Here is a 45,149-nt window from a genome sequence, read left to right as displayed (position 1 = left end):
CAGCCCGCGCGGTCCGCGCCCGTTACGCCATGCCCACGCGCACAACGACTACCTGCACCCCCGGCCACTGCACGACGCGCTCTCCCACGGGTTCACCAGCGTCGAGGCGGACATCTTCCTCGTCGGCGGCGACCTGCTCGTGGCCCACGAGCCCGCCACGCTCGACCCCACCCGCACCCTCGCCTCGCTCTACCTGGACCCGCTCGCCGCCCTGGTCCGAGCGGGGCACGGCAGCGTCCACCCGCACCACCGCGCCCCGCTGCAGCTCCTCATCGACATCAAGGCCGACGGCGTCGCCGCCTACCGCGAACTGGACCGGCAACTGCGCCGCCACCACCGGATCCTTACCCGCTACAGCCACGGCCGCGTCCACCCCGGCGCGGTCACCCCGGTCATCTCCGGCGACCGCGCCGCCCGCGTCCCCATGGAGGCGCAGCGCACCCGGTACGCGTTCTACGACGGCCGCCTCGACGACCTCGGCACCGCGGCCCCCGCCTCGTTCGCCCCGCTCGTCAGCGCCAACTGGACCCAGAGCTTCGGCTGGCTGGGCGCCGGCCCCTTCCCCCGTGCCGAGCGCGACCGGCTCCACACCCTCGTCGCCACCGCCCACCGGGAAGGCCGCCGCATCCGCTTCTGGGCCACGCCCGACCTGCCCGGACCCGAACGCGAGGCCGTCTGGTCCGAACTGCTCGGCGCCGGGGTCGACCACCTCAACACCGACGACCTGGCCGGACTCGAACGATTCCTCCGAGCTCGCGGGAGCGGCGCCCCGACCCCGTAACGCCCCACCGCCGGGAAGTACCCGTTCGGCCGACACGCCAGTGCGCCGAACAGCCCCTCCGCTGCGCCAAACTGGCGGCCGAATGCCGCAAATCCGGCGCGGCGGAGGAGGTTGGCGATGGCCGTTTCGATCTCGGTGGTCCTGCTCATGCTGATCCTGGCAGTGATCTTCCTGCGCAACGGCGGACTGAAGGTCTCCCATGCACTGGTCTGTGTCCTGCTGGGATTCTTCCTGGCCGGTACGAGCATGGCGCCGACCATCCACGACGGCGTCGGGGCCACCGCCGACCTGGTCAGCGGCCTCCACCCCTGACTCCGGCCCCGCTCCCACCCCCGGCCCCGGGCTCGGCGCGGAACCCCTCGTCGGCCCGGCCGGCGCCGACGGCCGTGCCACGCCGCGCCCGGACATCCCGCACAATGGGCAGATGTCTTTTCCGCCCTCCGGCCGGCACTCGGGCGCCGCCCACCACGAGTACTGCAACACCGGCCTGTGCTGCCGGTGCCAGACGCGTGTCTGGACGACGAAGGCGGGCAACGAGCGGCTCTGCGGGCCGTGCGCGGCCTGCTGCCAGTCCTGCGGACGGGCGCCCGCGCCCCACCTGGACGGGCTCGACGGTGGGCTGTGCGCCGAGTGCCGCGGCCTCTGCGGCCGCTGTCACGCCCCGAAACGGCCCGACGGAACCTGTTTCTGCGACCGCTGGCGGGAGAACGCCAAGAGCAACCCGCGCGGCTATGTCCTCCAGGCGTTGCCGCAGCAGCTCCTCCAGGCGCTCGGCGGCCGGGTCCCGAGCACCGTCCACGACCTGATCCACCAGGAGCTGGCGAACCGCAGCGCGGGTCTCCTCCGTGAACGCGTCGAACGCCGCTGGAACCTGCGCTGGGCCCACGCCCTGAACGAGAAGGACGAGGACGGCCGCCGCCGCTGGAGCGCCCAGGACATCGCCGAACAGTTGCTGATGCCCGGCTCGTGCTCCGACCCGCAGTGCGAGGACGGCCACCGCGTCACCACCGACACCCCGTGCCCCCGCTGCCGTCAGCCGCTGCACCGCTTCGTCACCTCGGTCGCCGACCACACCGCGACGCCGGAGCACGCCCGGGCCGCGGCGGCCCGCATCCGCCGGGCGATGCTGGAGAACCGCTCGCACCGGAAGCCTCCGCCGCGCGGATAGGGCGCGGCGCGGCGTGTCGCGGGCGTTGCCGCGCGTGGCGCGGTGTTGCGGCGGCGTGTCGGGCGCGCGAAACCCTTCTCGTCTCCATGGACACTTCAAGATGCTCCTCCTAACGTCGGGCGGCGGCGCGACCCCCGTCCGTAACCGAGGAGCCCGATGCCCCCGCCGTACCGCAGAGCGCTCGCCCGTGCCCTGGCCCTGACACTCGCCGTCGCCACTCTCACGCTGGCCGGGCCCACCTCCCCCGCACGGGCCGACGAGATCCCCAGAGCCCCCGGCCACCGCCTGGTCGCGGGGTACGAGGGAGCCCCCGCCACCGCGTCGCCGGTCCCCGGCCAGGCGCCCCCGCAGCACCCCTTCCTCGCGCCCAACGGGCGCAGCGGTATGCACGCGGACGCGGCGGGCAGCGGCACCCATCCCTACGCCGGACCGCTCGGCCGGAGCCCCGAGGTGACCAGCGAGAAGATCGCCCCGGTCGGCGGGGAGTGCGCCACCGCGACGTTCGACGCGGCCGGCCGGCTGATCACGGTCTGCGGAACCTTCACCGGCTTCCTTCTCAAACTGCTCGACCCGCGCACCCTCGACACGCTCGCCGAGTACAAGCTGCCGCAGCGGTCCTCCACGGTCGAGGCGATCACCCGCCTCGACTTCTCAAGGATCTTCAAGGACACCTCGGGCGGCGCCTACTTCTACCTGGACGACCAGGACCGGGTCGTCCTCGCCGACTCGCGCCAGCACGTCCTGCGCATCGCCCACCGGCAGGGGCCCGACGGCCGCTGGGAGTTCGTCGTGGAGGACGACTGGGACCTCACCGGCCATGTCCCGCACGACTGCGTGTCCTGGACCAACCTCTTCCCCAGCGGTACCTGCGACCCGGTGACCTCCGTGATGCCCGACTGGCAGGGCCGGATCTGGTGGGTCACCCGGCTCGGCCGGGTCGGGACGGTCGACCCGGACACCTCGGCCGTCCGGTCCGTCCGGCTCGACGGCGAGGAGATCCAGAACTCGTTCTCCGTGGACCGGGACGCGGTCTCCATCGTCTCCGACCACGCCCTCTACAGCTTCACGGCCGGCCCGGACGGCACTCCGCGGATCGGGTGGCGGCAGACGTACGACCGGGGCACCGGCACCAAGCCCGGCTCGGTGAACCAGGGCTCGGGCACCACCCCCGACCTGTTCGGCACCGGTGAGCGGTACGTCGCGATCACCGACAACGCGGACGACCGGATGAACGTCCTCGTCTTCCGCCGCGGCGCGGACATCCCCGCCGACCGCCGCCTCGTCTGCTCGGTCCCGGTCTTCGGCCGGGGTCAGTCGACCACCGACAACTCGCTGATCAGCTGGGGCGACAGCCTCGTCGTCGAGAACAACTACGGCTACGAGAACCCCACCTCCCTGCTGCTCGGCCGCAGCGTCGTCGGCGGCGTCACCCGTATCGACGTCCGGGCCGACGGCAGCGGCTGCGACACCGTGTGGGAGAGCGCCGTCCGCTCGCCCTCCACCGTGCCCAAGCTGTCCACGGCCAACGGGCTGCTCTACTTCTACGAGAAGGAGCCCAACGTCCTCGGCATCGACGCCTGGTATCTGACCGCCGTCGACTTCCGTACCGGCGAACGCCGCTGGCGCACGCTCACCGGCACCGGCCCCGCCTACGACAACAACTGGGCGCCCCTCACGATCGGCCCCGACGGCACCGCGTACGCGGGCGTCTTCAACGGCATCGTCGCGGTGCGCGACACCGCCTGACGGGCGGTGCGGTTCCTCAGCCGTCCACCAGACGGGAGCGGATGAGGAACCGCACCCCCTCCGGGGCCTCCAGCGAGAACCCGCTGCCGCGGCCCTCCACCACGTCCACGATCAGCCGGGTGTGGGACCACACCTCGTACTGGCTCCGCGACATCCAGAAGGGCACGCTCCCGGGCATTCCCTCGACGGCGAGGTCCGCCAGCAGCACATCGGCGTTCCCGGTGCGGAACTCACCGGCCGGATAGCACATCGGCGCGCTGCCGTCGCAGCAGCCGCCCGACTGATGGAACATCAACGGGCCGTGGTCCGCCCGCAGCCGTCGCAGCAGAGCGGCCGCGGCCGGTGTCAGCTCGACGGCGGGAGATTTCGGGTCACACTCCATGGACCTGCCCCTTCCCGGCCGCGGCGACGCCGCGACAACCGCACGCGAGTCAACTCGACCGGACGTTGCGACCGGGTTGCACGCCCTATGCTCGCGGCCATGGAGCAACGGGAAGTCGTGAAGCGCGTGATCGGCATCCTCACAGAGGCGCGCGAAATGCAGCGTCTGCTGGAGGCGGACCTCGAACGGGAAGATCTGGACGCGGGAGCGGGTGCCGTCACCGCCCTGCTGAACGAGACGATGCCCCACATCGCCATCCCCGACGACTTCTCCGTGGAGGAGGTGGTCACCGTCGTCGGGCGCGAGGTCGGCGGTGCGGTCGAACAGCTCGTGAGCGCCTTCACCCTCGCGTTCACGATGCTGGCCCAGGTCCACGACTCCGGGCAGACCGACGTGTCGTCGGCGGACGTCCTCCAGGACCTCGCGTTGCGGGTCGAGGGCGGCGGACCGGACGAAGACGAGAACCCACTGCTGTAGCGCCCTGCGTTCCGCCGCGCGGGTATGCATAGTGGAGGGAGAAACGCGTATCTCCCTCGCGGCATGGAGGCAGCTGTGGGAAAGAGCACCGACATAGCCCGCGCCAAGGCGCGGAGGCTCAAAGGCATGATCAAGGAATCGGACGGCATCGCCCTCGAGAACGAGCGGCTGAAGGCCGAGGGCAGGAAGGAACAGGCCGAGGCCCGCCGCGAGGAGGCCCTGGCACGCGCAGCGCGGGCGGCCTCCGACCGCTGAGAGCAGCGCGGGTGCCCGTGCCGTAGGTGACGGCACGGGCACCCGCGCGGGCTCGACGACCTCCCCGTCGAGGGCCCGCCGCGGCGGGCCCGGCCCGGCTCGGGCCATGCGTCGGTTCCGCCGGTGCGCCGGTGATCCGGCCCATCGACGCGGACACCCAGCGGCTCATCCGTAACCGAAGATCCGGGCGAGGAAGAATCCGGCGACCACGAGCGCGCCGATCACGATCAGGGCGGTCCAGACGCCGGGGTGCTCCCACAGTCCTCCGTCCGGGCGTTCCTCGTGGGCCTCCCCGATGGAACCCTCGGCCGGCGGTGTCTCTCCTGGGGGATTCACTAGAACAGCCATGCGTCAAGGGTCTCTCCGTTCGGGCCCCCGCGCACGCCGTCCGGCCCCTGGGCGGTCCGCTGCCGGTCGGCGGCGGAAGTCTCACCCTCAACTCCAGGGTGAGGCAGAGGGTGCTCCGCCGGGTCGTCCTGCGCCGCCGCCGACGCGGAGGTGGCGGCGGCCACCCCGGTTCCGGCGCGATAGCCCGGGCCGCGCGGGATGCGGAGGCGGCCGGTCGCTGGTTCGCTGGGAGCTGGGGCGTGCCCGGCGGATCAGGGCCGGACAGGCCGCGGCGTCCGGTGCGGTGCATCGCAAGGCGCTGTGCCGGACGCCGGGGACCCGGTCGAGATCCGCCGGACGCGCCCAGAGGTCCCCAGCGTCCAAGGAGTGGTGATGAGCGGTTCGGACGAACCCGCCGGCCTGGCTCGGCAGATGCGTGAGAAGGCCCAGCAGCTAGCGGAGGCCGCGGAGCGCGCGAGCGACCCGCACGAGCGCGAGCGACTGGAGAAGAAGTCCCGGACGATCCGGGACCGGAGCGAGCAGCAGAGCGCCATGGAGGCCGGGGACATCTACCCCGAGAAGTAGCCCGGCCGACACCCGCCCGCCCGCTTCCGGAGGGACCTACCGAACCTCCGGGGCGGGCGGCCGTGTGCCCCCCTACGGCGGCCGCGCGCCCCCGTACGCGGTCAGCGGGCCCACTCCAGGAGCCGGTCCGCGCTCCAGGTCGTCACCACCCGGTCGGCCCGCACCCCGCATTTCTCGGCACGGGCGCACCCCGACCGCTGCCAGTCGAGCTGCCCCGGGGCGTGCGCGTCGGTGTCGATCGCGAACAGCGCCCCCGCCGCTACGGCCGCGCGCAGCAGCCGCAGGGGCGGATCCCTCCGCTCCGGACGGCAGTTGATCTCCACCGCCGTCCCCGCCTCGGCGCAGGCCGCGAAGACCCGGTCCGCGTCGAAGCGCGACTCCGGCCGGCCGCGCCCGGCCAGCAGGCGTCCCGTGCAGTGGCCGAGCACCTTGGCCCGGGGATGCCGTACCGCCGCCTCCAGGCGCCGCGTCATCGGCGCCGGGTCCATCCGCAGCTTGGAGTGGACGGAGACGACCACCACGTCGAGCAGGTCCAGCAGCCCGGGCTCCTGGTCGAGCGAGCCGTCCGGGAGGATGTCGCACTCGATCCCCGTCAGCAGCCGGAACGGGGCCCACTGCTCATTGAGCCGCGCCACCACCGCGAGCTGCTCCCGCAGCCGCTCCGGCGACAGGCCGCGGGCCACCGTCAGCCGGGGCGAGTGGTCGGTGAGGACGGCCCACGCGTGCCCCAGCTCCGCGGCGGTCCGGCCCATCTCCTCGATCGGGCTGCCCCCGTCCGACCAGTCCGAGTGCAGATGGCAGTCGCCCGTCAGCCGCGCGAAGAGATCCTCGCCCCCCTCGACGGGCGGCTCGGCGGCGGCCGCGGCCTCCAGCCGGTCCAGATACCCGGGCGTCTCGCCGGCCAGGGCCTCGCGGATGACCTCGGCGGTGCGTGGCCCGATCCCGGCGACCCGCTCCAGGGAGTTCGCGGTCACCCGCTCGGCCGCCTCCCCGGGGGCCATCGCCTCCACTACGGCAGCGGCCGTACGGAAGGCCTTCACCCGATAGGTGGCGGCCTGGGAGCGTTCCAGCAGGAAGGCGATCCGCCGCAGGGCGGTGACCGGGTCCATCGGCACCTCCACGAGGAGCGTCCCCGGCCGGCGCAGGTCCGCGCCGGGCAGTCCGCCCGCCCCACCAGGATGGGCGCATCCGTCCCCGGTCGCCTCCGCGCGGAGGCCGCCGCTTCAGGACCCGGCCTCCCCGGCGTCCGGCACGGACACCCAGCGGCCGGTGCCCGTGTCGTAGTCGAGCACGGGCCGCCCCCGCACCCCGCTCGTACGGAACGGCCGCCCGCCGTCGTCGACGCGCACCGTGCCGGACCGGCCGTCGGCACTCCAGGTCAGCTCCGCGAACCAGTCGCAGTCGCAGCCGACCGTGCGACCCGTTATCAGGAGGATTTCGGGATCGGTGACGGAGACGCTGTACGGGAAGGCGACCGCCTCGATGGGCTCGCCCGAGTCGTTGCCCGCGACCGAGCGGGCGACGGGGCGGGGCACATCGAGATCCACGTCGAACATCCTCGGGGTGAGGGCCCCGCCGCAGCCGGAGCTCATCCGGTAGACCCGGCCCTCCGCCGGCGAACGACGCTCGACCACCCGGATCCGCAGGGCTTCCAGCACCACGGCCCGCTCGTCCCGGCCCTGCAACGTGATCCGGACACCGGCCTCGCCCGCGTGTACCGCGCCGAGCGCTCCGGCCCAGGACTCGGCGTCCGCCTCCACCGGGGGCGGCGGGACGGCCGCGGGCGCCCGGTCGAGGACGTAGGAGTGGTCGCAGCCGTTCTTCCAGACGTGGTCGTCCGCCGTCCAGGTGAACGGCACACGTCCGGCCGTCGGGCCCGGAGAGCCCCCGGACGCCCGGGGGAGCGCCCCTCCGCGCTGTTCGACGCCGGGCGGCACGGTTGCCGACCGGGTACCGCCGGACGGCGTTCCGCGTGGGGTCCCGCTCGGCGTGCCCTGCGGCTTCCCGGGCGTGAGGGTGCCGGAGGGCGACGGCTCCGGGCTGCCCGACGGGGGCCCACCCGGCCGCTGGGCCACCGACGGGCCCCGGTCCGCGCCCGGGAGCGATGTCCCTCCCAAGGACGCGACCAGGGCGAGAGCGAGCACCCCGGCGGCGAGGACACCGAGCCCCTGCCCGTACCGGCGTGCTCGACGCGACGGTGACACCGGCCCCCGGGGAGTCCCGCTCCCGATCGAGGCCACCTCCCCGGTGACGGAAGCCGGCCCCGGGCGAGGACCGGTGAGGCCGGACGGCCCGTGGGCCGCGGACGGCGGCCCGGGCACGGCCCCGCCGGACGGCCGGGCTCCGGCGGCGTGGGGCACCGCAGCCCACCGCCCGTACGACACGGTCTCCCCGGCCGATCCGTCCACCGGCACGACTTCCGTCGGCTCCGTCTCAGGCTCTGCCTCGGCCGCAGTATCAGCCTCCGCCCTTCCCTCCGCCGCCCCCTGCCGGTCGAGGCGTTCGCGGTCCGCCAGGATCCACAGACGGTGCAGCGCCTCCCGCTCCCCGGCCGGTGCGCCGCACAGGCGGGCCAGCCGCTCCACGGGGGCGAACTCCGCGGGCACCGTCCGCCCCATGCAGTACCGGTGCAGCGTCGATCCGCTGACCCCGATCCGGCGGGCCAGCGAAGCGTACGTCCGGCCCGACCGCTCCCGCAGCGCACTCAGCCGCTCCGCCAGCACCGCCCGTGCTTCCCCCTCGGCGTCACCCGACACGCTCGACCTCCCCGCAGCCGTTCCTTGGCGTTCCAGCCCCCCGGGAACACCCACGTCACCAGGGGTGGGACGGTTCCAGCCCGGCGGGAAGCCGTGTCGTGCTTGTCCGCTTCCGGTGCGGCGGCCCAGGCTGGTGCTCGTTCCCGTACCGCCGCCGCAGGGCCCCTCAGCGGGCTCCGCACACCTCGGCGCGACGGCGTACGACCCACCTGACCGCACCATCCGAAACGGGGAAACCTCACCATGCGCACCCTTCGCACCGCACTGCTGACCGCCGCGGCCGCGGGCCTGGCCGTCACCGCACTGGCCCAGGTGCCCGCCGCCGCGGCGCCGGCCCCCGCTCCCGTCCAGCCGAAGTTCCTGAGCGCTGGCGGGCTGCCCGCCTCCACGACACCCTGGACGGCTGGTCCCGTACGCCAGGGAGTGCCCGAGGAGGGGTCGGTGTGCACCGCCGGCATCGCCCCGGCGTCCGGCACCCGCCACCGGGACTTCCGCACCGAACTGGACACCGGCGCCCGCCAGACCATCACGGTCGCCACCACCACCGCCCGGGCCAAGGCGCTCGCCGCCGAACTGCGCAGCGCCCTGGAGACCTGCCTCGACCGGCTGAAGGAGCAGGACCCCAGCCTGGAGGGGGAGGCGTTCTACCAGGGCCGTGTCGACATCGAGGAGGGCGCGCACGTCTACAGCATCGACACGTCGTACCCGGAGGTCGGCTCCACCGACATCGGGCTCTACTCGGTGGGCCGCGACGGCAGGGCCGTGACCGTCGTCGAGTGGGGACAGCTGGGCGAACTCGACGGCGCACCGCTGGAGGGTTTCAGGAACACGACGCGCACCGCCGTCGCCAAGCTGTACTGAGGCCATGTCCGCGACCGGCCGTCGGGGGGCGGCCGGTCGCCGGAGGTGCGGGGTACCCCGCACCGGGAGCATGCTGGCTGTGTGACCCGGCACGAAACGCCCCGGCATTCCCCGCCCGCCGGAAACGGGGCCGCGGCCGGGGGACACCAGGGTGGCCGAGTGCCCGACGAACTGTCCCTCGTACTCGCGCAGGCCCTCGTCAGCGCCGTCGAGTCGAGCGACGGCTATGCGGGCGGCGTCTTCCTCCGCAGCCGGACGCCCGGACTCCTGCGGCTCGCGGTGCTCGCCGGACTGCCGCCCCCGCTGTTCCGGCCCTGGTGGCGGATGCAGGTGAACCGGCCCTTCCCGGTGTCCGAGGCCTACCGCTCGGGGCGGCCCGTGCTGCTCTCCGACGCGGAGGAGGCGATGCGCCGGTTCCCGCAGCTGATGGCCGGACTGCCGTTCCCGTTCGGTTCGCTGTGGGTGCCGATCACCGGACCCCGGGGGAGCCTGGGCGTGCTGGCGATCCTGCGGGCCTCCACGCCGGGGCAGCCCGTCGCCCCCGCCGACGGCGACCGGCTGCACCGCCTGGGCCATCGACTCGGGGACGCGCTCACCGATCTGGAGCAACGGGGCGTCGACTGCGTATGGGAGGCCGAGCCGGTCCCCGTGCAGCTGCCCGCCGCCACCGCGCCCCCGGTCCGGGTCGGCCGCTTCGACTGGGACCTGCACTCCGGGCAGGTCACCGCCGACGACGAACTCTGCGCGATCCTCGGCTTCGAGCCCGCCGCCTTCCCGGGCACCGTGGACGCGCTCGCCGAACGGCTGGTCCCGGAGGACGTGTACGGGCTGTGGGCGCTGGCCCGCCAGACGGTGGAATCGGCCGAACCGGTCGTCCGGCGGATGCGGCTGCGCGGCCCCGACGGCCGGTCCCATCTGCTGGAGCTGTCCGGCCGCTGGACGCACCCGGACGGCGACGCGTCCGCCAGCCGTCTGAGCGGCTTCCTGGTCGACCTCGGCGCGGGACCCGTCGTGCCGGAGGCCGCCGACCGGCTGCCGCGCGGCATCCTCTCCCTCGACCGGCTGGGCCGGATCACCTACGCGAACGGTCTCGCCGAGGAACTGCTCGGCCACGCCAGGGAAGAGCTCGTGGGCCGTGTCGTGTGGCAGGCCCTGCCGTGGTTCGGGCACGAGGCCTACGAGGACCACTACCGGGCCGCCCTGATGGCCGACGAGCCCGTCCACTTCCTCGCCCGCCGCCCGCCCTCGCGCTGGCTGTCGGTGTCCCTGTACCCGGGCCACGACGGGGTGAGCGTCGTCCTCCAGGGGACCGACCCGCCGGACTACGCCCCGGGCTCGGTCACCGCGCCCGGCCTGGGCATCGGCTCGACCGCCGACCGCTCATCGGCGCTGTACCGACCGGTGGCCCTCGCCATCGCGCTGACCGAGGCGGTCACGGCCCGCCAGGTCTCCGAAGTGGTCACGGAGGAGCTGCTGCCCGCGTTCGGCGGCCGTCAGCTCGCCATCTACCTGCTGGACGAGGGCCATCTCCACCTGGCCTGGGAGACGGGGTTCCCGAAGGGTTTCCTCGACCGTTTCGAAGGGGTCGAGCTCGACGTCAGCATTCCCGGGGTGGAGACCCTGACCACGGGCCGCCCGATGTTCTTCGAGTCCATGCAGCGCCTGGCCGCGGCCTATCCGGGCATCCCGATCGACGCGGACGTCGGGGCGCGCGCGTTCCTGCCGCTGATCGCCTCGGGGCGGCCCGTCGGCTCCTGCATCCTCGGCTTCGACCGCCCTCGCGGCTTCAGCCCGGAGGAGCGAACGGTCCTGACGGCACTGGCCGGGCTCATCGCCCAGGCCCTGAAGCGCGCCCAGCGCTACGACAGCGAGTCGGCCCTCGCCCGCGGACTCCAGAACGCCCTGCTGCCGCACCGGCTGCCCGAGGTGGACGGGGTGGACACCCTGGGGCGCTACCTCTCCGGCACCCAGGGCATGGATGTGGGCGGCGACTGGTACGACGTCATCGAGACCGGCCACGAACTCGCCCTGATCATCGGCGACGTACAGGGTCACGGTGTCTCCGCCGCCGCGACCATGGGGCAACTGCGTAGTGCGGTACGGGCGTTCGCGCTGAGCAATCACGATCCGCAGGAGGTGATGAGCGGGACGAACCGACTGCTCATCGACCTCGACCCGGGACAGTTCGCGAGCTGCTGCTACATCGCGCTGGACCCGGTGACCGGAGTGGCCCGCGCCGTACGGGCGGGGCATCCGCAGCCCGTGCTGCGGCGGCCCGACGGCCGGACGGAGGTGCTGGACCTGCCCGGCGGCATCGTGCTCGGGATCGATGAGCAGGCGTCCTACCCGGTCACGGAGATGCGGCTCGAACCGGGGGCGATGATCGCCCTGTTCACGGACGGGCTGATCGAGCGCCCGGGGACGGACATCGACGAGGGGATCGAGCGGCTGCGCGCCACCGTCGAACGCATCGGCGCGGTCCCCCTGGCCGAGACGGCCGACCAGGTCATCGGAGTGGCCAGGGCGGCCGTCGACCGCCCCGACGACATCGCAATCCTGCTCGCCGCCCGGTGGGCGGGGACCGGGTCGGTCCGGCGGCCCAGGGAGGACCAGTCGGCCGGACCCGACCTGTGGCGCACGTTCAGGCGGCCGGACCCGGGGCGCGCGGCGGGCGCGCCCGATCCGGCCTCCTGAGAGACGGGCTGCCGTTCAGATTCCGGCCCCGGGCTCCGCCGGTGCGAAGGAGCCGGAGGCCTCCAGCATGCCCTCGCGCTCCACGACCTTGATCCGCTCACGGCCCTGGGCCGCACCCAGCGCCTGCTCGTGGGCGTCCAGCCGGTGCCAGCCCTCCCAGGTCGTGTAGCGGACGCCGCGGTCCTCCAGGAAGGCCTCGACGGCCTCCGGAGCGGGTGTGGCCGGCTCGGGCAGCCGGCCGGCCGCCCGGTCCTCCAGGACGCAGGCGACCGTCTCGTTCGCGTCGCCCTTGGTGTGTCCGATCAGGCCGATCGGACCGCGCTTGATCCAGCCCGTGACGTAGACCGAGGACATGTGCTCGTCGCCGGCGATGACGCGTCCCGCCTCGTGCGGCACGGTGCCGGAGGCCACGTCGAAGGGGAGCTTGGGCAGCTCCTCCGAGTAGTAGCCGACGGCACGGTAGACGCTCTGCATGTCCCAGTCCGTGAACCGGCCGGTGCCCCGGACGTTGCCGGTGCCGTCCAGCTCGGTGCGCTCGGTGCGCAGCGCCACGACCTTGCCGTCCTCGCCGAGGATCTCGACCGGGGACTCGAAGAAGTGCAGGAACAGCTTGTGCGGGCGGTCGCCGACGTCGCGGATCGCCCAGTTCTCCAGGGTCTGCGCGACCATGTTGGCCTGCTTGTTCTCCCGGCGGGTCGCGATGGAGCCCTCGTCGTAATCGATGTCCTCGGGGTTGACGATGACCTCGATGTTGGGGGAGTGGTCCAGCTCCCGCAGCTCCATCGGGCTGAACTTGGCCTGTGCGGGGCCACGCCGCCCGAACACGTGCACCTCCAGCGCCTTGTTCTCCTTGAGGCCCTGGTACACGTTGTCCGGGATCTCGGTGGGCAGCAGCTCGTCCGCCGTCTTGGCCAGGATGCGGGCCACGTCCAGGGCCACGTTCCCGACGCCGAGCACGGCGACCTTCTCCGCGATGAGCGGCCAGCTGCGCGGGACCTCGGGGTGCCCGTCGTACCAGGAGACGAACTCGGCCGCGCCGTAGGAGCCGTCCAGCTGGATGCCGGGGACGTCGAGCGCCCGGTCGGCCTCGGCGCCGGTGGAGAAGATCACCGCGTCGTAGAACGACCGCAGGTCGTCCAGGCCGATGTCGTGCGGGTAGCTGACGTTTCCGAAGAGCCGGATCTGGGGCTTGTCCAGCACCTGGTGCAAGGCCTTGACGATGCCCTTGATCCGCGGGTGGTCGGGGGCCACGCCGTAACGGATGAGGCCGAAGGGCGCGGGCATGCGCTCGAAGAGGTCGATGGAGACCCCCGGATCCTGGCAGACCTCGGATTTGAGCAGCGCGTCCGCAGCGTAGATACCGGCGGGGCCGGCTCCGACAATGGCGACGCGGACGGGGCGTGTCATGGCGTGGTGATCCTTCGGGGCGGGCGAACGCGGGCAGGTACAGCGTACGTCGGAGGTAAGGGTTGGCTTACTAGTCTCCACCGCACACCGTAAGCGATCGCCGCGCGGGCCCTTCGACCGGCCCTGCCTAGAGTGTCCGATTGGCCCGTTTCTCTGTGCCGGTATGGGCGATTTATTTCTTTTGGGAATTCTGCTCGATAAGGGGCGCTTATTGGGCCTGCTGGGGCATTTGCTTGAGCTTGTTTTCGCCATCACCGCGAGGGAGTGGTGAGCGTCACGTCCGGGAGCGCGGACGCAGAAGCGGAAGCATCGGTTCCCTTCTGTGCGAAGAAAGTTGACGGCGTGACCGCGTGACCCGATCCGGCAATTCTGCCTTTCGATCTTGTATGGAAAGGGAAATCCGGAATGCGGGGCTTGTTCTGTTCGACGTTTCTCGCCTACGGTCACCGTCAATCCGGATGGAACGCCGAATCCTGCCGCCGTCCGGGAATCCGAAACCCACTCACGTACGGCAGGAGCGGGGGACCCAGGTAAGTCGCCGATCCGTAACCGGAACGGCTTGGGGTGAAGTCGCACGAGCGTGCGGCCAGACATCTCCCGTCTGAACCCGACAGCTCACCTCGCAGGCGCCGGAGAGGAAATCCCCCATGCCCGCACAGGGTAAGCACCGTCGTCCCCAGTCCACCTCGCTGCGCCGCGGCCTTGCCGCCGTGACCGCCGGCGGAGCCGTACTCGCCCTCCCGGTGATCGGCGCCACCAGCGCGTTCGCGGCCCCCGCACCCGCTGCCGCGCCGCAGCAGGCCGTGGCGCCCACCTCGGTGGCCCAGGCGAATTCCGCCGTGAAGGCCGCGCCCGCCCAGCATTCCGTGGTGGCCGGTGAGACGCTTTCCAAGATCGCCCGCGAATATTCCGTCAGTGGCGGCTGGGAGAAGCTGTACGAAGGCAACCGGAAGATCGTCGGAGAGAATCCCGATCTTATTCACCCCGGTATCAAGCTGACCCTCGGAACCAAGACCGAGGCCCCTTCGGGTGGCAAGGCGGACAAGGCCGCCAAGGCTTCCCCGTCCGCCGCGCGCGGTGCCGAGGCGGACCGTGCCGACCGTTCGGAGCGCGTCAACGCCGCGCCCGTGGCAAAGGCCGCTCCGGCCGCCGAGAAGGCCGTCACGTACACGAACGACCTCGACGGCTGGATCAAGGAGTCGCTGGCGGTCATGGCCGAACAGGGCATCCCCGGCACCTACGAGGGCATCCACCGCAACATCATGCGCGAGTCCTCGGGCAACCCGGCCGCGATCAACAACTGGGACTCCAACGCGGTCAAGGGCACCCCGTCCAAGGGGCTGCTCCAGGTCATCGACCCGACCTTCCAGGCCTACCACGTGCCCGGCACCTCGACCGACAGCTACGACCCGGTCGCCAACATCACGGCCGCGTGCAACTACGCCGCGGACCGGTACGGCTCGATCGACAACGTCTTCGGCGCCTACTGATCCTTTGCGCCCAAGCCCGAGGGGCCCCGGACCTCATGGTCCGGGGCCCCTCGGGCATGCCGGGCGGTGCTGGGAAGTTACCCCCAAGTTTCTAGTGACTTACCACGCGATCGACAGTAGAACCTGTTCCACTCTGTCGAGAGTGAGGGATGTCACATGAGTGACACTGGCAAGCAGAATGGCGAGACCAAGGGTGTTTCGCGTCGAAGATTCATCACTGGAACAGGTTCTCTTCTGGGTGCTGCGGCGATAGCCGGGCCCACCGCACCGGCATGGGCGGGCGTCCGGGCGGCAGCAGCGCCGATCGGCTCCGGGGCCCGTGTGCCGGTGCTGGTCGTCGGCACCGGATACGGCGGCTCCGTGGCCGCCCTCCGGCTCGCCCAGGCCGGCGTCGACGTCCATATGGTCGAGATGGGCATGGCCTGGGACACGCCGGGTGCGGACGGCAAGATCTTCGCCAACACGACCAGGCCCGACGACCGCTCCTTCTGGCTGCGGACCCGGACCAAGCAGCCGCTGAGCAACTTCCTCGGCTTCCCCATCGACAAGAACGTCAACCGCTACACCGGCATCCTGGACGCCGAGGAGTTCGGCGGCATCACCGTCTACCAGGGCCGCGGCGTGGGCGGCGGGTCGCTGGTCAACGGCGGTATGGCCGTCACCCCACGCCGGGAGAACTTCGGCGCGATCCTCCCCACGGTGAACGCCGAGGAGATGTACAGCACCTACTACCCGCGCGCCAACACCGGACTGGGCGTCACCACCATCGACCCCGCCTGGTTCGACAGCGTCGACTGCTACCAGTACGCCCGGGTCGGCCGGAAACACGCCCAGCGCTCCGGCTTCCCGTTCCTCTTCGTCCCCGCCGTCTACGACTGGGACTACATGAAGCAGGAGGCGGCCGGGACCGTTCCGAAGTCGGCCCTGGACGCCGAGATCCTCTACGGCAACAACTACGGCAAGAAATCGCTCCAGAAGACCTACATCGACCGGATCAGGGCCACCGGCCGGGTCACCATCTCCCCGCTCCACAAGGTCACCACGGTCACCCCGGCCCCGGGCGGCGGCTACACGGTGCTCATCGACCAGCTGGACACCGTCGGCCGGACGACCGCCACCAAGACCGTCACGGCGGACAAGGTGTTCTTCGCCGCGGGCAGCGTGGGCACCAGCAAGCTGCTCGTCGGCCTCAAGGCCACCGGCGCGCTGCCCCTTCTCAACAACGAGGTCGGCAAGGGCTGGGGCGACAACGGCAACGTCATGTGCGGCCGGGCCAACCACCTCTGGGACCCGACGGGGCAGGTGCAGTCGTCCATCCCCACCGGCGGCATCGACAACTGGGACGCCGGCGGAGCGTTCGCCGAAGTCGCGCCGCTGCCCACCGGGATCGAGACGTGGGCCTCGTTCTACCTCTCCATCACCAAGAACCCGAACCGGGCCCAGTTCACCTGGAACGCGGCGGCGGGGAAGGCCGAGCTGAACTGGCAGACGGCGTGGAAGCAGCCGTCCATCGACGCCGCGAAGACCATCTTCGACAAGATCAACCGGAAGGAGGGGACGATCTACCGCACGGACCTCTTCGGCGTCCACAAGATCTGGGGCGACCACCTCACCTACCACCCGCTGGGCGGCGCGGTCCTGGACAGGGCCACCGACAACTACGGCCGGCTGCACGGCTACGCGGGCCTGTACGTCATCGACGGCGCGCTGATCCCCGGCAACACCAGCGTGAACCCGTTCGTCACCATCACCGCGCTCGCCGAGCGCAACATCGAACGGATCATCGCGACCGACCTGTAGGCGCCCCGGAGGACGCGGGGACCGACGAAGAGCCCGGGGCCGGGAGTGCCAACCCGGCGGCCCCGGACTCCGTCAGGAGGCGCCCGCGCTCACCCGTGACCGGGCAGAACGCACACCGCGTCGATCCCCAGCACATGGTTGAGCCGCCCGAACGCCAGCCACGAGCCGATGCTCATCGTCAGCTCCACGATCTCCGCCTGGCTGTAGTGCGCGCTCATCCGCTTCCAGAAGGCGTCGTCCAGACCGTGGTGGTCGAGCGTGTACCGCTCGGCGTACTCGGCCGCCAGCCGGGTGCGCTCGTCGAAGGCGTCGGTCGTACGCCACTCGGTCACCGCCCCGGCGAACTCCTCCTCGACCTTCGCCCCGTCCCGTTCGGTCCGCCAGTCCAGGCAGAACAGGCACCCGTTGATCTGCGCGACCCGCAGCCTGGCCGCCTCGAACTCCCGCAGCCCCAGAGTCGTGTGCTCGTACACGGACATCGAGAAGGTGGCGGCGGCCATCCCGATGCCGGGGACCATCTCCCCCCACACGTAACCGATGGGCTCCTGGCCCTCCGGGATATCGATGATCATGCCGGTCTCCTTCCCAGCCTGCCGACCGCAGGCCGCAGCGGAACGTCCAGTGCGTCGTACAGGCCCGGCTCCGCGTCCACCAGCCAGTCGATGGCGGAGACGAGTCGCCCGACCGCGGTGGCGTTCCCGCCTGCCGACCGGTTCTCGTCCTCGTCGGAGGCCTCGACCGTCACCTCGATACGGGGACGGCCCTCGATCACCACCCGGTGCGCGCCCACCCCGTCGGGTGGGGACGGCCAGTCCGGGGCGCACGAGGGATGGATCCGGGTGATGTGCTCGATGACGATGCGCGGCACGCCGTCCACGATGCCCTGCACCTCGAAGCGCACCGCCCCCTGCGTACCCGCCGCGAACTCGCCCATCGTGCGGGTGCGTACCGTCGACTTCAGCGCCCGACGGTCCATGGTCTCGCGGATCTCGTCCAGCTCGACGTCCAGCGCCCGTGCCATGAGACGTATCTGACCGCCCCACACCATCGTCGGAACGCTCTCCGCCAGCATCAGCGGCTCGTAGTCCATCGGGTGACCCATCCCGATCAGATGGCGCACCGACTCCTCCTGCTCGTACGTGGAGTAGTCGAAGATCTCCTGGCAGCGGATGACGTCCACCTCGGTACCGAGTCCGCTGACCAGCAGGGGCAGGACGTCATTGCCCCAGCCGGGGTCGACTCCGGAGACGAAGAGGGAGCCGCCGCCCTCGGCGACGGCGGCCAGGACCGGGTCCCGCAGTTCCGGCGGGGCGTTGCGCTGATCGTAGAGCGGATAGAGGGAGGGCGTGACGACCACCGCGCCGGCCCGGACCGCCCGGCCGATGTCGGCGAGGGCGTCGTCGGGACGGATGTCGCCGGACGCCGCGTAGACCACCGCCCGGGGGCGGGCGGCCAGCACGGCGGCGATGTCGTCGGTGGCCGCGACCCCGAGCGTGCGCCCGACCCCGCCCAGCTCGCCCGCGTCGCGGCCGGTCTTGGCGGGATCGTGCACGAGGACGGCGGCGAGTGTCAGTGCCGGATGGGCCTCGACGGCGCGGATCGCCGCGCGGCCGACGTTGCCGGTACCCCAGACAACCGTGGGAATCATGCGCGGAGGGTAGCCCCGGGGCCCTGCACTTCCCAGAGCCATGCGGGACCCAATTCGTGGGGTGGAGAGGGGTGTTCCCGAGAACGGGTGTTCCCGGGCCGGAGACGGTCCACCGGCCCGGGAACGCGGTAGCGGCTACCGCTTGGCCCGTGCGCCGTTCGGGGCGCCGGAGACCGTGAACTGCGAACCGGGCTCGATGAGCACGTGACCGTCACGTGAGTCGGTGATCGTCACGTTCGTGAGCGTCGCGTTGCCGCGTGCGCCGCCCATCGCGAGGATGCCGGACCCGTTGTTGGACTTGTCGATCCGGACGTTCTCGATCTTGACGTCCTGCATCACGCCGCCGCCCGTCTTGAACTGGATGCCGTCGTAGGTGGAGTCGATGATGTCCGTGTCGCGGATGGTGACTCCGGGGATCGGCAGATTCTGCGGGAAGAGGGTGATCGCGCCGAACTCCTGGTCCTCGTTCCAGAAGGCTCCGCCGGTGCGGTACAGGCCGTTGTTGGCGATCAGCGTCTGCCCGGAGAAGGGCAGCGGGTCGTGGTCGGTCGCCAGCATGATGGCCGGGTAGTTCATCGTGTCGGAGATCAGGTTGTTCTCGATCTTGTTGCCGTAACCCCCGTAGATCGCGATGCCGTTGGCACGCCACGGGAGCTGGATGGTGTTGTTGCGGAAGCTGTTGTCGTGGCCGATGTCGACGGACTGGTCCTTGACGTACTTGCTGGACCAGACCGCGAGGGCGTCGTCGCCGGTGTTGCGGAACGACGAGTTGTAGACCGTGGAGTTACGGGTGCCGTTGGCGAAGTTGATGCCGTCGGCGTACGTGTTGCGGATCCGCATCCCGGTGAACTCGACGCCGTCGCCCGGGTTCCACAGCTCCTGGATGTTGTCGAAGTCACGACCGGCCCAGACGCCCACGTTGGCGTGCTCGATCCAGACGTTGCTGATCTTCGTGTCCTTGCCGAACCGGCCGTTCAGCGCGACGCCGCCCTCGTGGTTGCCGTCGCCACCGCGGATGGTGCCGGAGCCGAAGATGGCGATGTCGGAGATTTGCGTGTTCTCGTCGATGTCGAAACCGAAGTTGCCCTCGTGCGGGTGATTGATGCCGCCCGCCTCGTGCGGCGGGGTGAGGGTGTAGAGCTGTGAGTGCCACATGCCCGCGCCCCGGATCGTCACATCACGGATGCCGACCTGGTTCCACTGACCCCGGTCGAGCGGGTCGTCGGTGAGGATCTTCTGCTCCTGACGCCACTGGCCGGCCGGGATCCACACGCAGTCGATCTGACCGGTCTGGTTCGCCGTCACCGCGCGCTGGATCGCCGCCGTGTCGTCGATCCCGTCGTTCGCCACCGCGCCGTACGTCGTGATGGACACACAGCCCGAGGGCTGGGACGAGGGTGCCGCCACCTGCTCCAGGTCGATCAGGTCGATGATGTAGAAGGAGGCGTTGTCGCTCGCGTCGCGCTGGAGCCGGAACTTCGTGCCCGCCGGATAGGTCTGCGTGAGCAGGGCGTGCGACTCGTCGAACAGCCGCCGCGCGTCGCCGCCGGGGGTGTTGGTGAGGCCTTCGGGGCTGTCGGTGTTCCCGTACAGCCAGCTGTGCTTAGAGGAGAGGTCGATCTTGCGGACGAACTGACCGTTGGCGTACAGGCTGATGGTCGCCTCGCGGCCGCCACCGCCCGGCGCGTCCGGGATGGAGTTGCGCACGACGACCGAGTTCGACGGGGCGGTCGAGGTGAACTCCACGAACTCACCGGTCGCGTTGAGCCGTACCGACTCGCGTCCGGAGGACTCGGTGGCGAAGTTGGTGTGCCCGAAGGTGCGCTCGGCGTCCGACTTCAGCAACGTGCCCTGATAGGTGGCGTTCTCGGCCTCCAGCTCGGTGTACGGAACGGCCGCGCCGCGCCCGACCACGATGGAGCGGGCGAAGGTGTTGTTGGTCTCGCTGGTCTCCGTGACCTGGTTCGTGGCGTCCGCGGTGGCGGTCAGCGTCGCGCCGCCGCTCGCCGCCGTCCAGCTGCCGCCGACCGTGACGTTCGCGGTCGCGCCCGCCGCGATGGCCGGTGTGGTGCCGTTGAGCGTCGTGGAACCGACGGTCAGCCGGGTGACGGTGCCCGCGCTCACCGCGCTGGTGCCGCGGTTGTGCACCGCCACGGTGAAGGTGACCGCCGCGCCGACGGCCGGGTTGGCCGGGCTGGAGGAGATGGAGCGGACCTCCAGGTCGGGGCCGGGGCTCTGCCCGATGACCAGCGGGGAGGCGGTGGTACGGCTGTTGTTGGTGTTGTCCGACTCGACGACCGTGTCGGTCGGGTCCACCAGGGCCGAGACGGTGTACGAACCCTGCGGCCGCTTGCCGACCTCGACCGAGACCGGGGCCGAGGCTCCCGCGGCGAGCGGGCCGACCGGGGCGCTGCCCACGACCACGCCGCCCAGACTCACATTGACGGTCGTCGCGGGGGAGGCGGCCGAACCGGCGTTGCGGACGGTCCCCTTGACGGTGATGTCGTCCGTCTCGGAGGGGGACGAGGGGCTCCAGGACAGCGCGCTCACGGTCAGGTCCGGGTTGGGCGCGGCCGTCCCCAGGACCTGGACCTCGGCGATCTGTCCGCCGGGCGCCCCGGTGTTGGTGAAGAACTTGAGCTGGAGGTCGGCGACCCGGCCGTCCACCGGGATCGTCACCGTGTTCTGGTTGCCCGACGGGTTGAACGCGTAGCCGGCGCGGGCCCGGAGCGAGGTGAACGCGGTGCCGTCCTGGGTCCGGCCGAGCACCTGGATGTCCTGGGTGCGGCTGCCCCAGATCGGGTCGGGGTTGAGCTTGACCACCACGGACTCCAGGTCCGCGTCGGCGCCGAGCTTCACCGTGAGGTCGGCCGGCAGCCCGTTCGACTCCCAGTAGCTGTTGACCTTGCCGTCGTTGGCGTTGGCGGCCGGGAACCCGCCGTGCGATCCGCTGGCGACGACGGGCTTGCCCCGGGCCAGATCGGTGGCCTCAGCCGCGCTCGCGGCGACGGGCAGGAGCCCGACCGAGACCATCCCGGCTATCAGCAGCCCGGTGATCGACTGTCCGGTGAGTCGTTTCCATCTCATGATGTCCTCTGCTTCCACAATATTTGAGTCCACAAGTCAATCTTTTGCGGTGAGAGGTTCATAGATTTCTGCCCTGTTTCTGATTTGTCAACGGTCTTCGCATGGCCATGTCATTCGGGGGTCGTTGTTGACGCACCGTCAGGCAGCCGATCGGATGGGCTCGTTCAGGCCCCGGCGGCGCCCCTGGCCAGCAGCAGCGCCAGATCCACCGCAGCCACGGCCACCGCTCCGGCCAAGGCGGCCTTGCGCCACCGGCGGCCGAGAGCCGGGCCCGCGAGCGACGCCGCACCGGCCAGGACGAGTGCCGCCGCACCCATGGCGTCCACCGGTCCCGGCGGGCCGAACGCCAGCACCGCCGTGGCGCCGAGGAGCGGCACCGGCAGCAGCAGCCGGGTGCCCCGGTCGCCCAGCCGGTGCGGGAGGCCCCGGATCCCGGCCGCCCGGTCCGCCGCGATGTCCGGGAGGGTGTCGGCCAGATGCGCCGCGAACCCGAGCAGGGCCCCGGCCGCCACCGTCCACCATCGGGGCCACGGTCCGCCGGGCAGGGAGAGGGCGACGGCGGCGGGCAGGGCGCCGAATCCTGCCACGTACGGCAGCCAGGACAGGGCCGTCGCCTTGAGCCGCAGGTTGTAGAGCCAGGCGGCGGTGACGGCGGCGAGGTGGACCGTGCCGGCGAGCGCCCCGCAGGCCAGCGAGAGCGGTACGCACAGGGCGAGCGCGACCGCCGCCGCCGCCCACACCGCACGGGCCCCGACCGTGCCGTCGGCCGCGGGCTTCCCCCGGCGGCCGGCATCGGCGTCGCGCCGCGCGTCGTACGCGTCGTTGCACCAGCCGACCGAGAGCTGGCCGGTCAGCACCGCCGCCGTGACCAGCACGGAGCGGAGGCCGCCGAGGCCGGAGCCGAGGGCGAGGGCACAGGCGAGCGCGGTCACCGCGAGCGCCGGTCCCGGGTGGCACGCGAGCGCGAGCCCCACGACCCGGCCGCGTCGCCGCGCGCCGGCCGGCCCCGCCGCGGGTCCTACTCCCACCGGCGCGGCACCGGCCGGATCCGCTCCGGCCGGGCTCACCCTGTCCGTGGCGTCCATCGGGCGATCGTAGGGGCCCGACGCCCCGTCAATGCGGCGACCGGGCGGGTCTTTTACGCCGTTCCCTCGCTCCTTGTGGGCAGGATGGGGCCATGACGCCACCGAAGCAGGAGGCAGGATGACCCGCATCGCCGCGGTTCACGGGGCTCTGCCGCCCCACCGCCACACCCAGCGCGAGGTCACCGACATGGTGGCCCGCACCTGCCTGCCGCCCGGAGCCGACCGCCGTGTCCTGGACCGGCTCCACGAGAACGCCCGGGTCCGCACCCGGCACACCGTGCTGCCCCTGGACGGCTACCGCGAGCTCGACGGCTTCGGCGCGTCCAACGACGTGTTCATCCGGTCCGCCGTGGACCTCGGCGCCCAGGCCGTACGCGGTGCGCTGCGGGCGGCGGGGCTGCGGCCCACCGATGTGGACCTGCTGATGTTCACCTCGGTCACCGGGATCGCCGCCCCCTCCGTCGACGCCCGGCTCGTGACCCGCCTGGGCATGCGGTCGGACGTCAAACGGCTGCCCGTCTTCGGCCTCGGCTGCGTCGCCGGAGCGGCCGGGACGGCCCGGCTGCACGACTACCTCCTCGGCCGCCCCGACGACGTGGCCGTGCTCCTGTCGGTCGAGCTCTGCTCCCTCACCTTCCAGCGCCACGACCCGTCGCCCGCCAACCTGGTGGCGACCGCGCTGTTCGGCGACGGAGCGGCCGCCTTGGTCGCCCTCGGCGGCCGCCGGGCCGTCTCGGGCCCCGAGATCGTGGCCACCCGCAGCCGGATGTACCCGGACACCGAGCACGTCATGGGCTGGGACATCGGCAGCACCGGCTTCACCGTGGTCCTCGACCCGGCGGTGCCCGACGTCGTCCGCCGCTATCTCGCGGACGACGTGAGGGAGTTCCTCGATGAGCACGGGCTCAAGCCGAAGGACGTCGCCCACTGGGTGTGCCACCCGGGCGGCCCCAAGGTGCTGGAGACCGTCACCGAGGTCCTCGATCTGCCCGACGGCGCGCTCGACGTCACCTGGCGCTCGCTGGCCGACGTCGGCAACCTGTCCTCGTCCTCGGTCCTGCACGTCCTGCGGGACACCATCGAACAGCGCCGCCCCGAGCCGGGCACCCCCGGACTGCTGCTGGCCATGGGCCCGGGATTCTGTTGCGAACTGGTGCTGCTGCGCTGGTAGGAAGGAGAGACCCCCATGACCTCGACCTGGTACACCCTCCTGGTGCTGGCCGTCGCGGCCGAGCGCCTCGCCGAACTCGTCGTGGCCCGCCGCAACTCCCGCTGGAGCCTCGCCCGGGGCGGCGTCGAATCGGGCCGCGGGCACTATCCGGCGATGGTCGCGCTGCACACCACGCTCCTGGCCGGCTGTCTGGTGGAGGTCCGGTTCGCCGAACGCCCTTTCCCAGCCGTACTCGGCTGGACGATGGCCGCCGTCGTCGTGGCCTCGCAGGTGCTGCGCTGGTGGTGCATCCGCACCCTCGGCCCCCGCTGGAACACCCGGGTCATCGTGGTCCCCGGCCTTCCCCGGGTCACCGGCGGCCCCTACCGGTGGCTGAGCCACCCCAACTACGTCGCCGTCGCGGCCGAAGGCCTCGCGCTGCCCCTGGTCCACGGGGCCTGGGTGACCGCCCTCGTCTTCACCGCCCTCAACGCCGCGCTCATGGTGGTGCGGATCCGGTGCGAGGACGGGGCGCTCGCCCGCCTCCCGGCCGCGGACGCACCCGCGTGATCGACGTCCTGGTCGTGGGCGGCGGACCGGCCGGACTGACCGCCGCGATCCGGGCCGCTTCGGCGGGCCTGGAGGCGGTGGTGGTCGAGCCGCGCACCACCCCCGTCGACAAGGCGTGCGGCGAGGGCATCATGCCCGGCGGCGTCGCGGCCCTGCGCGACCTCGGCGTACGGGTGACCGGCCACGAACTGCGCGGTATCCGCTACACCGACGGCCGGCGCAGCGCGGAGGCGGACTTCCGGGGCGGCCCCGGCGCGGGTGTCCGCCGCACCGAACTCCACACCGCCCTGCACGAGCGGGCCGCCGCCCTCGGCGTCCGCGTCGTCCCCGCGAAGGCGGGGGAGATCCGGCAGGACGAGCACACCGTCACCGCCGCCGGACTCACCGCGCGCTGGCTCGTCGCCGCCGACGGGCTCCACTCGCCGCTGCGCCGCGCCCTGGGCCTCGACCGGCCCGTCACCGGGCCCGGACGCTACGGCCTGCGCCGCCACTACCCGCTCGCCCCGTGGACGGACCACGTCGAGGTGCACTGGTCCCGGCACGGCGAGGCGTACGTGACCCCGGTCGGCGATCGCCTGGTGGGAGTGGCCGTCCTGAGCCGCGACCGCCGCCCCTACGACCAGCATCTGGCCGCCTACCCCACTCTCGCCGCCCGGCTCGCGTGCGGCCCCGGACCCACCCCCGTACGCGGGGCGGGTCCACTGCGCCAGCGGGCACAGGGCCCACGGGCCGGGCGCGTCCTGCTGGTCGGCGACGCCGCGGGCTACGTGGACGCCCTGACCGGGGAGGGCATCGCCCTCGCGGTGGCCACCGCTACGGCCGCGGTCGACTGCCTGGTCGCCGGGCGGCCCGAGGACTACCCCCGGCGCTGGGCGCGGGTCACACGACGCTACCGCCTGCTCACCGCGGCCCTGCTGGGCGCCGCCGGCCATCCGTCCTCGGGGCGGCTGATCGTCGCCGCCGCCCACCGGGCACCCGCCCTCTTCCGTACCGCGGTCCACGCACTCCAGTGAATCCGGCCGCCCGCGCGCGGGCGGCCGGACGCTCGAATGGCGGGGCTCCGGGTTCCGGCATAACGTCGGTCGGGTGAACGCCCGCGTTCATCCGACCGACGCAGAGACCGGCCGCCCTCACCGGGCGCACTGCCCTCGGCACGAGAGACGACCCCCACCATGACGGGCTCCCACGCGACACCCGCTGATACGGCCACCTCCGATCGGCACCGGGGCGGACTGGCACTGCTGGTCATCGCCTCGTGCCAGCTGATGGTGGTGCTCGACGTCACCATCGTCAACATCGCCCTGCCGCACATGCAGAAGGACCTGGGATTCTCCACCGAGAACCTCTCCTGGGTCGTCAACGCGTACACGCTGACGTTCGGCGGTCTGCTGCTGCTCGGCGGACGCCTCGGCGACATCCTCGGCCGCCGCCGGGTCTTCATCTTCGGCGTGCTCCTCTTCGTCTTCGCCTCGCTGCTCGGCGGACTGTCCCAGGAGGGCTGGCAGTTGCTGGCCGCCCGCTCGCTCCAGGGCGTCGGCGGCGCGATCGCCTCACCCACCGCTCTGTCGCTGATCACCACCACCTTCCGCGAGGGCCCCGAACGCAACCGCGCGTTCGGGGTGTTCGCCGGCGTCTCGGCGGGCGGCAGCGCGATCGGTCTGCTGGCCGGCGGAGTCCTGGTGGAGTGGCTCGACTGGCGCTGGGTGCTGTTCGTCAACGTCCCCATCGGCCTGCTGATCGCCCTCGCGGCCCCCCGGTACATCCCCGAGTCCGAACGCCGTCCCGGCCACTTCGACGTGGCGGGCGCCCTCACCTCCACAGCGGGCATGGTGCTGCTGGTCTACGGCTTCATCCGTGCCTCCGAGGAGGGCTGGACCGACACCGTCACGCTGGGATCGTTCGCCGCGGCCGTGGTGCTCCTCGGCCTGTTCATCGCCATCGAGAGCCGCTCCAGACAGCCCATCACCCCGCTGGCACTGTTCCGCGACCGCAACCGGGCCGGCACCTACACGATGATGCTGTGCCTCTCCGCGGCGATCTTCGGAATGTTCTTCTTCCTGACCCTCTTCGTCCAGGACGTCCTCGAATTCAGCCCGTTGCGGGCCGGACTCGCCTTCCTGCCGGTGAGCGTCGTCATCGCGATCAGCGCCGGCCTGGCCTCGCAGCTGCTTCCCCGCTGGGGACCCAAACCCTTCATGGTGGTGGGCGCGCTGCTGGCTGCCGCGGGGCTCGGCTGGCTGACGCTGACCGACGTCCACAGCTCCTACCTCGGCTCGATCCTCGGCCCGATGCTCGTGTTCGGGTTCGGCATGGGCATGCAGTTCGTGTCGCTGACCCTGATGGCGGTCTCGGGCATCGCCCCGAAGGAGGCGGGCGCCGCCTCCGGCACCCTGAACGCCTCCCAGCAGGTCGGCGGGTCCCTGGGCCTGTCGATCCTGGTGACGACATTCGGCACGGCCAGCCGGAACGAGGCCGACGACCAGGTGCCGGCATTCCTCCGGGAGGGCACCCCCGCCCAGCTCCAGGAGTTCCGCAGGACCGGCCAGCTGCCGGGGCCCTGGGGCGACCAGGTCCTGACCTCGGGGGTCTCCAGCGCCTTCGTCGTGGCGGCCTGCTTCGCCGTGCTCGCCGCTCTGGTCGCCCTGTTCGTCATCCAGGTCCGGTCCACCGACCTGGCCCGCCTCCAGGGCGGCGCGACGCCGATCGCCGGGGACGCGGGCGCGGACGGGGTGGCCGTGGGGGCAGGCGAGACGGACGAGCCCAGGACCGGCCCGGACCGGCCCGGGCGCGACCCGGACACCGACCGACCCGCGAAAGGGAGCTGACCCATGGACTGGACCCTCGAAGTGATCGTGCTGCCCGTGACCGACATCGACCGGGCCCGGGACTTCTACCGGGACGGACTCGGCTTCCACGTCGACCTCGACGACGAGGTGATGCCGGGCGCCCGCGTCGTCCAGCTGACGCCACCCGGATCCGGCTGTTCGATCGCCCTCACCGACGGACTGCCCAACCCGACCGGAACCCCGCGGCCGGGCACGTACCACGGCCTCCAGCTCTGCGTCACCGACATCGACGCCGCGCACGCCGAGCTCGTCGGCCGGGGCGTCGAGGTCTCCGAGCCGCAGCGGTACACCCCCGACGACGGGGCGACCTTCATGTACTTCACCGACCCCGACGGCAATGGCTGGGCGGTGCAGGAGTACCGCCGCCGGAAGACCGAACCCCTGCACAAGGTCCTCGCCGACCTGGCCGCGAGCAACGCGGGGGACACGGTGGGGTGAACCGGATGCGGAGGTGGATCGCGCCGCGTCCGGTCCATCAGAATGCTCCCCGTATCGAGTGCAGAGATCCATCAGCGCAAGGGAGCGGCATCCAATGGGCGCCAACGCAGACATGGTGGCCTTCGTCCGGGCGCGGCTCGCCGACGAGGAACACGTCGCACTGGCCGCCGGCGGGGACCGATGGCGGTGCCCGGCCGATGTGCCGGGCGAGGTCCACGACCGCACCGGCGGGGTGGCGTTCACGGTGCGGGGGCGGGGCTTCGACGAGCACATCGCGCTCCAGGACCCCGCGCGGACCCTGGAGCGCATCGAGACGAACCGGGTCATGCTCGGCGAGTACGTCGAGGTGGCCGATCTGGACACCGACCGTCCGGCCGAGGACTTCCGCTCCGGCCGTGCGGTGGGCCTGGGCTTCGCCGTGAGGCAACTGGCCGCCGAGTACGCGGGCCACCCCGACTACCAGGCCCGCTGGCTGCCCCGGTTCATCCAATAGCAGCCGGATCCCCGGGCCGCCCGCGAATCACGTAAGTGCCGGTGCGTCGGGTCCAGTTGATCGATAGCATCTCCCCATCGGCCTACCGGGGGAGCTGCGCGCGTGCCCGACGTCTGGGAGAACACCCGATCACGGTGGGAGAGTGTCCGGCACGCGGTGGACGGCGGCGGCCCGGTGGCCGGGGCCGCCGCGGCCACCCTGCACGGACGGCTCGGCCTCTCGGTCAACCCCATCGCCGTCACCGGCGAGGCGGGGGCGGGCAAGAGCGTCCTGTACGACGCGCTGACGCAGTCCATCCGCACGGGCGACAGCGACAGCTCCCGCAGCCCCGACATCGAGAAGCACGCCACGGTCCTGCGCTCCGGCAACCACCGCACCCGGGCCGCCGTCACCGTCATCCCCGGTCAGCTGTCCACCCAGCGGGAACGGGCCCTCCAGGACACGATGCGGGGCGACGCGTCCCCGCACGGCATCGTCCACGTCGTCTGCTGGGGGCACAACAGGATCTGGCAGCGCGGCTCCCAGCGCGACGTCCACGAGGCGCTCGCCGCCGACGGCGACGTCGACCAGGAAGCCGTACGGAACTGGCACCGCCGCAAGGAGGCGGCCGACTTCCGCCTCCTGGTCGACGAGATCATCGACGGGCAGCTGGCCAAACGGCTGAGGTGGCTGATCGTCGCGGTCTCCAAGTGCGATCTGTACTGGGACCGGCTCGACGAGGCGCGCGACCACTACATCCCGGGGCGGGCCCGCCGGGAGTCCCCGTTCGCCGCGCTCATGCGGGACCTGGAGAACGAGACGTCGCTGCGCCTGTCCGTCCTCCCGATGGCCTCCCGGCTCATCCGCCACCAGTACCTCCCGGGGCTGCCCGTGGGCACCTCACAACTGGACGACGCGCAGATCGGCGCGTTGCGCACCCATTTCGGCCAGGAACTCCAGTCGTTCATCACACAGCGGAACGGGGACTGACATGGCCGCGATCGACGGTGGAGCGGCGTTCCTGCGGACCCTGGCGGCCGCGGAACGGCGGCTGGCCGGCGTCCAGGCCCTGAGCGCGCGCCGGCGGCGGGTCCGCCGGCCGCGGATCGCGTCGGCCTCCCTCGCGGTGCTCATCCCGGGGTTCCTGGCCATCGCCGCCGCCACGGGCGGCGGTCCGGGGGGCCTGCTCGCCGCGGTCGGCCTGGCCGTGGCCGCGCTCTCGCTCGCGGCGTGCGTCACCCTCCTGCTGAGGATCGAACGGCCGCTGAACCGCCGGTTCGTGGAGGAGGAGCGCGCCATGATCGAGGAGGTGAACCGGATGCGGGAGCTGTTCACCCATGTCGCGGAGCGGGACCGGTGGGAGGAACGGCTGAAGCGGTCGGTCCGCGAACGTCTCTCCCGCTTCCCCGTGGACGGGGGGTCGTACCGGTGATCCGACGGCTGACCCTCTTCTTCGGCCTGGTGGCCTTCCCCGCCGCCCTGTTCACCTCGGCCGGATACGTACTGGCCACCCGGAAGCCGGGACCGTATCAGCGGGCGTTCGAGGACCAGTGGGACGCCATCGCGGCCGGGTTCGCCGTCACCGTGTGCGGGGCGCTGGCCGTGGCCTACGGCGTGCGGCTGTGTTTCAGCGTGCTCGGCGGCTTCCAGCCCGACAACGTGCGGCGGGGTGCGCTGGCCCTGCTCGCCGGACTGCTCGTCTGCGGTGTGGGTCTGCTGCTGCTCTGGCGGCTGCTGGCGCCCTGAAGGGTGCGCGGCGCGCCGGGAACCCGTAACTTACTCATAAGTAAGTCCCGTTGCCGAAGGAGCCACATGCCCCGCCAGAGGCGTTCCGCCGTCCTGCTCGCCGCGTTCATGGGCGGAGCGGGGGTACTTCACTTCGCCGTCCCGAAGGCCTTCGACAGCACCGTTCCCCGGATGCTGCCCGGAAGGCCCCGCACCTGGACGTACGCCAGCGGGGTGGTCGAACTCGCCCTGGCCGCGGGTCTGGCCCACCCCCGGACCCGGGTGGCCGCCGCTCGGGCGACCGCCGGCTTCTTCATCGGTGTGTTTCCGGCCAATGTGCAGATGGCCGTCGACTGGCGTCACCGGCCCCGTCCGCAGCGGGTCGCGGCCTGTGCCCGGCTGCCCCTCCAGGTGCCGCTGGTCCTGTGGGCGCGCGGTGTCGCCCGGGGCGCCGACGGCCCCTGAACGGACCGTAGTCGGTGTGGTACGAGCCGGTGACCGCGAAGCTGATCCACAGCAAAATGGCGTTGCTCTCTGGTGAGGAGTGATCCCGCCGTGTAGCGTCGCCGACAGATGTCGTGGTTCGCAGTACCTGCCCGCGCCTGGCGCGGGCGTTTTGCTGTGCAGTGCCTGAGAACCAGGGCGATCACCTCCGGGTCCGCGCGGTGCGGATCCGTTTACTGCTGAGAGGTACGGGCATGGCCAGCGGAACCGTCAAGTGGTTCAACTCGGAAAAGGGCTTCGGCTTCATCGCGCAGGACGGCGGCGGTCCCGACGTCTTCGCGCACTACTCCAACATCAACTCCACCGGCTTCCGTGAGCTCCAGGAAGGCCAGGCGGTGACCTTCGACATCACCCAGGGCCAGAAGGGCCCGCAGGCGGAGAACATCACCACCGCCTGACCCGGGTTGACCGACCCCGGAGCCCCGGAGCGCGGCCGCGCTCCGGGGCTCCAGGGCGTTCCGGATGGATTCCTGACGGGCGCCACCACGATTGGGACGGTGCGTGCCGGGTACGCGGTGGATCTCGCACCGATCGTTCCGGAACTTCCGGAAGGTCTGTGGGGGAATGGAGGGCGACCCATGTTCAAGGCCATCGCAGATGTACTCCGCTCCATCGGAGGAGCCATCGCCACCGTGGTCACGCTGCCCTTCCGGGCCCTGGCCAGGCTGTTCGGCGGCGCGTCGAGCAGCGCGCGCGGCCACCACTGAACGCACATGCCCGTGCCCCGGCCCACGAAGGGCCGGGGCACGGGCATGCCGTGTGCGATGAGCCGTACGGTTCCCCGGGGCGCACGCCCCGGGGCCGACCGGGGGCTAGCCCGTCGACTCGTCCGGGGTCGGATGCGATTCGGGGTGCGCGCCCGCGTTGCGCGGCGCGTTCCGGCCGGCGCCGGCCTCGTCCAGGTCGGGTTGTCCGCCCTGGCGGGCCACCCGGTCCGGCACCGGTATGTCGAGAGCGTCCTCGCCCTCCTGCGTCTGCTGGTCCTGCATGTCCGCCGGAACGGGAGGCGGGCTGCCGGAAGCCCCGGTGTAGGCGGTGCCTTCCGGCCTGCGGTCGTTCATGAGAGCTTCCTTCCGTACTGCCCCGGTACGACCGGGGACGAGTGATGCGTCCTGGTGGGTACCCGCGGCCGGGCGAAGCAGTCCTGGGGTCCGATGAGGACCGGGACACATGACCCCGGCCCGGGGGCTGCCCGGGCGAGGGGCGGAGAAGATGCGGAGGCCTTGCCGCCCGGCCATATTGGAGCTCCGGCCACCGGCCGGGGGCGCGTCGCGCGGCACCGGAGCGGCGGACGCGGTGCCCTGGTGTGTGACTTGCCCGTGGGCGGGTACCCGGGGCGGTGCCCACCCGGGCGAGCAGGACACCACTCGACGACTCCGGCGGAAGGATGCCCCGCATGCTGATGGCCCACCCCACGGTACTGCGCAACCTGATCGAGCAGTACGAGGCACTGCGCATGCTGCACGCGGAGAGCGGCGGCGAGGAGGCCCGGCAGCGCATGGACGACGTGGCATACACACTGTGCGTGTCGACCGGCACGGGTGACGTCGACAGCGCTTTGGTCGCCGCCCGCCACCAGTTGCCCGGCGCCCGGCCCGAGGACGACTCCGTCCTCTCCGCCTGACCGCCGTCGACCGAGGGAGGGGAGGCCACCGTGGCCCGTACGGTGGGTGTCGAGGAAGAACTGCTGTTGGTCGACGCGGTGAGCGGAGAGGCCCGCGCCCTGTCCTCGGCGGTGCTGGCGATCGCCGAGAAGGAAGCGGTCGGGGAGTCGGCCTTTGAGTCGGAACTACACCGCCAGCAGGTGGAGTTCTCCACGCACCCCTGCGCGGACATGGCTGAACTCGCCGCGTCGGTCCACCGGTGGCGCACCGAGGCGATACGGCACGCCGCCGAGGCCGGGGCGTCGGTCGTGGCCCTGGCGACCTCGCCGCTCCCGGTCAGCCCGAAGATCGGCACCGGGGAGCGGCACCGGTGGCTGGCCGAGCGCTTCGGCCTGACCGCCCAGGAACAGCTGACCTGCGGCTGCCACGTCCATGTCTCGGTGGCCTCGGACGAGGAGGGCGTCGCCGTGCTCGACCGGATGCGCCGCTGGCTGCCCGTCCTGCTCGCCCTGAGCGCCAATTCCCCGTTCTGGCAGGGGCAGGACAGCCGGTACAGCAGCTACCGGAGCCAGGTGTGGGGGCGCTGGCCGTCCGCCGGCCCGGTGGACGTCCACGGCTCCGCGGAGGGGTACCACGCCCGGGTGCGGTCCCTGGTCGGCACCGGGGTGCTCCGGGACGAGGGGATGGTCTACTTCGACGCGCGCCTCTCGTACCGCTACCCCACCGTGGAGGTCAGGATCGCGGACGTCTGCCTGGACCCGGCCGACACCGTGCTGCTGGCCACGCTGGTACGAGGGCTGGTGGACACGGCCGCACGCGAGTGGCGGGCCGGTGAGCCACCCCCGGACGTCAGCACGTCCCTGCTGCGGGTGGCCTCCTGGCAGGCGGGCCGTTCGGGTCTGGAGGACCGGCTGGTCGACCCCCGCACCCTGCGCCCGGAGCCGGCCTCCGACGTCCTGTGGGCCCTCCTGGACCATGTGCGGGACGCCCTGGAGGACAGCGGGGACCTGGAGGCCGCGGAGCGGGCCCTGGCCGCCGTGGGCCGGCGCGGGAACGGGTCACGGATCCAGCGCGAGATCCTGGCGCGGACAGGGAGCCTGCGCGACACCGTCGCCGAATGCGTCCGGATCACGGCCGGATGAGCCGCCCCCGCCGGCGCCCGGCCCGCCGATACGACCCGAGGGATCCGCCGCCACGACACGACCGCACGAACGGCGACGGACGAACGACACCACAGGAACGGAGCAGTCCATGTCCACCACCGCTCTCGACGACCGCCGGATCCTGGCCATCGTCACCAACTACGGGGTCGAGCAGGACGAACTCGTCGTCCCCGTGAGGCACCTGCGCCGGCACGGGGCGCAGGTCAGCGTCGCGGCGGTCTCCGCCGACGGGATCCGCACCCTCGTGGGCGACCGGGAGCCCGGCGAGACCGTGCGGCCCGACCTCACGCTCGACGACGTCGACCCCGCCGCGTACGACCTGCTGCTGGTCCCCGGCGGCACGCTGAACGCCGACTCGCTGCGGCTGGAGGACGCCACCACCCGGATCGTCAGCTCGTTCGCCGCTTCCGGCCGGCCGGTGGCCGCCATCTGCCACGGGCCGTGGGCGCTGGTCGAGGGCGGCTACGTCCGGGGCAAGACGCTGACCTCGTACGCGTCGCTGCGGACCGACATCACCAACGCGGGCGGCACCTGGGTCGACAAGCCGGTGGTCCGCGACGACGCCTCCGGCTGGCCGCTGATCACCTCCAGGAACCCCGGCGACCTGGACGACTTCCTCGGCGAGATCGACGCCGTGCTCGACGAGTCCTGAGCCGCTCACTCGCCGGGTCCCGCCGCCCGTGGCCCGCTATCCGGTCAGGGCGGCGACGGCGGCGGACGCCGCCTTCGCGATCAGCGTGTTGTCGTAGTCGGCGTCCGCGTCCGTCCGGTTGGAGAGCACCGCCAGCACCAGCGGCGCCGCGCCGGGCGGCCACACCACGGCGATGTCGTTGCGCGTCCCGTACGTACTGCCCGCCCCGGTCTTGTCGCCGACGGTCCACCCCTTCGGGATCCCTGCCCGGATCAGTTCGCCGCCGGTGGTGTTGGTGGTGAGCCACTGGGTGAGCCGGGCCCGCTCGGGCCTGCCGAGGGCGTCGCCCAGGACGAAGGCCCGCAGATCCTCGGCCAGGGCGCGGGGCGTGCTGGTGTCGCGCGTGGCGCCGGGAGTCCACTCGTTCAACTCGGTCTCCCGCCGTTCCATCCGGGTCGCACCGTCCCCCAGCTCCGCGAGCACCGCCTGCAGCTTCCGGGGCCCGCCGACCGCGTCGAACAGCAGATTGCCCGCGGTGTTGTCGCTGAAGCGCACGGCGGCGTCGCACAGATCGCCCAGGCTCATTCCGGTGGCCACGTGCTTCTCGGTGACGGGGGAGTGGTCGACCAGATCCTCACGGCGGTACGTCACGACCCGCTCCAGCCCGCCCAGCCCGTGCTCGCGGAGCACGGCCCCCGCCGCGAGCGCCTTGAACGTGGAGGCGTAGGCGAACCGTTCCCCGTCACGGTGGGCGACCGCGCGCCCGGTCCCGGTGTCGACCGCGTACACGCCGAGCCGCGCCGCGTACTCCTTCTCCAGTGCCGCGAAGGCGCGCGCGGCGTCCCGCGCAGCGGCCGAGGGCGTGCCGGCCGCCGTTCCGGCGGGCGAGGGCGAGGAGGAGTCGGTCTCCGTGCCGCAGGCCGCGAGCGGCACGGACACGAGGGCGCCGCCCAGCAGACGGAGAACGGAACGCCGGGCGTGGGGGTTCGGCAGTCGGTTCATCCCGCCATGCTAGGGCTCCCGTGCCGTCCGGCGGTCAGTCCAGTGTCTGCGTCAGCTCGCTGCGCTTCGCCGTGTGGACGACCCGGCCCCGCGCCCCGTTGACCAGGGGGAGGTACGGCTGCACGTGGCCGCACTCGACGTCGGCGACGATCGGCACGTTCAGCGGTCCGAGGGCTTCCAGCACCGCCTGACGCTGGGTGAGCGAGCCGCTGTCCGGGGCCGAGGTCCGGGCGACGAGAACGGCGTTGGCCGCGTCGAAGAAACCGGCCAGCCGCATCCCGTGCAGATTGCGGCAGATGGTGAACGCGTCGTGGCCGCCGGCCTCCACGTACACGAGGAGGCCATCCGGGGCATGGGTCCGGGCGAAGGAAGAGGTGTCGAGGTACGGCGTCCCGGTGAGGTTGCTCAGCATCTCGATGCAGCCGCCGATCAGCCGCCCCTCCACGTCCACGTCGCCGCCGCCGTCCAGCCTCGTCCACCGGCCCGGGGTGTCGAGCGTGAACGTGCGGACGTCCGGATGCTCCGCGTAGTCGTCGTAGCCCGTGGCCCGGTGCCGCTCCGGCGGAGTCTGGGTGAACCGGTGCCCCGGCGGCGCGGCGACGACGTCGAGCCAGGACACCAGCCCCTCCGGCACCCGGTAGGGGGTGTCCATGAGGTTGTTCCCGTGCACGGTCGCCGCCCCCGTGAGGAGGGTCAGCGGTGCCATCACGGTCGACATGTCCGAGTAGCCCACCAGCCAGGTGGGTTCGGCCGTGCGCAGCCGGTCCCAGTCGAGCAGGGGCAGCAGGTCGATGGCGGTCTCCCCGCCCCACGGGGGAACCACGGCCCTGATGCCGGGGTCCGTCAGCATCGCCGTCAACTCTGCCGCCCGGTCGGCCGCGGGCGCGCTGACGTGCCCGCCGCCGTCCATGCACCGGCCGGTCACGACCTCGTACCCGCGTGCCTCCACATCGCGCACCGCGACGGCGAGCCGCTCGCGCAAGTCCTCGGGAACTCCGCTGGACGGTGAGGTGATTCCGACCCGGTCGCCGGGCCGCATGGGGCGTGGATATCGAACAGGCATGCGCTGGATTGTGGCACGGCTCGCGGCCGTATGACCGATGCCGTATCGAATCGGCACCCATGGAAGGTTAGGCTGACCTAAGTCAATTCGGTTCTCTCGTCCCGGCGGGCGAGGCGCTCAGGCCGACCACGCGTACGAAGGGGCAGAGTCCATGACGATCCACCGAGCCGTCGTCGCCCGGGTGCAGCAGCTCACCGGGACCATGACCCGCGTCACGCTCCACGGGGACGGTCTGGCGGGCTTCACGACCACCGGAGTCGGTGACGAGTACGTGCGGATCTTCCTTCCGCACGGCCCGGACCGCACCGACGTCTCCCTGCCCCGGACGACCGAGCAGGGCGGGTGGGAGACCCCCGAGGGGCAGCCCGTCGCGCCGATGCGCACGTACACGATCCGCGCCGTGCGCCCCGAGGCGGGCGAGGTCGACATCGACTTCGTGCTGCACGAGGGTGGCGTGGCCTCCGGCTGGGCCGCCGAGGCGCGGCCCGGGGACGTCGTGGGCGTCAACGACCCCACCGGCCTCTACAGCCCCCCGGCCGATCTCTCCTGGCAGGTGCTGGTCGCCGACCAGACCGGTCTGCCCGCCGCCGCCCGTCTGCTGGAGAACACGCCGGACCATGTCAGGACCCGGGTGGTGCTGGAGGCGCCCGCGCCCTCGGCCGTGCTGCCTCTGCGGGAGCCCTCCGACTCCAAGGTGACCTGGACGTACGGTGGGAACGGCCACGGCCCGAGCCGCCTGGCCGACCTGGTGGCCGCGGCCGTACCGCCCGGCACGGACCTCGCGGGCGGATACGTCTGGGTCGCGGGGGAGACCAACGCCCTGCGTTCGGTGCGCCGTTACCTCCGTCGTGACCTCGGGCTCCCGGCGGACCGCTTCAAGGTCGTCGGCTACTGGATACCGAACTCCGACACCTGGTCCGAGCGGTACGAGGCGCTGCCCGACGCCGTGCGCTCCGAGCTGGAGGCCCTCTGGGACAACCCGGCCGGCGACTCCGAGGACCTCACCATCCGCTACGAGGCCCGCCTGAGTGACCTCGGGCTCTGACCGGGCCCGTGTTCCGGGCCCGGCGGGGCGGCCGCGTCGTCGCCCCGCCGGACCGGCCTCCTCAACCGACTCCATCGGGGGCAAGGCCGCCTTGCTCCGCGGGGGTTCCGTTTCGCTCGAACCAGTCATTCGACCTGTGGAACAGGCTGGTTGGCGGCGTGCTGCGCCGCCGCGATGACAGCGGAGGCTCTCGGTCCTGGCGAGCAGGGGAGGGCCCACGGCATCCAGCCAGTTCTTCTCCGTTCTCGTGTGGACCGACCGGCAGGTCGGATGGGTCCACCTCGTGGAGGAGTCGCAGCGCGACAACCTGCTGCCGGCGGGTGTCAACGCCGCTGTGCTGGGCGGTGCGTACCTGGGCTGGGTGCTGTTCGAGCGGCGCGGCACCGGTACCGCGTGAGAGGGCGCCCCGGGCGTTGAGGCGTCCAGGGCGCTGATTTCAAGCCATCAAAACCGGTGATGAACAAGAGAGCTGTGAGATTCGGTGAGTCAACCGCGGAGCGGATGGGTAAGGTCGCTGGCGATCAAGTAAAGATAGCCTTGCCTAATTGGATGGAGGTTGCGGTGACCAATCCGTTCGAGGACGAGGACGGCGCCTACCTGGTGCTCGTCAACGACGAAGGACAGCACTCCTTGTGGCCCGCGTTCGCCGAGGTTCCCTCCGGATGGACCGTGGCCCATCCGGAGGACAGTCGCCAGGCCTGCCTGGACTACGTCGAGCGGAACTGGACCGATCTGCGGCCGAAGAGCCTGATAGAGAGCATGGCGGCCGATCCCACGTGAGAACTCCCCCGCGCTGTCGGGCCTGGTCGCCCGCCGGGGGTTCCTCGTCGGAGCCGGCGCGGCCGGCGTGGGGGCGGCGCTCGACAGCGGACTCGCCCTCCCCGGCGGATCCGGCCGTGCCGTGACCGCCACCGCGCCACCGCGGTCCGCCCTGATCACGGCGGCCCTGGGCGCCCCGTTCGACGGCCTGCCCGAGGCCGTGCGCGAGGCCGGGCAGGCCGGGCCCCGGCTCAGCGCCGCCGCCACCGAGCGCGTCGCCCGCGCGGCGAAGGCGGCGACGGACCTCGTGCCCTTCCTGGACCCGCTTCCCGTGCCCCGGGTGATCCGCGGCCGCGAGGGGACCTGACCGTCACGATGCGCTCGGCCCGCGTGCGCCTCCACCGCGCAGCCTCCCGTACACCCGGCTGTGGACCTGTGAGGGCACGCACGTCGGGCCGGCCATCGAGGCGAGGCGCGGCAGCCGGCTCCGTATCGCCTGGGAGAACGACCGGCTGTCCAAGAAGGCCGCCGACCCGGCCTTCGCCGCCGGCACCGTCGCGACGACCTAACGCGAACTCGTGCAGTCCCGCGAGATGCTCCAGACCGGTGGCGGCATCGGCTTCTGGCGCGATCGTTTCCTCGCCGACTGCGAACGGCGCTGTCGCGCTGCCCGGCGCAGTCAGCGCAGCCTGTTCCTGATCGGTCTCGCCCGCCCTCATCGTCATCGCCCACCGGGAAGCCGCCGTCAAACGGCTTCCCCGCACCATCCGCCTCGACGAGAACGCCCTGCCCGCCCACAACTGAGCCCGCCACCGTCGGCCGCACACCCGCGTGCGGGGCCGCCTCCGTACTCACCGGGCACCCCCTAGGCTGCGACCCTGTACCGGCACCGACCCCAGGAGCGCACCCGCATGCACGACCCCGTCTCCGCACTCCCCTTCCCCGACTCCCTCCGCCCCGGAGCTTCTCCCGCGCCGCATCCGCTGCTCGCCCCGGTGACCGACTACATCGGCACCTGGCGGGGCACGGGCAGCGGCGGATACCCGACCCTGGACGCGGACTTCACCTACGCGCAGGAGGTCACGTTCAGCCACGACGGGCGGCCCTTCCTCGCGTACGAGGCCCGGGCCTGGCTGCTCGACGCGGACGGGCAGCCCCTGCGTCCGTCCGCCCGCGAGACCGGATGGTGGCGCCTGCAGCCGGACGGGCGGGTGGAGGCCCTGATCACCCAGCCCACCGGCATCGCGGAGATCTCGGTCGGCCACGCCCGCGACGGCGCCGTCGACCTCGCCACCGAGCGGGTGTCCCTCGCCTCGACGGCCAAGGAGGTCGACGCGACCCGGCGCCGCTACACCCTGACGGATCAGGACACGCTCGCCTTCGTCCACGACCTCGCGGCGGTCGGCCGGCCACTCCAGCACCACCTGTCGGCGCGGCTCCGCCGGGAAGCTCCTGGCCAGGGCATTTAGGGCCTCTCGTTGCCGGAGTGTGACCAAGGACGTGCATGGCGGACGGCCCACCGGGCAGGTGGACGGGAAGCCAGGAGAACAGGAGCACCTCCCCGATGTCCCTTCCCTCGTACCCGGATTCCCCGTACCCGGGGCAGCCCGCCGCCGACCACGACCCCTACGGCGGCCAGGCGCCCGCCCGGACGAACGGATTCGCGGTCGCCGCACTCGTGCTCGGCCTGATCGCCTGCCTGTTCTTCTGGACCGTGGTGGGCGGGCTGCTGCTCGGTCTGCTCGCCGTCGTCTTCGGGATCATCGCCGCGCTCCGTACCCGCCAGGGCCGCGCGCCGCGCCGGGTGATGGCGATAGTCGGCGCCGCGTTCGGGGCGCTCGGGCTCATCGGTTCCGTGATCGTTCTCGTGGTGGCCGTCTCGGTGTTCGACTCCCAGGAGTTCAAGAACCTTGAGGACTGCATGAACCGGGCCAACGGCCAGGCGGCCGAGGACCGGTGCGCGGAGGACTTCATCGACGAGCTGACCAACTGACGGATCCGCACACCTGTTCCTGCCCGCCCGGCGGCGCGCCGCCGGTTGCACCCGCACCAGGTGTTTGCCACGGTGTCCCTGGGTAGGCGGCCCGGTGATCGCCGGGCCGCACCGCCCGGTGGACCGCCCGCAACGGAAGTCAGAGCAGAGAGAAGGAGGGTTCGATGTCATCGAAGCGACGTCGTAAGAAGAAGGCCCGCCGCAAGAACGCCGCGAACCACGGCAGGCGTCCCCAGAGCTGAGGCGACGCCGCGGCCCCACCGGGCGGAGGAGCCCGGTGGGGCCGCGGCGGTTTCCGTGGGCCGGGGGAGGGCCGTGCGGAACTCGGGTCCTCATGCTGATGCCCGATCCGTGCCGGGTTCACACCCCGAGCGGGGCCGTGGGCTCCGTTCCCGCCCTGGCGCAGACCGAAGCGGCCGTCCCGGCCGCGTACTCCAGCATCTCCTTCGTCCCCTCGGCGGACAGCGCCGGATCCCAGCCCGCCTCGGCCCCCAGCCAGGTCAGCATCCCCGCCATGAACGCGTCACCCGCGCCGATGGTGTTCACGACCCGCACCGGCAGGGCCGGGACAGAGACCGCGGGGGCGTCATGGACGTACGCGGTGGCGCCCTCCGGCCCCCGGGTCATCACCACCAGCCGCCCCTCCGCGGCGAGCTCCCGGCAGCTCGCCTCCGGTGCCGCGTCCGGCCACAGGCGCGCCAGATCCTCGTCGCTCGCCTTCACGACCCGAGCCAGAGAGCACAGCTCGCGGAGCCGGCCGAGGCTCCGCACGGGGTCCAGGGTGCGGTCCTCGCGCACATTGGGGTCCACCACGAGGAGACCCGCGCCGGCGGCGGCCCGCGCGGTGGCGGCCACGACACCGGCCGCCGGTTGCACGACCGCGGCGAGCCCGCCCACGTACACCGCGCCGAAACGCGCCGCCTCCGCCGTCCGGTCGGGCAGCTCGAAGGTCGCCGTGTCACCGAGGTGGAAGCGGTACGTGTTCCCGTGCTCGCCCGGGTCGGCCACCGCGAGCGCCGTCGGCAGCGACGACCGGCCACTCAGTGAGAGATCGACACCCGCACCGGTCAGCCATGCCTCGATGCTCCGGGCGAAGGCGTCGTCGCCGAGCCCGCCGACGAAGGACGGCCGCCCGCCGAGGCGGGCCAGGCCCACCGCGACGTTGGCGGGCGCGCCGCCCGGCTGGGCCGCCCGGATCCCGGCGTCACCGTCGGCCGGCACCAGATCCACCAGCGCCTCACCGAGCACGAGCACGGAACCGGGATCCGCGGCGGGCGAAGGCACGGAATCCGTCACGGCTCCACCACGATCTTGCGGCCGATCCCCGCCTGGAAGCGCTCGATGGCCTGCGGATACTGCTCCAGCGGCAGCCGGTCACTGATGAACACCGACGCGTCCAGAACTCCGCTCGCGAAGAGCGCCGCCGCCCGCTCGTAACTGTGCAGGACCGCCATCGAACCGGTGATGGTGATCTCCTGGTTGTAGATCCGGTACGGCTCGATCACCGCGGTGGTGGCGTAGTCGGAGACCCCGAACTGGAGGAACGTACCGCCCTTGGCGACCCTCCCCAGACCGTCCTGGATGGCCCCGGCATTGCCCGTGGCGTCGATGACGACATCCCAGCCGCCCGGACGGTCCAGCTCATCGGCACGGGCCGCCGCGCCCGTGCAGCCCAGGGTCGTCGCGGTGGCCAGCCGCTGGGCGTTGACGTCCAGCATGTCCACCGACGCCGCGCCGGTGCGCTTGGCCAGCTCCAGCATCATCAGCCCCATGGTCCCCGACCCGTAGATCAGCACCTGGGCCCCGAGATTCCCGTTGAGCACGTCGTACCCGCGCACCGCGCAGGACAGCGGCTCGATCAGCGCCGCGTCCCGGACGTCGATGTGCTCCGGCAGGCGTACGCAGTTGGCGACGGGCGCCACCGCGAACTCGGCCGCGCCCCCGGGCACGGTGACGCCGATCGCCGCCCAGTTGTCGCAGAGGTTGCCCCGGCCCGAACGGCAGTAGCGGCACTCGTGGCAGTGCAGTGAGGGATCCACGGCCACCTTGTCGCCGACGGACAGCTCCGTGACGTCCGTACCGAGCCCGACGACCTCCCCGGCGAACTCGTGCCCGGGCACGATCGGCAGCGTCGGAGCGAACTCGCCCTGGAGGATGTGGAGATCGGTGCCGCACAACCCGCACGACGCCACCTTGACCACCACGTCGCGGGGGCCGGGCGTGGGGTCCGGGACGGTGGTCACGGAGACCTTGCCGGGGGCTTCGACGATGGCTGCCCTCATTTGACTGCTCCCAGAGAGAGGCCCTGGACGAGTTTGTCCTGGGCGGCGTAGCCGGCGACGAGCACCGGCAGGGACACGACCACGGACGCCGCGCACAGCTGGGCGAGGAAGAGGCCCTGACTGGTGACGAAGGTGGTCAGATGGACGGGTGCGGTCCCGGCGACGACGCCGGTCAGCACCCGTGCGAACAACAGCTCGTTCCAGCTGAAGATGAAGCAGATCAGGGCGGTCGCGGCGATGCCGGGACCGGCGACCGGGGCGACGACACGGCGCAGCACCGTCGGCAGCCGGGCCCCGTCGACCTGCGCCGCCTCGATGATCGAGACGGGGACGTCCGCGAGGAAGGACTGCATCATCCACACCGCGATCGGCAGGTTCATCGAGGTGTAGAGGAGGACCAGCAGCCAGATGTTGTCCAGCAGCCCCGTGTTCTTCGCGAACAGGTACACCGGCAGCAGCCCGGCGACCACCGGCAGCATCTTGGTGGACAGGAAGAAGAACATCACGTCCGTCCACTTGCGGACCCGCCGGATGGACAGCGCGTACGCGGCCGGAAGCGCGAGCAGCAGCACCAGCACGGTCGAGAAGAACGAGGCCGCGAGCGAGTTGACCAGCGGGGGCCACGGCGTCGGGCCGCCTCCGCCGCCGAAGAAGGTGCGATAGCCGTCCAGCGTCAGCGCGGCGGCGATCGACGGCGGGTTGGTCGCGGCGTCGGCCTCCGCGTGGAAGGACGTCAGCACCATCCACAGGGCGGGCAGACAGAAACCGATCCCCACGACCCAGGCGGCCACGCCCAGGGCGGCGGAGCGCCGGCGGGCCTTCCGCGTAGCGGCGTTGACGGATGCGGATGCGGATGTCGCGGTCGAGGCGCTCATGCGCGGCTCGCCTCCTCACGGAAGAGGGAGGAGACCGTCCGGAGCGCGAAGGTGGCGATGACGATCGTGCCGATCACCACGACCACGCCCGCCGCCGACGCCAGCCCGTACTCATGGGCCCGGTAGAAGGTCTCGTAGACGGTGTACGGGAGGTTGGCGGTGCCCAGACCGCCGGAGGTGATCGTGAACACCGCGTCGAAGTTCTGCACGATGTACACGGACCCGAGCAGGATGCCGAGTTCGAGGTAGCGGCGCAGATGGGGCAGGGTCAGGTAACGGAATATCTGCCAGGGCCCGGCCCCGTCCAGCCGCGCGGCCTCCATGATCTCGGCCGGCCGGCTCTGCAGCCCGGCCAGCAGGATCAGCATCATGAACGGCGTCCACTGCCACACGAGCGACGCCTCGATGGCGATCAGCGGCATCTGGGACGTCCACTCCGGCTGCGCGATCGACTCGATGCCGAACAGCTCGCCGAACCAGGTGAGCGCCCCGTTGAACAGCCCGTACTCGGGGTTGTAGAGCGCGTGCTTCCAGAGCAGCGCGGCGGAGACCGGCACCAGCAGGAACGGGGTGATCAGCAGGGTGCGCACGAACCCCCGGCCGAAGAAGGCACGGTCCAGCAGCAGCGCGAAGAGGAGCCCCAGCACGACGCTGACGATCACGACGGACGCGGTGAGGACCACGGTCGTCACGACCGATTCGCGCAACGCCTCGTCGGTGAAGACGGAGGCGTAGTTGGAGACCCCGGTGAAGTGGCGCTTCTCCGGCTTGAGGGAGTTCCAGTCGAAGAGCGAGATCACCAGCGTTGCCACGAAGGGCAGCTGGGTGACGGCGATCAGGAAGACCAGCGCCGGCAGCAGGGGAGCGCGGGTCGCCCAGGCGCGCCGCCTGCCGCCGCCGCCCGGCTTCTTGGCCGGAGCCTGCGGGGACGGCGTGGTCTCTCTGGTTGCGGTGACGGTCATCGGTACTCCTCCGCTACCTTCTCGGCCAGCTTCTGGGAGGCGGCGAGCGCGGCGTCCACCGACTGGCGGCCCGCGATGGCGGCGCTGATCTCCTGCGCCACCCGGGTGCCCAGGTCGGTGAACTCCGGTACGCCGACGAACTGGATGCCCGCCGTCGGGCGGGGCTGGGTGCCCGGATTCTTCGGATCGGCCTCCGAGATCGCCCGCTCGGTGACGTCCGCGAACGCGCCGGCCTCCGCCCGGTAGTCGGGGTTGGCGTAGGTGGAGGCCCGTTTGCCGGCGGGCACGTTGGACCAGCCGCTGGTGGCCCCGACGAGCTCCTCGTACTCCTTGCTGGAGGCCCAGGACACGAACTTCCAGGCGTCGTCCGCCTTCTTGGACGCCTTCTGCAGACCCCAGGCCCAGGTGTAGAGCCAGCCCGAGCTCTTGGTCCGCTCCACCGGGGCGGGGACGTACCCGATCTTCCCCTTCACCGGGGAGCCCTTCGCCTCCAGGGACCCGGCGCCCGCCGTGGCGTCGTACCACATGGCGGTCTTGCCCTGCGTCATGTTGTTCAGGCACTCGGCGTACCCGGACTGCGGGGCGCCGAGCTCCCCGTGTTTCCGCACCAGATCGACGTAGAACTTGGTCGCCTTCCTGAACTCCGGTGCGGTCAGGCGCGGTTCCCAGTCCTCGGTGAACCAGGTGCCGCCCATCGTGTTGACGACGGTGGTGAGCGGGGCGATGACCTCACCCCAGCCAGGGAGCCCGCGCAGGCAGATCCCCTTCATCCCGCGCTCCGCCCCGTCCGTCCGCTCGGCGAGCTTCGCCACCTGCTCCCAGGTCGGCTTCCCGGGCATGGTGAGGCCCTGCTCCTCGAAGACGTCCTTGCGGTACATCAGGAAGGACGACTCGCCGTAGAAGGGCTGGGCGTAGAGCTTGCCGTCCTCGGCGGTCAGCGATTCCCGCAGGGGCTGGAGGATGTCCTCCTGGTCGAAGGCGGTGTCGGCCTTCGCGTAGTCGTCGAGGGGGTGCAGCCAGCCGTTCTTCGCGAAGAACGGCAGCTCGAAGTTGCTGATGGTGGCGACGTCGTACTGACCGGCCTGGTTGGAGAAGTCCTGGCTGATCTTGTCGCGTACGTCGTTCTCGGGCAGCACCGTGAAGTGGACCTTGATGCCGGTCTCCTTCGTGAAGTGCTTCGCGGTCAGCTTCTGCAGTTCGACCATCTGCGGGTTGTTCACCATCAGTACGTTCAGCGCGTCGCCGCCGCCGAAGGAGGTCCCGCCCGCTCCGGCGCAGCCGGTGGCGAGCAGGGCCAGTGCGGCGGTCACGGCGCAGGCCCGACCGCGTACACGTGGTCGGCTGCGGCGTCCTGGATGGGGCATGGGGGCTCCTGATCAGTCGTAGCGGCTCGGTGATCGGGTCGTTGCGGGCGGGCATGGCGAACCAGGCCCCGGCGGTGCGGGGGAGCGGTGATGCGGGGTGTGGTGCGCAGCGGATGCGGGAGGCGTTGGCCGGCGGTACGGCGGGCGGGTGG

The 45,149-nt window shown here is 72.0% G+C and carries 49 protein-coding genes and 1 riboswitch; of the genes, 32 read left to right on the top strand and 17 right to left on the bottom strand.

All coding sequences use genetic code 11. From position 1 onward, the window contains the following. From HET64_RS07480 to HET64_RS07465, 4 genes are all read left to right on the top strand, one after another. Window positions 1–781, top strand: a 781-nt coding sequence (locus tag HET64_RS07480) for a phosphatidylinositol-specific phospholipase C/glycerophosphodiester phosphodiesterase family protein (protein ID WP_215103260.1), incomplete at its 5' end; no start/stop codon positions are given. 117 nt (window positions 782–898) lie between these two features. Next, complete coding sequence (locus tag HET64_RS07475) at window positions 899–1,093, top strand: hypothetical protein (protein ID WP_018955839.1); 195 nt, start codon at window positions 899–901, stop codon at window positions 1,091–1,093. A gap of 112 nt (window positions 1,094–1,205) precedes the next feature. Next, entirely contained in the window at window positions 1,206–1,949 is a 744-nt protein-coding gene (locus HET64_RS07470; protein WP_215103259.1) for a hypothetical protein, read from the top strand. A 156-nt stretch (window positions 1,950–2,105) separates the two neighbouring features. Further along, window positions 2,106–3,695 (top strand): hypothetical protein, encoded by a 1,590-nt coding sequence (locus HET64_RS07465; protein ID WP_215103258.1) that lies wholly within the window; start codon window positions 2,106–2,108, stop codon window positions 3,693–3,695. 16 nt (window positions 3,696–3,711) lie between these two features. Here HET64_RS07465 and HET64_RS07460 read toward each other — a convergent pair whose 3' ends face one another. Next, window positions 3,712–4,077 carry a DUF779 domain-containing protein gene (locus HET64_RS07460; protein ID WP_215103257.1) on the bottom strand — a complete coding sequence of 122 codons (366 nt, stop codon included), beginning with the start codon at window positions 4,075–4,077 and terminating at the stop codon, window positions 3,712–3,714. Between the two features lie 87 nt (window positions 4,078–4,164). Here HET64_RS07460 and HET64_RS07455 point away from each other — a divergent pair, with 87 nt between their 5' ends. Together HET64_RS07455 and HET64_RS07450 are read left to right on the top strand one after the other, a co-directional pair. Continuing rightward, window positions 4,165–4,554, top strand: coding sequence for a hypothetical protein (locus tag HET64_RS07455; protein ID WP_215103256.1), 390 nt, complete (start codon window positions 4,165–4,167; stop codon window positions 4,552–4,554). Between the two features lie 75 nt (window positions 4,555–4,629). Continuing rightward, window positions 4,630–4,809 carry a hypothetical protein gene (locus HET64_RS07450; protein WP_018955843.1) on the top strand — a complete coding sequence of 60 codons (180 nt, stop codon included), beginning with the start codon at window positions 4,630–4,632 and terminating at the stop codon, window positions 4,807–4,809. A 165-nt stretch (window positions 4,810–4,974) separates the two neighbouring features. On the opposite strand, the gene HET64_RS07445 is transcribed toward HET64_RS07450, so the two are convergent. Continuing rightward, entirely contained in the window at window positions 4,975–5,157 is a 183-nt protein-coding gene (locus HET64_RS07445; protein ID WP_215103255.1) for a DUF6480 family protein, read from the bottom strand. Window positions 5,158–5,529: 372 nt separating this feature from the next. On the opposite strand from HET64_RS07445, the gene HET64_RS07440 reads away from it, so the two are divergent. Beyond that, entirely contained in the window at window positions 5,530–5,721 is a 192-nt protein-coding gene (locus HET64_RS07440; protein ID WP_215103254.1) for a DUF6381 family protein, read from the top strand. 101 nt (window positions 5,722–5,822) lie between these two features. On the opposite strand, the gene HET64_RS07435 is transcribed toward HET64_RS07440, so the two are convergent. Both HET64_RS07435 and HET64_RS07430 read right to left on the bottom strand, forming a co-directional pair. Then, window positions 5,823–6,830, bottom strand: a complete 1,008-nt coding sequence (locus HET64_RS07435; RefSeq protein ID WP_215103253.1) for a PHP domain-containing protein — start codon at window positions 6,828–6,830, stop codon at window positions 5,823–5,825. 114 nt (window positions 6,831–6,944) lie between these two features. Next, a complete protein-coding gene (locus tag HET64_RS07430) occupies window positions 6,945–8,477 on the bottom strand; it encodes a transcriptional regulator (RefSeq protein ID WP_215103252.1) in 1,533 nt (510 codons plus the stop codon). 243 nt (window positions 8,478–8,720) lie between these two features. Between HET64_RS07430 and HET64_RS07425 the strand changes: the two genes are divergently transcribed. Both HET64_RS07425 and HET64_RS07420 read left to right on the top strand, forming a co-directional pair. Beyond that, entirely contained in the window at window positions 8,721–9,338 is a 618-nt protein-coding gene (locus HET64_RS07425; protein WP_215103251.1) for a hypothetical protein, read from the top strand. A 159-nt stretch (window positions 9,339–9,497) separates the two neighbouring features. Beyond that, window positions 9,498–12,032, top strand: a complete 2,535-nt coding sequence (locus tag HET64_RS07420) for a SpoIIE family protein phosphatase (protein ID WP_215103250.1) — start codon at window positions 9,498–9,500, stop codon at window positions 12,030–12,032. Between the two features lie 15 nt (window positions 12,033–12,047). Here HET64_RS07420 and HET64_RS07415 read toward each other — a convergent pair whose 3' ends face one another. Next, window positions 12,048–13,439 (bottom strand): FAD-dependent oxidoreductase, encoded by a 1,392-nt coding sequence (locus tag HET64_RS07415; protein WP_215103249.1) that lies wholly within the window; start codon window positions 13,437–13,439, stop codon window positions 12,048–12,050. A 454-nt stretch (window positions 13,440–13,893) separates the two neighbouring features. Further along, window positions 13,894–14,081, top strand: a riboswitch (cyclic di-AMP (ydaO/yuaA leader). Between the two features lie 5 nt (window positions 14,082–14,086). Here HET64_RS07415 and HET64_RS07410 point away from each other — a divergent pair. Both HET64_RS07410 and HET64_RS07405 read left to right on the top strand, forming a co-directional pair. Further along, the gene (locus HET64_RS07410) at window positions 14,087–14,929 is read left to right on the top strand and encodes a transglycosylase SLT domain-containing protein (protein ID WP_215103248.1); all 843 of its coding nucleotides are present in this window, start codon (window positions 14,087–14,089) and stop codon (window positions 14,927–14,929) included. A 156-nt stretch (window positions 14,930–15,085) separates the two neighbouring features. Continuing rightward, window positions 15,086–16,729: a GMC oxidoreductase gene (locus HET64_RS07405; RefSeq protein ID WP_251144926.1), complete on the top strand. Its 1,644-nt coding sequence runs from the start codon at window positions 15,086–15,088 to the stop codon at window positions 16,727–16,729. An 89-nt stretch (window positions 16,730–16,818) separates the two neighbouring features. Here the strand turns inward: HET64_RS07405 and HET64_RS07400 are convergent, their stop codons facing one another. The 4 genes from HET64_RS07400 to HET64_RS07385 form a co-directional block, all read right to left on the bottom strand. Beyond that, window positions 16,819–17,301: a carboxymuconolactone decarboxylase family protein gene (locus HET64_RS07400; protein WP_215103247.1), complete on the bottom strand. Its 483-nt coding sequence runs from the start codon at window positions 17,299–17,301 to the stop codon at window positions 16,819–16,821. After that, window positions 17,298–18,377, bottom strand: coding sequence for a dihydrodipicolinate reductase (locus HET64_RS07395; protein ID WP_215103246.1), 1,080 nt, complete (start codon window positions 18,375–18,377; stop codon window positions 17,298–17,300). The genes HET64_RS07400 and HET64_RS07395 overlap by 4 nt, the downstream gene beginning before the upstream one ends. A 135-nt stretch (window positions 18,378–18,512) precedes the next feature. After that, on the bottom strand, window positions 18,513–21,464 hold the full coding sequence (locus HET64_RS07390; RefSeq protein WP_215103245.1) for a CARDB domain-containing protein: 2,952 nt from the start codon (window positions 21,462–21,464) through the stop codon (window positions 18,513–18,515). Between the two features lie 164 nt (window positions 21,465–21,628). Continuing rightward, a complete protein-coding gene (locus HET64_RS07385) occupies window positions 21,629–22,549 on the bottom strand; it encodes a UbiA family prenyltransferase (protein WP_215103244.1) in 921 nt (306 codons plus the stop codon). A gap of 118 nt (window positions 22,550–22,667) precedes the next feature. Here HET64_RS07385 and HET64_RS07380 point away from each other — a divergent pair, with 118 nt between their 5' ends. The 12 genes from HET64_RS07380 (at window position 22,668) to HET64_RS38830 (ending at window position 30,961) form a co-directional block, all read left to right on the top strand. Continuing rightward, window positions 22,668–23,720, top strand: coding sequence for a type III polyketide synthase (locus tag HET64_RS07380; protein ID WP_215103243.1), 1,053 nt, complete (start codon window positions 22,668–22,670; stop codon window positions 23,718–23,720). A gap of 15 nt (window positions 23,721–23,735) precedes the next feature. Beyond that, a complete protein-coding gene (locus HET64_RS07375; RefSeq protein WP_215103242.1) occupies window positions 23,736–24,269 on the top strand; it encodes an isoprenylcysteine carboxyl methyltransferase family protein in 534 nt (177 codons plus the stop codon). Continuing rightward, entirely contained in the window at window positions 24,266–25,282 is a 1,017-nt protein-coding gene (locus tag HET64_RS07370; protein WP_215103241.1) for an NAD(P)/FAD-dependent oxidoreductase, read from the top strand. The genes HET64_RS07375 and HET64_RS07370 overlap by 4 nt, the downstream gene beginning before the upstream one ends. A gap of 159 nt (window positions 25,283–25,441) precedes the next feature. After that, window positions 25,442–27,094: an MFS transporter gene (locus tag HET64_RS07365; protein WP_215103240.1), complete on the top strand. Its 1,653-nt coding sequence runs from the start codon at window positions 25,442–25,444 to the stop codon at window positions 27,092–27,094. 3 nt (window positions 27,095–27,097) lie between these two features. Further along, window positions 27,098–27,553, top strand: coding sequence for a VOC family protein (locus tag HET64_RS07360; protein WP_215103239.1), 456 nt, complete (start codon window positions 27,098–27,100; stop codon window positions 27,551–27,553). A 94-nt stretch (window positions 27,554–27,647) separates the two neighbouring features. Continuing rightward, window positions 27,648–28,046, top strand: a complete 399-nt coding sequence (locus HET64_RS07355) for a DUF6221 family protein (protein WP_215103238.1) — start codon at window positions 27,648–27,650, stop codon at window positions 28,044–28,046. 102 nt (window positions 28,047–28,148) lie between these two features. After that, on the top strand, window positions 28,149–29,015 hold the full coding sequence (locus HET64_RS07350) for a hypothetical protein (protein WP_215103237.1): 867 nt from the start codon (window positions 28,149–28,151) through the stop codon (window positions 29,013–29,015). Window position 29,016: 1 nt separating this feature from the next. Further along, the gene (locus HET64_RS07345) at window positions 29,017–29,457 is read left to right on the top strand and encodes a hypothetical protein (RefSeq protein WP_215103236.1); all 441 of its coding nucleotides are present in this window, start codon (window positions 29,017–29,019) and stop codon (window positions 29,455–29,457) included. Next, a complete protein-coding gene (locus HET64_RS07340) occupies window positions 29,454–29,771 on the top strand; it encodes a hypothetical protein (protein WP_215103235.1) in 318 nt (105 codons plus the stop codon). Before HET64_RS07345 ends, HET64_RS07340 begins: the two co-directional genes overlap by 4 nt. Before the next feature lie 66 nt (window positions 29,772–29,837). Then, complete coding sequence (locus HET64_RS07335) at window positions 29,838–30,215, top strand: DoxX family protein (RefSeq protein WP_215103234.1); 378 nt, start codon at window positions 29,838–29,840, stop codon at window positions 30,213–30,215. A 233-nt stretch (window positions 30,216–30,448) separates the two neighbouring features. Then, entirely contained in the window at window positions 30,449–30,652 is a 204-nt protein-coding gene (locus HET64_RS07330) for a cold-shock protein (protein WP_003964323.1), read from the top strand. Between the two features lie 180 nt (window positions 30,653–30,832). After that, window positions 30,833–30,961, top strand: a complete 129-nt coding sequence (locus tag HET64_RS38830; protein ID WP_251144925.1) for an LPFR motif small protein — start codon at window positions 30,833–30,835, stop codon at window positions 30,959–30,961. A 105-nt stretch (window positions 30,962–31,066) separates the two neighbouring features. Here the strand turns inward: HET64_RS38830 and HET64_RS07325 are convergent, their stop codons facing one another. Then, the gene (locus HET64_RS07325; RefSeq protein ID WP_215103233.1) at window positions 31,067–31,315 is read right to left on the bottom strand and encodes a hypothetical protein; all 249 of its coding nucleotides are present in this window, start codon (window positions 31,313–31,315) and stop codon (window positions 31,067–31,069) included. Between the two features lie 335 nt (window positions 31,316–31,650). On the opposite strand from HET64_RS07325, the gene HET64_RS07320 reads away from it, so the two are divergent. From HET64_RS07320 to HET64_RS07310, 3 genes are all read left to right on the top strand, one after another. Further along, window positions 31,651–31,878 carry a DUF5133 domain-containing protein gene (locus tag HET64_RS07320; protein WP_215103232.1) on the top strand — a complete coding sequence of 76 codons (228 nt, stop codon included), beginning with the start codon at window positions 31,651–31,653 and terminating at the stop codon, window positions 31,876–31,878. 30 nt (window positions 31,879–31,908) lie between these two features. Then, the gene (locus HET64_RS07315) at window positions 31,909–33,000 is read left to right on the top strand and encodes a glutamate--cysteine ligase (RefSeq protein WP_215103231.1); all 1,092 of its coding nucleotides are present in this window, start codon (window positions 31,909–31,911) and stop codon (window positions 32,998–33,000) included. A 109-nt stretch (window positions 33,001–33,109) separates the two neighbouring features. Next, complete coding sequence (locus tag HET64_RS07310; RefSeq protein ID WP_215103230.1) at window positions 33,110–33,673, top strand: DJ-1/PfpI/YhbO family deglycase/protease; 564 nt, start codon at window positions 33,110–33,112, stop codon at window positions 33,671–33,673. A gap of 36 nt (window positions 33,674–33,709) precedes the next feature. Here the strand turns inward: HET64_RS07310 and bla are convergent, their stop codons facing one another. Further along, entirely contained in the window at window positions 33,710–34,654 is a 945-nt protein-coding gene (gene bla / locus HET64_RS07305) for a class A beta-lactamase (protein ID WP_215103229.1), read from the bottom strand. A 34-nt stretch (window positions 34,655–34,688) separates the two neighbouring features. Further along, window positions 34,689–35,717, bottom strand: a complete 1,029-nt coding sequence (locus tag HET64_RS07300; RefSeq protein WP_215103228.1) for a S66 peptidase family protein — start codon at window positions 35,715–35,717, stop codon at window positions 34,689–34,691. Between the two features lie 151 nt (window positions 35,718–35,868). On the opposite strand from HET64_RS07300, the gene HET64_RS07295 reads away from it, so the two are divergent. From HET64_RS07295 to HET64_RS07270, 6 genes are all read left to right on the top strand, one after another. Further along, window positions 35,869–36,762: a siderophore-interacting protein gene (locus tag HET64_RS07295; protein WP_215103227.1), complete on the top strand. Its 894-nt coding sequence runs from the start codon at window positions 35,869–35,871 to the stop codon at window positions 36,760–36,762. A 247-nt stretch (window positions 36,763–37,009) separates the two neighbouring features. After that, window positions 37,010–37,159, top strand: a complete 150-nt coding sequence (locus tag HET64_RS07290; RefSeq protein ID WP_251144924.1) for a hypothetical protein — start codon at window positions 37,010–37,012, stop codon at window positions 37,157–37,159. 164 nt (window positions 37,160–37,323) lie between these two features. Next, window positions 37,324–37,542: an MbtH family protein gene (locus HET64_RS07285; RefSeq protein ID WP_308369884.1), complete on the top strand. Its 219-nt coding sequence runs from the start codon at window positions 37,324–37,326 to the stop codon at window positions 37,540–37,542. 67 nt (window positions 37,543–37,609) lie between these two features. Further along, a complete protein-coding gene (locus HET64_RS38825) occupies window positions 37,610–37,888 on the top strand; it encodes a hypothetical protein (protein WP_251144923.1) in 279 nt (92 codons plus the stop codon). Window positions 37,889–38,432: 544 nt separating this feature from the next. Next, complete coding sequence (locus HET64_RS07275; RefSeq protein WP_215103225.1) at window positions 38,433–38,990, top strand: FABP family protein; 558 nt, start codon at window positions 38,433–38,435, stop codon at window positions 38,988–38,990. A gap of 95 nt (window positions 38,991–39,085) precedes the next feature. Further along, on the top strand, window positions 39,086–39,514 hold the full coding sequence (locus tag HET64_RS07270; protein WP_215103224.1) for a DUF4190 domain-containing protein: 429 nt from the start codon (window positions 39,086–39,088) through the stop codon (window positions 39,512–39,514). A 360-nt stretch (window positions 39,515–39,874) separates the two neighbouring features. Here HET64_RS07270 and HET64_RS07265 read toward each other — a convergent pair whose 3' ends face one another. The 5 genes from HET64_RS07265 to HET64_RS07245 are packed head-to-tail and all read right to left on the bottom strand — an operon-like array spanning window position 39,875 to window position 44,997. Continuing rightward, window positions 39,875–40,810 carry a PfkB family carbohydrate kinase gene (locus tag HET64_RS07265; RefSeq protein ID WP_215103223.1) on the bottom strand — a complete coding sequence of 312 codons (936 nt, stop codon included), beginning with the start codon at window positions 40,808–40,810 and terminating at the stop codon, window positions 39,875–39,877. Beyond that, window positions 40,807–41,796 carry a zinc-dependent alcohol dehydrogenase family protein gene (locus HET64_RS07260; RefSeq protein WP_215103222.1) on the bottom strand — a complete coding sequence of 330 codons (990 nt, stop codon included), beginning with the start codon at window positions 41,794–41,796 and terminating at the stop codon, window positions 40,807–40,809. The genes HET64_RS07265 and HET64_RS07260 overlap by 4 nt, the downstream gene beginning before the upstream one ends. After that, the gene (locus HET64_RS07255) at window positions 41,793–42,671 is read right to left on the bottom strand and encodes a carbohydrate ABC transporter permease (RefSeq protein WP_215103221.1); all 879 of its coding nucleotides are present in this window, start codon (window positions 42,669–42,671) and stop codon (window positions 41,793–41,795) included. Before HET64_RS07255 ends, HET64_RS07260 begins: the two co-directional genes overlap by 4 nt. Further along, on the bottom strand, window positions 42,668–43,633 hold the full coding sequence (locus tag HET64_RS07250; RefSeq protein ID WP_215103220.1) for a carbohydrate ABC transporter permease: 966 nt from the start codon (window positions 43,631–43,633) through the stop codon (window positions 42,668–42,670). The genes HET64_RS07255 and HET64_RS07250 overlap by 4 nt, the downstream gene beginning before the upstream one ends. Next, window positions 43,630–44,997, bottom strand: coding sequence for a sugar ABC transporter substrate-binding protein (locus HET64_RS07245; RefSeq protein WP_215103219.1), 1,368 nt, complete (start codon window positions 44,995–44,997; stop codon window positions 43,630–43,632). The genes HET64_RS07250 and HET64_RS07245 overlap by 4 nt, the downstream gene beginning before the upstream one ends. Window positions 44,998–45,149 lie beyond the last annotated feature (152 nt).

This window comes from Streptomyces sp. McG3 (assembly GCF_018619185.1).
In the GTDB taxonomy this organism is placed as follows: domain Bacteria; phylum Actinomycetota; class Actinomycetes; order Streptomycetales; family Streptomycetaceae; genus Streptomyces.
Note: the sequence above shows the minus strand (reverse complement) of the source record. Positions and strands in the feature narration are given on the sequence as shown.

Coding starts and splice junctions, on each gene's coding strand:
- HET64_RS07295 (WP_215103227.1), top strand. CDS start 35,869: ATGACGATCCACCGAGCCGTCGTCGCCCGGGTGCAGCAGCTCACCGGG.
- HET64_RS07360 (WP_215103239.1), top strand. CDS start 27,098: ATGGACTGGACCCTCGAAGTGATCGTGCTGCCCGTGACCGACATCGAC.
- HET64_RS07410 (WP_215103248.1), top strand. CDS start 14,087: ATGCCCGCACAGGGTAAGCACCGTCGTCCCCAGTCCACCTCGCTGCGC.
- HET64_RS07245 (WP_215103219.1), bottom strand. CDS start 44,997: ATGCCCCATCCAGGACGCCGCAGCCGACCACGTGTACGCGGTCGGGCC.
- HET64_RS07365 (WP_215103240.1), top strand. CDS start 25,442: ATGACGGGCTCCCACGCGACACCCGCTGATACGGCCACCTCCGATCGG.
- HET64_RS07250 (WP_215103220.1), bottom strand. CDS start 43,633: ATGACCGTCACCGCAACCAGAGAGACCACGCCGTCCCCGCAGGCTCCG.
- HET64_RS07260 (WP_215103222.1), bottom strand. CDS start 41,796: ATGAGGGCAGCCATCGTCGAAGCCCCCGGCAAGGTCTCCGTGACCACC.
- HET64_RS07310 (WP_215103230.1), top strand. CDS start 33,110: ATGTCCACCACCGCTCTCGACGACCGCCGGATCCTGGCCATCGTCACC.
- HET64_RS07400 (WP_215103247.1), bottom strand. CDS start 17,301: ATGATCATCGATATCCCGGAGGGCCAGGAGCCCATCGGTTACGTGTGG.
- HET64_RS07475 (WP_018955839.1), top strand. CDS start 899: ATGGCCGTTTCGATCTCGGTGGTCCTGCTCATGCTGATCCTGGCAGTG.
- HET64_RS07345 (WP_215103236.1), top strand. CDS start 29,017: ATGGCCGCGATCGACGGTGGAGCGGCGTTCCTGCGGACCCTGGCGGCC.
- HET64_RS07355 (WP_215103238.1), top strand. CDS start 27,648: ATGGGCGCCAACGCAGACATGGTGGCCTTCGTCCGGGCGCGGCTCGCC.
- HET64_RS38830 (WP_251144925.1), top strand. CDS start 30,833: ATGTTCAAGGCCATCGCAGATGTACTCCGCTCCATCGGAGGAGCCATC.
- HET64_RS07405 (WP_251144926.1), top strand. CDS start 15,086: ATGAGTGACACTGGCAAGCAGAATGGCGAGACCAAGGGTGTTTCGCGT.
- HET64_RS07395 (WP_215103246.1), bottom strand. CDS start 18,377: ATGATTCCCACGGTTGTCTGGGGTACCGGCAACGTCGGCCGCGCGGCG.
- bla (WP_215103229.1), bottom strand. CDS start 34,654: ATGAACCGACTGCCGAACCCCCACGCCCGGCGTTCCGTTCTCCGTCTG.
- HET64_RS07455 (WP_215103256.1), top strand. CDS start 4,165: ATGCTCGCGGCCATGGAGCAACGGGAAGTCGTGAAGCGCGTGATCGGC.
- HET64_RS07380 (WP_215103243.1), top strand. CDS start 22,668: ATGACCCGCATCGCCGCGGTTCACGGGGCTCTGCCGCCCCACCGCCAC.
- HET64_RS07335 (WP_215103234.1), top strand. CDS start 29,838: ATGCCCCGCCAGAGGCGTTCCGCCGTCCTGCTCGCCGCGTTCATGGGC.
- HET64_RS07320 (WP_215103232.1), top strand. CDS start 31,651: ATGCTGATGGCCCACCCCACGGTACTGCGCAACCTGATCGAGCAGTAC.
- HET64_RS07440 (WP_215103254.1), top strand. CDS start 5,530: ATGAGCGGTTCGGACGAACCCGCCGGCCTGGCTCGGCAGATGCGTGAG.
- HET64_RS07390 (WP_215103245.1), bottom strand. CDS start 21,464: ATGAGATGGAAACGACTCACCGGACAGTCGATCACCGGGCTGCTGATA.
- HET64_RS07325 (WP_215103233.1), bottom strand. CDS start 31,315: ATGAACGACCGCAGGCCGGAAGGCACCGCCTACACCGGGGCTTCCGGC.
- HET64_RS07445 (WP_215103255.1), bottom strand. CDS start 5,157: ATGGCTGTTCTAGTGAATCCCCCAGGAGAGACACCGCCGGCCGAGGGT.
- HET64_RS07415 (WP_215103249.1), bottom strand. CDS start 13,439: ATGACACGCCCCGTCCGCGTCGCCATTGTCGGAGCCGGCCCCGCCGGT.
- HET64_RS07465 (WP_215103258.1), top strand. CDS start 2,106: ATGCCCCCGCCGTACCGCAGAGCGCTCGCCCGTGCCCTGGCCCTGACA.
- HET64_RS07470 (WP_215103259.1), top strand. CDS start 1,206: ATGTCTTTTCCGCCCTCCGGCCGGCACTCGGGCGCCGCCCACCACGAG.
- HET64_RS07300 (WP_215103228.1), bottom strand. CDS start 35,717: ATGCCTGTTCGATATCCACGCCCCATGCGGCCCGGCGACCGGGTCGGA.
- HET64_RS07375 (WP_215103242.1), top strand. CDS start 23,736: ATGACCTCGACCTGGTACACCCTCCTGGTGCTGGCCGTCGCGGCCGAG.
- HET64_RS07275 (WP_215103225.1), top strand. CDS start 38,433: ATGCACGACCCCGTCTCCGCACTCCCCTTCCCCGACTCCCTCCGCCCC.
- HET64_RS07270 (WP_215103224.1), top strand. CDS start 39,086: ATGTCCCTTCCCTCGTACCCGGATTCCCCGTACCCGGGGCAGCCCGCC.
- HET64_RS07435 (WP_215103253.1), bottom strand. CDS start 6,830: ATGGACCCGGTCACCGCCCTGCGGCGGATCGCCTTCCTGCTGGAACGC.
- HET64_RS07330 (WP_003964323.1), top strand. CDS start 30,449: ATGGCCAGCGGAACCGTCAAGTGGTTCAACTCGGAAAAGGGCTTCGGC.
- HET64_RS07385 (WP_215103244.1), bottom strand. CDS start 22,549: ATGGACGCCACGGACAGGGTGAGCCCGGCCGGAGCGGATCCGGCCGGT.
- HET64_RS07425 (WP_215103251.1), top strand. CDS start 8,721: ATGCGCACCCTTCGCACCGCACTGCTGACCGCCGCGGCCGCGGGCCTG.
- HET64_RS07460 (WP_215103257.1), bottom strand. CDS start 4,077: ATGGAGTGTGACCCGAAATCTCCCGCCGTCGAGCTGACACCGGCCGCG.
- HET64_RS07255 (WP_215103221.1), bottom strand. CDS start 42,671: ATGAGCGCCTCGACCGCGACATCCGCATCCGCATCCGTCAACGCCGCT.